The sequence below is a fragment of the Halapricum hydrolyticum genome, assembly GCF_025517535.1.
Lineage (GTDB): Archaea > Halobacteriota > Halobacteria > Halobacteriales > Haloarculaceae > Halapricum > Halapricum hydrolyticum.
In genome coordinates, this window is record NZ_JAOPKC010000013.1 from 1 (window position 1) to 57,395 (window position 57,395).

General features: G+C 64.9%; 52 protein-coding genes and 1 tRNA gene (1 of these 53 running past the window's edge). 31 read left to right on the plus strand and 22 right to left on the minus strand.

All coding sequences use genetic code 11. From position 1 onward, the window contains the following. Nucleotides 1-208: 208 nt before the first annotated feature. Together OB916_RS11170 and OB916_RS11175 are read right to left on the minus strand one after the other, a co-directional pair. Nucleotides 209-1,609 (minus strand): signal recognition particle protein Srp54, encoded by a 1,401-nt coding sequence (locus OB916_RS11170; protein ID WP_315909378.1) that lies wholly within the window; start codon nt 1,607-1,609, stop codon nt 209-211. A gap of 104 nt (nt 1,610-1,713) precedes the next feature. Beyond that, nucleotides 1,714-2,127: a universal stress protein gene (locus OB916_RS11175; RefSeq protein WP_315909379.1), complete on the minus strand. Its 414-nt coding sequence runs from the start codon at nt 2,125-2,127 to the stop codon at nt 1,714-1,716. A gap of 121 nt (nt 2,128-2,248) precedes the next feature. On the opposite strand from OB916_RS11175, the gene OB916_RS11180 reads away from it, so the two are divergent. From OB916_RS11180 to OB916_RS11215, 8 genes are all read left to right on the plus strand, one after another. Further along, nucleotides 2,249-3,424, plus strand: coding sequence for an inorganic phosphate transporter (locus OB916_RS11180; RefSeq protein ID WP_315909380.1), 1,176 nt, complete (start codon nt 2,249-2,251; stop codon nt 3,422-3,424). Nucleotides 3,425-3,482: 58 nt separating this feature from the next. Continuing rightward, nucleotides 3,483-4,118 (plus strand): bifunctional 4-hydroxy-2-oxoglutarate aldolase/2-dehydro-3-deoxy-phosphogluconate aldolase, encoded by a 636-nt coding sequence (locus tag OB916_RS11185; RefSeq protein ID WP_315909381.1) that lies wholly within the window; start codon nt 3,483-3,485, stop codon nt 4,116-4,118. A 356-nt stretch (nt 4,119-4,474) separates the two neighbouring features. Continuing rightward, complete coding sequence (locus OB916_RS11190; protein ID WP_315909382.1) at nt 4,475-5,902, plus strand: dihydrolipoyl dehydrogenase family protein; 1,428 nt, start codon at nt 4,475-4,477, stop codon at nt 5,900-5,902. A 104-nt stretch (nt 5,903-6,006) separates the two neighbouring features. Then, entirely contained in the window at nt 6,007-7,383 is a 1,377-nt protein-coding gene (locus OB916_RS11195) for a UDP-N-acetyl glucosamine 2-epimerase (RefSeq protein WP_315909383.1), read from the plus strand. Nucleotides 7,384-7,582: 199 nt separating this feature from the next. Continuing rightward, on the plus strand, nt 7,583-7,753 hold the full coding sequence (locus OB916_RS11200) for a BBE domain-containing protein (RefSeq protein WP_315909384.1): 171 nt from the start codon (nt 7,583-7,585) through the stop codon (nt 7,751-7,753). Between the two features lie 17 nt (nt 7,754-7,770). Next, on the plus strand, nt 7,771-9,051 hold the full coding sequence (locus OB916_RS11205) for a flavin-containing monooxygenase (RefSeq protein WP_315909385.1): 1,281 nt from the start codon (nt 7,771-7,773) through the stop codon (nt 9,049-9,051). Nucleotides 9,052-9,163: 112 nt separating this feature from the next. Next, the gene (locus OB916_RS11210) at nt 9,164-10,078 is read left to right on the plus strand and encodes an alpha/beta hydrolase (RefSeq protein ID WP_315909386.1); all 915 of its coding nucleotides are present in this window, start codon (nt 9,164-9,166) and stop codon (nt 10,076-10,078) included. Nucleotides 10,079-10,168: 90 nt separating this feature from the next. Beyond that, the gene (locus OB916_RS11215; protein WP_315909387.1) at nt 10,169-11,092 is read left to right on the plus strand and encodes a DMT family transporter; all 924 of its coding nucleotides are present in this window, start codon (nt 10,169-10,171) and stop codon (nt 11,090-11,092) included. 5 nt (nt 11,093-11,097) lie between these two features. Here the strand turns inward: OB916_RS11215 and OB916_RS11220 are convergent, their stop codons facing one another. From OB916_RS11220 to OB916_RS11235, 4 genes are all read right to left on the minus strand, one after another. After that, complete coding sequence (locus OB916_RS11220) at nt 11,098-12,540, minus strand: MATE family efflux transporter (protein WP_390884078.1); 1,443 nt, start codon at nt 12,538-12,540, stop codon at nt 11,098-11,100. A gap of 180 nt (nt 12,541-12,720) precedes the next feature. Beyond that, the gene (locus OB916_RS11225; RefSeq protein ID WP_315909455.1) at nt 12,721-13,470 is read right to left on the minus strand and encodes a metallophosphoesterase; all 750 of its coding nucleotides are present in this window, start codon (nt 13,468-13,470) and stop codon (nt 12,721-12,723) included. Between the two features lie 82 nt (nt 13,471-13,552). Then, complete coding sequence (locus OB916_RS11230; RefSeq protein ID WP_315909389.1) at nt 13,553-15,148, minus strand: RPA family protein; 1,596 nt, start codon at nt 15,146-15,148, stop codon at nt 13,553-13,555. Beyond that, entirely contained in the window at nt 15,145-16,419 is a 1,275-nt protein-coding gene (locus OB916_RS11235; RefSeq protein ID WP_315909390.1) for a Single-stranded DNA binding protein, read from the minus strand. Before OB916_RS11235 ends, OB916_RS11230 begins: the two co-directional genes overlap by 4 nt. A 152-nt stretch (nt 16,420-16,571) precedes the next feature. Between OB916_RS11235 and OB916_RS11240 the strand changes: the two genes are divergently transcribed. Beyond that, complete coding sequence (locus tag OB916_RS11240; protein ID WP_315909391.1) at nt 16,572-16,733, plus strand: hypothetical protein; 162 nt, start codon at nt 16,572-16,574, stop codon at nt 16,731-16,733. Between the two features lie 85 nt (nt 16,734-16,818). Further along, on the plus strand, nt 16,819-17,250 hold the full coding sequence (locus OB916_RS11245; protein WP_315909392.1) for a universal stress protein: 432 nt from the start codon (nt 16,819-16,821) through the stop codon (nt 17,248-17,250). Between the two features lie 127 nt (nt 17,251-17,377). Here the strand turns inward: OB916_RS11245 and OB916_RS11250 are convergent, their stop codons facing one another. The 5 genes from OB916_RS11250 to OB916_RS11270 form a co-directional block, all read right to left on the minus strand. After that, nucleotides 17,378-18,466, minus strand: a complete 1,089-nt coding sequence (locus OB916_RS11250; RefSeq protein WP_315909393.1) for a P-loop NTPase — start codon at nt 18,464-18,466, stop codon at nt 17,378-17,380. A 234-nt stretch (nt 18,467-18,700) separates the two neighbouring features. Then, the gene (gene rbcL, locus OB916_RS11255; RefSeq protein WP_315909394.1) at nt 18,701-19,948 is read right to left on the minus strand and encodes a type III ribulose-bisphosphate carboxylase; all 1,248 of its coding nucleotides are present in this window, start codon (nt 19,946-19,948) and stop codon (nt 18,701-18,703) included. Nucleotides 19,949-19,988: 40 nt separating this feature from the next. After that, complete coding sequence (locus OB916_RS11260; RefSeq protein WP_315909395.1) at nt 19,989-22,412, minus strand: efflux RND transporter permease subunit; 2,424 nt, start codon at nt 22,410-22,412, stop codon at nt 19,989-19,991. Nucleotides 22,413-22,449: 37 nt separating this feature from the next. Further along, entirely contained in the window at nt 22,450-25,944 is a 3,495-nt protein-coding gene (locus OB916_RS11265) for a COG1361 S-layer family protein (protein WP_315909396.1), read from the minus strand. Nucleotides 25,945-26,163: 219 nt separating this feature from the next. Beyond that, a complete protein-coding gene (locus tag OB916_RS11270) occupies nt 26,164-27,150 on the minus strand; it encodes a formyltetrahydrofolate deformylase (protein WP_315909397.1) in 987 nt (328 codons plus the stop codon). 196 nt (nt 27,151-27,346) lie between these two features. Here OB916_RS11270 and OB916_RS11275 point away from each other — a divergent pair, with 196 nt between their 5' ends. Together OB916_RS11275 and OB916_RS11280 are read left to right on the plus strand one after the other, a co-directional pair. Continuing rightward, nucleotides 27,347-28,033: an RAD55 family ATPase gene (locus OB916_RS11275; RefSeq protein WP_315909398.1), complete on the plus strand. Its 687-nt coding sequence runs from the start codon at nt 27,347-27,349 to the stop codon at nt 28,031-28,033. A gap of 1 nt (nt 28,034) precedes the next feature. After that, nucleotides 28,035-28,442, plus strand: a complete 408-nt coding sequence (locus OB916_RS11280) for a hypothetical protein (protein WP_315909399.1) — start codon at nt 28,035-28,037, stop codon at nt 28,440-28,442. Between the two features lie 32 nt (nt 28,443-28,474). Here the strand turns inward: OB916_RS11280 and OB916_RS11285 are convergent, their stop codons facing one another. Further along, nucleotides 28,475-28,759, minus strand: coding sequence for a DUF5789 family protein (locus tag OB916_RS11285; protein ID WP_315909400.1), 285 nt, complete (start codon nt 28,757-28,759; stop codon nt 28,475-28,477). Nucleotides 28,760-28,879: 120 nt separating this feature from the next. Between OB916_RS11285 and OB916_RS11290 the strand changes: the two genes are divergently transcribed. The 4 genes from OB916_RS11290 (at nt 28,880) to OB916_RS11305 (ending at nt 31,288) form a co-directional block, all read left to right on the plus strand. Then, nucleotides 28,880-29,671, plus strand: coding sequence for a PHP domain-containing protein (locus OB916_RS11290; protein WP_315909401.1), 792 nt, complete (start codon nt 28,880-28,882; stop codon nt 29,669-29,671). A gap of 97 nt (nt 29,672-29,768) precedes the next feature. After that, complete coding sequence (locus OB916_RS11295; RefSeq protein ID WP_315909402.1) at nt 29,769-29,933, plus strand: DUF6757 family protein; 165 nt, start codon at nt 29,769-29,771, stop codon at nt 29,931-29,933. A gap of 70 nt (nt 29,934-30,003) precedes the next feature. Beyond that, entirely contained in the window at nt 30,004-30,651 is a 648-nt protein-coding gene (locus tag OB916_RS11300) for an HVO_0476 family zinc finger protein (RefSeq protein WP_315909403.1), read from the plus strand. A 1-nt stretch (nt 30,652) separates the two neighbouring features. Beyond that, on the plus strand, nt 30,653-31,288 hold the full coding sequence (locus OB916_RS11305; protein ID WP_315909404.1) for a protein-L-isoaspartate(D-aspartate) O-methyltransferase: 636 nt from the start codon (nt 30,653-30,655) through the stop codon (nt 31,286-31,288). A 69-nt stretch (nt 31,289-31,357) separates the two neighbouring features. Here OB916_RS11305 and OB916_RS11310 read toward each other — a convergent pair whose 3' ends face one another. Further along, complete coding sequence (locus tag OB916_RS11310; protein WP_315909405.1) at nt 31,358-32,161, minus strand: TrmB family transcriptional regulator; 804 nt, start codon at nt 32,159-32,161, stop codon at nt 31,358-31,360. 87 nt (nt 32,162-32,248) lie between these two features. Next, nucleotides 32,249-33,862: a DUF255 domain-containing protein gene (locus OB916_RS11315; protein WP_315909406.1), complete on the minus strand. Its 1,614-nt coding sequence runs from the start codon at nt 33,860-33,862 to the stop codon at nt 32,249-32,251. Nucleotides 33,863-33,957: 95 nt separating this feature from the next. On the opposite strand from OB916_RS11315, the gene OB916_RS11320 reads away from it, so the two are divergent. From OB916_RS11320 to OB916_RS11340, 5 genes are all read left to right on the plus strand, one after another. Beyond that, nucleotides 33,958-34,476, plus strand: a complete 519-nt coding sequence (locus tag OB916_RS11320; protein ID WP_315909407.1) for an FxsA family protein — start codon at nt 33,958-33,960, stop codon at nt 34,474-34,476. Between the two features lie 78 nt (nt 34,477-34,554). Continuing rightward, a tRNA-Ile gene (locus OB916_RS11325) sits at nt 34,555-34,628 on the plus strand. 304 nt (nt 34,629-34,932) lie between these two features. After that, a complete protein-coding gene (locus OB916_RS11330) occupies nt 34,933-35,415 on the plus strand; it encodes an Lrp/AsnC family transcriptional regulator (protein ID WP_390884079.1) in 483 nt (160 codons plus the stop codon). Then, a complete protein-coding gene (locus OB916_RS11335) occupies nt 35,412-36,557 on the plus strand; it encodes a pyridoxal phosphate-dependent aminotransferase (RefSeq protein ID WP_315909409.1) in 1,146 nt (381 codons plus the stop codon). The genes OB916_RS11330 and OB916_RS11335 overlap by 4 nt, the downstream gene beginning before the upstream one ends. Nucleotides 36,558-36,588: 31 nt before the next feature. After that, on the plus strand, nt 36,589-36,903 hold the full coding sequence (locus tag OB916_RS11340; protein ID WP_315909410.1) for an MTH1187 family thiamine-binding protein: 315 nt from the start codon (nt 36,589-36,591) through the stop codon (nt 36,901-36,903). 33 nt (nt 36,904-36,936) lie between these two features. Here OB916_RS11340 and OB916_RS11345 read toward each other — a convergent pair whose 3' ends face one another. Further along, entirely contained in the window at nt 36,937-37,398 is a 462-nt protein-coding gene (locus OB916_RS11345) for a DUF3592 domain-containing protein (protein ID WP_315909411.1), read from the minus strand. An 85-nt stretch (nt 37,399-37,483) separates the two neighbouring features. On the opposite strand from OB916_RS11345, the gene OB916_RS11350 reads away from it, so the two are divergent. After that, nucleotides 37,484-37,801, plus strand: a complete 318-nt coding sequence (locus OB916_RS11350) for a DUF7126 family protein (RefSeq protein WP_315909412.1) — start codon at nt 37,484-37,486, stop codon at nt 37,799-37,801. Between the two features lie 159 nt (nt 37,802-37,960). Here the strand turns inward: OB916_RS11350 and OB916_RS11355 are convergent, their stop codons facing one another. Continuing rightward, nucleotides 37,961-38,131: a DUF7556 family protein gene (locus tag OB916_RS11355; protein WP_315909413.1), complete on the minus strand. Its 171-nt coding sequence runs from the start codon at nt 38,129-38,131 to the stop codon at nt 37,961-37,963. 164 nt (nt 38,132-38,295) lie between these two features. Here OB916_RS11355 and OB916_RS11360 point away from each other — a divergent pair, with 164 nt between their 5' ends. From OB916_RS11360 to OB916_RS11370, 3 genes are read left to right on the plus strand one after another with little or no spacing between them, the layout of a single operon-like run. Next, the gene (locus OB916_RS11360) at nt 38,296-39,144 is read left to right on the plus strand and encodes a CBS domain-containing protein (RefSeq protein WP_315909414.1); all 849 of its coding nucleotides are present in this window, start codon (nt 38,296-38,298) and stop codon (nt 39,142-39,144) included. Beyond that, nucleotides 39,141-40,913, plus strand: a complete 1,773-nt coding sequence (gene glyS / locus OB916_RS11365; protein WP_315909415.1) for a glycine--tRNA ligase — start codon at nt 39,141-39,143, stop codon at nt 40,911-40,913. The genes OB916_RS11360 and glyS overlap by 4 nt, the downstream gene beginning before the upstream one ends. A 2-nt stretch (nt 40,914-40,915) precedes the next feature. Continuing rightward, a complete protein-coding gene (locus tag OB916_RS11370) occupies nt 40,916-41,530 on the plus strand; it encodes a dolichol kinase (protein WP_315909416.1) in 615 nt (204 codons plus the stop codon). Between the two features lie 21 nt (nt 41,531-41,551). Here OB916_RS11370 and OB916_RS11375 read toward each other — a convergent pair whose 3' ends face one another. From OB916_RS11375 to OB916_RS11385, 3 genes are all read right to left on the minus strand, one after another. Then, on the minus strand, nt 41,552-41,908 hold the full coding sequence (locus OB916_RS11375; protein WP_315909417.1) for a DUF5811 family protein: 357 nt from the start codon (nt 41,906-41,908) through the stop codon (nt 41,552-41,554). A gap of 66 nt (nt 41,909-41,974) precedes the next feature. Next, nucleotides 41,975-42,457 carry a pyruvoyl-dependent arginine decarboxylase gene (locus tag OB916_RS11380; RefSeq protein WP_315909418.1) on the minus strand — a complete coding sequence of 161 codons (483 nt, stop codon included), beginning with the start codon at nt 42,455-42,457 and terminating at the stop codon, nt 41,975-41,977. Between the two features lie 108 nt (nt 42,458-42,565). After that, nucleotides 42,566-44,383 (minus strand): ATP-binding protein, encoded by a 1,818-nt coding sequence (locus OB916_RS11385; RefSeq protein WP_315909419.1) that lies wholly within the window; start codon nt 44,381-44,383, stop codon nt 42,566-42,568. Nucleotides 44,384-44,741: 358 nt separating this feature from the next. Here OB916_RS11385 and OB916_RS11390 point away from each other — a divergent pair, with 358 nt between their 5' ends. The 4 genes from OB916_RS11390 to OB916_RS11405 all read left to right on the plus strand — a co-directional run bounded on the left by OB916_RS11390 (nt 44,742) and on the right by OB916_RS11405 (nt 47,783). Further along, a complete protein-coding gene (locus OB916_RS11390; RefSeq protein WP_315909420.1) occupies nt 44,742-44,915 on the plus strand; it encodes a hypothetical protein in 174 nt (57 codons plus the stop codon). A 171-nt stretch (nt 44,916-45,086) separates the two neighbouring features. Then, complete coding sequence (locus OB916_RS11395; protein WP_315909456.1) at nt 45,087-46,397, plus strand: RNA-guided endonuclease InsQ/TnpB family protein; 1,311 nt, start codon at nt 45,087-45,089, stop codon at nt 46,395-46,397. Between the two features lie 181 nt (nt 46,398-46,578). Continuing rightward, nucleotides 46,579-47,379 (plus strand): endonuclease/exonuclease/phosphatase family protein, encoded by an 801-nt coding sequence (locus tag OB916_RS11400; protein WP_315909421.1) that lies wholly within the window; start codon nt 46,579-46,581, stop codon nt 47,377-47,379. 77 nt (nt 47,380-47,456) lie between these two features. After that, the gene (locus OB916_RS11405) at nt 47,457-47,783 is read left to right on the plus strand and encodes a DUF7113 family protein (RefSeq protein WP_315909422.1); all 327 of its coding nucleotides are present in this window, start codon (nt 47,457-47,459) and stop codon (nt 47,781-47,783) included. Here OB916_RS11405 and OB916_RS11410 read toward each other — a convergent pair. Further along, the gene (locus OB916_RS11410) at nt 47,780-49,075 is read right to left on the minus strand and encodes a tRNA (N(6)-L-threonylcarbamoyladenosine(37)-C(2))-methylthiotransferase (RefSeq protein ID WP_315909423.1); all 1,296 of its coding nucleotides are present in this window, start codon (nt 49,073-49,075) and stop codon (nt 47,780-47,782) included. The two genes, OB916_RS11405 and OB916_RS11410, sit on opposite strands and share 4 nt — an antisense overlap. Before the next feature lie 138 nt (nt 49,076-49,213). On the opposite strand from OB916_RS11410, the gene OB916_RS11415 reads away from it, so the two are divergent. Continuing rightward, nucleotides 49,214-51,307, plus strand: coding sequence for a hypothetical protein (locus OB916_RS11415; RefSeq protein ID WP_315909424.1), 2,094 nt, complete (start codon nt 49,214-49,216; stop codon nt 51,305-51,307). Between the two features lie 15 nt (nt 51,308-51,322). Here OB916_RS11415 and deoC read toward each other — a convergent pair whose 3' ends face one another. Beyond that, entirely contained in the window at nt 51,323-51,961 is a 639-nt protein-coding gene (deoC, locus tag OB916_RS11420) for a deoxyribose-phosphate aldolase (RefSeq protein ID WP_315909425.1), read from the minus strand. Nucleotides 51,962-52,040: 79 nt separating this feature from the next. On the opposite strand from deoC, the gene OB916_RS11425 reads away from it, so the two are divergent. Next, the gene (locus OB916_RS11425) at nt 52,041-52,901 is read left to right on the plus strand and encodes a DUF63 family protein (protein WP_315909426.1); all 861 of its coding nucleotides are present in this window, start codon (nt 52,041-52,043) and stop codon (nt 52,899-52,901) included. Between the two features lie 517 nt (nt 52,902-53,418). Here OB916_RS11425 and OB916_RS11430 read toward each other — a convergent pair. Then, nucleotides 53,419-57,395, minus strand: partial view of a DUF7282 domain-containing protein gene (locus OB916_RS11430; RefSeq protein WP_315909427.1) — the 3' portion only. The gene runs 934 nt beyond the window's last position; only the last 3,977 of its 4,911 coding nucleotides appear in the window; its start codon lies beyond the right edge, outside the window; the stop codon is at nt 53,419-53,421.

Genomic DNA, 57,395 nt, shown 5'->3' on the forward strand with positions numbered 1-57,395 from the left:
CCTACTCGAATCACTGCTTGAACAACCGGCTCAAGTCGGATTTCGACGATCGCGTCGTACCTCAGCGAACATCCTGCAATTTGAATCGGCAACTACTGTTCAGGCGGAGGAATCCCGAGGTTGGGATAATAACAGGCTCCGTTGAACGTTCGATCTTCGGTATCTCACAGGATGCGTCGTCCAATGACTGCTTTCGGCCTGTTCTGAATCAGTCACCGAAGGGATTGCCGCCGCCACCCATACCGCCCATGCCGCCGCCACCGCCGCCCTGTTGCATCTGTTTCATCATGCGTTCCATGTCGGCGTCGCCCATGCCCTGGAACTGCTTGAGCGTCCGGGACATCATCTTGTGCTGTTCGAGCAGTTCGCGGATTCGCTCTTCGGGCTTGCCCGACCCGCGGGCGATCCGCTCGATGCGTGACTTGCCGACGATCCGGGGGTCTTCCATCTCCCCTTCGGTCATCGAGTCCATGATGACCTGGAAGTCGCGCATCCGCTCTTCAGTGACGTCCATGGCGTCGTCGGGCAGCTGGTCCATGATCCCCCCGCCCATGCCGGGGATCATGTCCATCACCTGATCGAGCGGCCCCATGTTGTTCATCGCCTCCATCTGCTTTTGCATGTCATAGAGGGTGAACTCCCCCTCCATCATGTCCTCTGGGTCCCAGTCCTCGTCTTCGTCCTGGGTCTGCTCCATCGCGCGTTCGACGCGCTCGGTGAGCTGTTTGAGATCGCCCATCCCGAGCAGCCGGGAAATGAACCCCGACGGTTCGAAGCGCTCGATGTCCTGGACGGTCTCGCCGGTCCCGAGGAACGCGATCGTCGAATCGGTCTCGTCCACTGCGGCGAGCGCGCCGCCACCTTTCGCGGTCCCGTCGAGTTTGGTGATAATCACACCGTCGATGCCGATCGCCGCCTGGAAGTCGGCGGCCTGGCTCTTCGCGCTCTGGCCCATCGCAGCGTCGAGCACCAGCAGGTTCCGGTCGGGCTGGACCTCGCGTTCGATGCGCTCGATCTGCTCAATCAGTTCCTCGTTGAGGCCGTCCCGGCCGGCCGTGTCGACGATCCGGACGTCAGCGTTCTCGGTCGCTTCCAGCCCCTCGCGGGCGATCTCGACCGGGTTCTCGGCGTCGGGATCTCCGTAGAAGTCGACCTCCGCCTTCTCGGCCATCTGCTTGGCCTGGTCGTAGGCCCCGGGGCGGTCGGTGTCGGTCTGGATAATGGCCGGCCGGAGCCCCTTCGTCGAGAACCACCAGGCCATCTTCGCCGCAGTCGTGGTCTTCCCCGACCCGTAGAGGCCGGCGAGCATGATCGTCTGGGATTCCAGCGGCAACTCGGTGGATTCGCCCACCAGTTCGACCAGCTCCTCGTAGACGATCCGCAGCACCCAGTCGCGCGCGGAGGTGCCGGCCGGCGGCTCCTCCTCGAGCGCGCGGGATTTGATGTCGTCCGAGAGTCCCATCACGAGGTCGACGTCGACGTCAGCTTGCAGGAGCGACCGCTGGATCTCCTTGACGACAGCGTCGACGTCTTCCTCGTCGATGCGGGACTTGCCCCGGAGATCGTCCAGGGCCCCGCGTAGCGATTGTCCGAGATCGTCGAGTACCATTTGCGTCTCGATAGGTGACTGGGCCGGTAAAGCCTTTTTGTCGGCGCTGGGCGGCGTACCGCGGGACGACCGCCGCTAGACGATCGGAGACCGACACACCGTCGTCACCGCACGACAGTCACCGGTGTCGGCGAGTGACGGAAGACCTTCTGTGCGACGTTGCCGACGAACAGGCGGTCGGCGAGCGATCCGCCGTGGCTACCGATGACGACAGCGTCGAACTCCCTGGCTCGATTGACGATCACCTTCGATGGGCTCCCCCACGCCACGTCGGTCGTGATCTCTCTATCGGCGGCGATCTCGCGGGCCCGGTCGAAAATCACCGTCGCGTGTTCCTCTGCGGCTTCCTCGAGGTCGTCGGCCAGCGCGAGGCCCGTCGCCTTTCCCATCATCCCCGAGGGCTCACCGACGACGTGGAGGACCGTGATCTCCGCGTCGGGGTAGATTTCGAGCGCGTGTTCGAGCGCGTGTTCGGACATATCCGAATCGTCCATCGGAACGAGAACGCGCGTGGACATACCATTACTACGCCGACCGACAGCATAAGTCACCAGGGTTGATCCATCGCCCCCTCATGCATCAGGGGGACCATTCGACCGCAATCGGAATATACAGACCGAACTTACGGGAGAGTGGACTATGGTTGCGATACTTTTCGCGGTCGCGCTTGTAGCCGCAGTCTTCGTCGGATTCAACATCGGCGGGTCCTCGACAGGTGTCGCGTGGGGCCCGCCCGTCGGAGCCGGGATCATCGGCAAGACGGCTGCCGCGGGACTCATGACATTTTTCGCCTTTCTGGGCGGGTGGACAGTCGGCCGCAACGTGATCGATACGCTCGGCGGCGACCTCGTCCCCCAGGAGGCGTTCTCCCTCGAAGCGAGCGTCGTCGTGCTCGGGTTCATCGGCCTGGGAATGCTCCTCGCCAATCTGTACGGTGTCCCCGTGTCGACGTCCATGACAGCCGTCGGAGCGATTTCCGGGCTCGGTCTCGCGACGGAACAGCTCGATTATGCGGTCGTCGGCTCGATCATGGTGTGGTGGGTCATCGCTCCGGTCGTCGGCTTCTGGTTCGGTGCCGTCATCGGTCGGTATCTCTATCCGTACCTCGACAACAGGTTCGCGCTCGAACAGTCCGACGGACTGCTACTGACACTCAATCGAACGAGGGTGATTCCAACGCCGACCCTCGGCCCGGGTACGACGCCGAAAGAGGTCGTCAGTACGGGGCTGGTGCTGGTGATCGCCTGTTACATGGCGTTCAGTGCCGGTGCGAGCAACGTCGCGAACGCGGTCGCACCGCTTGTGGGTGGTGGACTGATCGGGACGGACGCGGCCGTCGGGCTGGGAGCGGCCGCGATCGGGCTCGGTGCGTTCACGATCGCCCGCCGGACGATGGAATCGGTCGGAAACGATCTGACTAACTTGCCGCTGCTGGCAGCGATGATCGTCATGGTCATCGGAGCAAGCATCACGACGGTCGCGTCGGCGCTCGGTATTCCAATGAGTCTGGCCCTCTCGACGGTCATGTGCATCGTCGGACTCGGATGGGGGCGAGCGACCCGACCGACGTCTGCAGTGGATATGCTCAAAGGCGAGATGGAAGCCGAAGTGTCAGTCGACGCGGTCACTGCCGAGACGCCGAGGGACGTTTCGAGTGCCGGTGGTGAGGATCCAGCGTACGTGCAGAACGCGTCAGCGTTGTTCGATCGGTCGGCAGTCGTGCGATTCGTTTCGTTCTGGATCATCGGCCCGTCGGTTGCGACGGGACTGTCGTACGTGACGTTCCTCGTGCTTCCCGTCGCGGGTACGGCGTGACTGGAGTGGATGATCGACGAAGCGTGGTTTTATCGGGCAGTCGGACCCACACCGAGGCATGACCGACGCGCTCGAACGACTGCTTGACAGCGGCGTCGTCGCCGTCCTGCGCGATATCGACCCGGAGGCCCTCCCGAAGGTCGCCGACGCGCTGGCGGCGGCCGGCGTCACCGCGCTGGAAGTCACGACCGACGGACACGACGCCAGTCGAACGATCGCACGACTCGCCGAATCGACCGGCGACGAGGTACTGGTTGGTGCCGGAACGGTGATGGACGCCGCGACCGCGTCCCGGGCCATCGAGGCCGGTGCCGAGTTCGTCGTCTCGCCACATCTCGACCGCGAGGTCGTCGCGACCGCGAACCGCCGGAGCGTCGTCGTCGGGCCGGGTGTGATGACGCCGACCGAAGCCGCCGACGCGATGGCAGCCGGGGCGGACCTGCTGAAGGTCTTCCCGGCCTCGACCGTCGGCCCGGATCACCTCAGCGCGATCCGGGGGCCGCTGGGCGACGTCCCGATCATGCCGACCGGCGGGATCGGTCCCGATAACGTCGAGGCGTTTTTCGACGCCGGCGCGGCGGTGGTCGGGGCGGGGAGCGCGCTGCTCGATTACGACGCGATCGCCCACGGCGACTACGACGCCGTCCAGTCCCGCGCCGAATCCTTCCTCGACGCCGTCGACGACGCGCGGTGAAAACGCCTGAGAGTGACCACAGGCGCAACTCGAACGCGCTCGAAGTCACCACCTGACAACCGATCGGTCGCCAGTAGTCGTTCTCCCAGTATTGGGTGTTTCTATAAATTCCACTTGGAAGGAAATAGCCACCGTGCTGCGGGACACGACAGAGGGATAGACGAAGTCACGACCGGCGCAGTTTCGGATGCCATCGACGACGTGTATCACTCGGAGATGGACGTGGTGCTGGTCGGGCCTGGGCGAAGGAACGTGATCGATCTCGGTAGAAACCCGCCAGCAAAAACAAGAATGATCGAAAATGACTATTGTGCCGTTTCCAAACGATTAAGCCTCGCGGTCACTGTCAGACAGACATGAGTACTCACGTCGCAATCATCGGCGCGTACGGCAGTGCCGGCAGTGCAGTAGCGCGACAGCTCGCCGACGATCCGGAGATCGAACTCACGCTGATCGACGACGGTGACCCCGGCGGCGGGCTCTGCATCCTCCGTGGCTGCATGCCCTCGAAGGAAGTCATCTCGGCGGCGAAACACCGGTTCGCGGCCCGGCGTGACGATCGGCTCGTCGGAGACCTCCCGGAGGTCGACCTCGAACGGACGGTCGAGCGGAAAAACGAACACACGTCCAGCTGGGCCGGACACCGTCGCAGCAGTATCGAATCGCTCGCCGAGCGCGAAACCGTCGAGCTCGTTCGGGAGACGGCGACGTTCGTCGACGACCGCGTGATCGAGGTCGGCGACCGGACGATCGAACCCGATTACGTCGTGATTGCGACGGGGTCGACGCCGAACGTCCCGCCGATCGATGGCATCGAGAGCGTGCCGGTCAACACCAGCGCCGACGTGCTCGACGCGACCGAGTTCGGTGACTCGGCAGTCGTGCTCGGACTGGGATACATCGGGCTCGAACTCGCCCCCTACCTCAGCGAGGCCGGTGGCATGGACGTGACCGCGATCGACATCCTCCCGGAGCTGTTGCCCGAGGCCGACGACGGGTTCGGTGAGGAACTCGCCGACTACTACCGCGAGGAGTTCGACATGGACGTGCTGCTCGACGCGCAGGCGAGCCACGTCGAGGAGACCGACGACGGCGGCGTCCGCGTGACCGTCGAGGTCGACGGCGAGACCGAGGTCGTCGAGGCGGATCAGCTGTTCTCGTTCACGGGCCGCAAGCCGGCCCTCGACAGGCTCGGGGTCGAGAACACGTCGCTGTCACCCGGCGAGGAGTGGGTCGAGGACACGATGCAGGCGGGCGACGACGAGCGCGTGTTCGTCGTCGGCGACGTCAACGGACGCGAGCCGATCCTGCACGTCGCCAAGGAACAGGCTGCGACGGCCGCGACGAACATCCAGGCCCACCGCGAGGGCGACGCCCTCACCGAACACGACTCCATTCACCACCACGTCATCTTCTCGGGGCTCGCCCGACTGCCGTTCGCCCGTGTCGGCCACTCGGCCGACGCTGCCGAGGAGGCCGGACTCGACTACGTCGCCGTCGACTCCCGGGCAGAGAACGACGGCGTCTTCAAGGCCAAAGACGCCTCCGAAGGCTGGGCTCGACTGGTCGTCGCCCCCGACGGGACCGTACTGGGCTATCAGGGACTGCACTACCACGCCGACGCGATGGCCAAGACGATGCAACTCGCCGTCGAAATGGAGCTGGACGTCCGCGAGATCCCCGACCGCGCCTATCACCCCACCACGCCGGAGATCCTCGACGCACTGTTCCGGAAGGCCACCGAGAAGCTGGCCGAGCGCGACGAGGCGACCGCGACGCAGTGAGGCTCACGCGGTCGGGGTGACTGCTCGGGAGACATGTTCCAGGTGACTTCTCAGCCTGCACACGAACCAGAACCTACTACCGGCTGGTACACACAGAGTGGTGTATGCCAGGTGAACTGACGATCTACGAGGATCGTCTCGCCCGTCAGATGGACGCGGGCGAGTTCGTCCTCGCGGTCGTGACAGCGACGAAACCCGACTTCTACAAGCAGGCCCCGGTCGTCGCGGCCGCTCGCGACGCGGGCGTCCCGGCCTTTGTCCTTCACACTGGCCAGCACTACGACGACGTGCTCGGCCACGGTCTCGCCGAATACGGGATCGAAGACCGCGTCGCAGCCGACCTCGCGATTCGCGGCTCGCTCTCGGAGAAGACCGCGCAGGTCCACCGACGGATCGACGAACTCACCGATACGCTCGAAGAGCAATGGCCCGACACGGCGGTCCTGCCGATCGTCCACGGGGACACCCACGCCGCCGGGATCATCCCGCAGGCGTGGCTGTTCACCACCAATCAGGCCGTCGCCCACAACGAGGCCGGCCTCCGCGGGATGTCCCCGGACTTCGAGGGTTACGAGGACATTCCCGCGTTCGTCGACGCTCAGTGGTCGGGTGAGTGGTCGATCAACCGCGCCGAACCGTTCCCCGAACAGTACGACACCTTCGTCGGATCGGCGGGTTCGATCTATCACTTCGCACCGGTCGAGCTCAACCGCGAGCACCTCCAGCGCGAGGGGTATCCGGCCGCAGTCGAGGGCGACGAACGGATCCCCGTGGTCGGCAACAGCGTCGTCGACGCCATCGAGATGAAACGGGACGCCGATCTCGAGGAGAGCATCTTCGACATCTATCCCGCCCTGGAGGAGCGCGACGACTGGATCCGCGTGGACATCCACCGCCGGGCGAACCTCCTGCCAGAGCGCTTCCAGGCCATCGTCGAGGGCGTGATCGGGCTGGTCGAAGACGGCTACAACGTCAACTTCGTCGAACTGACCGCGACGCGAAAGGCGCTCGAACACTACGGCTATCGCGACCGACTGCTCGAACTCGACGACGAGCGCGAGAACTTCCTGTTTACCGGCCTCTGGAAGAAACACGCCCACGTCTACGAGTTTCTCACCTCCGGGCAGTGTTTCGCCGAGTTCACCGACTCCGGGAGCATGCAGGAAGAACTCAACTACATCGACGAGACGATCTGTCTGACGGCCCGGTTCAACACCGACCGCCCGGAGACGGTCTTCGAGGCCGGGACGAACCTGCTAGTCCCGCCGGTAGGGGGCGAGTACGTCCGTGAGATGGTCGAGTACGTCGCCGAGACCGACGCCGTCCGCGAGGAGATCCAGACCGGGCCGAACCTCTATGGCGAGAACGTCGGCGAGTCGATCGTCGAGTTCCTGGCGGAGAAACGCGAGGCGACGCCCTTCGACTGGGCACACGAGCGCGTCGGCTTCGAGACGGGCAAGCAGGACTTCGAGTATCTCTAGTTATCCGCGCCACCGTGCTCGGGGGACTCGCACTGCTTTCTTGATAGAGGGCGCATATGCAGCGGTGTCAGAATACCCTGGATTGCACACACCTAATGAATACCTTGGTAGATAATAGCAAATTAGCTTGACAAAATATGACGAACTAGCCAACAGCTGAAAGCAGAATCGCCAGAATTGAGTGTATGCAAATATGTCTATGGACAGATATTCAGCGGGTGGCGAAGCAGTCTCTGGATTCGAAGAACCACTCCGTAGCTCTCTGGTCCGGCCGGGCGGCGAAAGCAGCGACCGATTGGTCGGGGTGAAAAGCGAGTGGGCCCCGGAGAACCTGTTCCGGCTGAACCACAACGTCGAATCGGCGGAATAGCCGAGAGGGGTCAACGTATGAGCGACAACAATTCAACGGACGAGAGCGCAATGACCGAACATCGTGACGTCGTCGTCATCGGCGCCGGACAGGCGGGGCTGGCGACGAGCTACTACCTGTCGGGGACCGGCTGTGACCACGTCGTCCTTGAGCGAGGCGAAGTCGGCGAGCGCTGGCGTAGCGAGCGGTGGGACTCGTTCACGCTGGTGACGACGAACGTGATGAGCCGTCTTCCCGACTTCCCCTATGAGAGCGACGACCCCGACGGCTTTCTCACTCGCGACGAAGTTGTCGAGTATCTCGAGGCCTTCGTCGATCGTTTCGATCCCCCACTCAGGACCGGTGTCGAGGTGCTAGCGGTTCGTCAGCAGGACGCTGGATATACTGTCGAGACGACCGACACCACCTACGAGACGACCAACGTGGTCGTGGCGACCGGCCCGTTTCAACGCCCCCGGATCCCCGAGTTCGGCGCCGAGTTGCCCTCCTCTATTCGGCAGCTACACACCAGTCACTATCGGAACCCGGACCAGCTCGACCCCGGTGGAGTAGTGGTGGTCGGCTCCGGTCAGTCGGGGACACAGATCGCCAAGGAGCTCCACGAGAGCGGGCGTGACGTGTACCTCTCGGTCGGGAAGGCGGCGAAGGCACCGCGTCGATACCGCGGGAAGGACATCTCCAGTTGGATGGCCGCCATGGGGGGATTCGAGGCGGTCGTCGACAGCCTGGACTCGCCCGCAGACCGGTTCGCGCCCAACCCCTACGTCTCTGGGAAGGACGGTGGCCAGGAGATCGACCTCCTTGAGCTCGCCGCTGACGGCATGACGCTGCTCGGACGGGCCGAGAGAGTCGAGGACGGCCGACTCGTCGTTGCCGGCGACCTCGAGGAGAACCTCCGGAACGCGTATCGCTTCTACGCCGGCATGATCGACCAGATCGACGATCTCATCGAAACCGAGGGTATCGACGCCCCGGACCCCGAGATCGTCCCCAGGGATCCGGAGGAGGTCTCGATCGAGAGCGTTCGAGAGGTCGACCTCGAGGCGGCGAACGTTCGGACCGTGATCTGGGCGACCGGATTTCAGTTCGATTTCGACTGGGTCGAGCCCGCGACGTTCGACGAGTACGGCTATCCAGTCCACGATCGTGGGGTGACCGACAGTCCCGGGCTCTACTTCCTCGGGCTCCCGTGGTTGCACACGGGTGGATCCTCGCTTCTGTTCGGCGTCGGTGGCGACGCGGAATACGTCGCCGACCACATTCTGGACCGCCTGAAGCAGGCCAGACCCAACACATGAACGCTATACTCGGGCCGTACTCTGTGCGTTCAGCAGGGGCAGAGAGTCCCACCACTTGCCGGAAATTCTGGTCTCACAGAAGTATCTCCTCGACCATCTCGTGGAGGTACCGATGAAACGAGACGTGGCCTTCGAATCGGAAGGGGCAGAGATGAGTGGCTGGTACTACTCGCCCGACACAGCGCCACCGTGGCCCCTGGTGGTCATGGCCCACGGGTTCTCCGCGACCAAACAGATGGTCGCTGACAGGTATGCCGAAGCGTTCCGCGAAGCGGGCCTGGCCGTGTTGTTGTACGATCACCGAGGCTTCGGTGCGAGCGCCGGCGAGCCGCGCCAGCAGGTCAACCCATGGATGCAGGCGCGCGGGTATCGCGACGCCATCTCGTTTGCGGCCTCGCTTGAGGACGTCGATCCGCTTCGGATCGCTGTGTGGGGCGATAGTTACAGTAGTGGCCCTTCGCTGGTCGTGGCCGCACTCGACGAGCGGGTGGCAGCACTGGTCGTTCAGGTCCCGGCGCTTGGTGAGGAAATGCCGCCGAACGATTCCGATGGCTCCCTTCGTGAATCGATCGAGCAGACGGTCCGCTCCGGATCAGTCGACCCGACTGCTGAGGAAATTCATGGGCCGATGCCGGTCGTCTGGGACGACCAGGACCGTCGTCCCTCGGCGCTTAAACCCGATACGGCGTTTCGCTGGTTCACCGGCTACGGGACTCGTTCGGACACGAACTGGACGAACGAGGTCACGGTCGTCCGTCCAAAGCACCCCGTGCAGTGGTATCCCGGACTGTGTGCGTCGGACGTGTCGTGCCCAGCGCTGTTCGTAGTGGCACCCGACGACGAGATGGTCCGGTCGTCCCCTGCTGTGGCACGCGACGCGTACGAGCGGTTGGCCGGACCGAAAGAGTGGGTAGAGATCCCCGGTGGGCATTTCGGGCTGCTGTATTACCCGAGCGATACGTTCGACAGGGCATCAGCAGCACAGTCGCGGTTCCTTACGGAAACGCTAGGATCTGACGATGATTGAGCGAATCAGTAACACGGTCAGAGCAGCGAATCGACGTCACAGCCGTAGAACGGGGCAGACGAATGGTCTGTTCGGTCTCCGGAGTTGACGATGTCTGCTATATCCCGCAACCGAACTGTCGGGTTGTTCCTCCTCGTCACGCTCCTGTTCGGGACTGCCTTCCCGGCAGTGAAGACCGGTTTGTCGTTCATCCCGCCGCTGTTGTTCGCAGCGACCCGGAGCTACCTGGCCGCCGCGCTCCTGTTGGTGTACGTCGGCGCGACGACGGAATACTGGTTTCCCCGCTCTCGCCGGGACGTGACGGCGGTGCTCGCCGGGGGAGTGCTTCTGGTTGGCGGGACGGGGATCGGGTTCGTCGCCCAGCAGTTCATCACTGCCGGCGTCGCTGCGATCATCTTCAGTCTCGCCCCGATAATCACCGCGGTACTCGCGTGGCCGCTCCTCCCCGCGGAGCGACTGGCCGGCCGCGACTACGCCGGCGTGCTCCTGGGCTTCGTCGGAATCGCCGTCGTCATCCGTCCGGACCCGGCGAGTCTCCTCGACCCGGAACTCGTCGGGAAATTGCTCTTTTTCGCCGGCGTAGTCGTCGTCGAGCTGGGGGCCGTCCTCGTCCGACGGAGCCGGACATCTATGCCGATCCCGGCGCTGACCGGCTGGGCAATGATGGTCGGGGGAACCGTCCATGCCGTCTTCGCAGTCGGAATCGGCGAATCGATCGCGAGCGTCCAACCGACGCTGCTGGCAATGGCGATGGTGATCTATCTCAGCGTCTTCATCGGGGCATTCGGACTCGTAATGTACCTCGTGTTGATGGGACAGATTGGACCGTTGAAGGCAAACATGACAACGTATCTCACTCCCATCGTCGCCCTGGCGATCGGGTGGGTACTGCTGGCTGAGCGAATCGAGCCCCTGACGCTCGTCGGCTTCGGGATTATCGTCGTCGGATTCGCGCTACTGGAGAGTCGCGAGATCAGCGCCGAACTCGCCAGGTACCGTAGCCTGTATCGGTGAGAGATCTAGTCGTTCGCAGGCGTGGCATCGGGCCGGTATTCGCGGCTGATCGCCCGCCACTTGCCGGTCGCGAACCGGTAGTAGTTGATCACGGCCGGGATCCCGCTTTCGGCAAGGAAAGAGAGGTACAGTCCCCAGACGCCCAGCGGCGTCGTCGCGCCGAGATACGCCAGCGGGATCGCGCCGGCGAACATTCCAAGCGCCTGACTATAGAATGGCCAGCGAGTGTCGCCGGTGGCGTCGAGGGCACCCGCGATGGTCGCCTTGACCGCCTGGGGGAGGATAGCGATGCTCGCGGCGTAGATCAGCCCGACCGCGATCGCGATTCCGGCTGGCTCGACGCCGAAGAGCTGGACGATCTGGGTCGCGAAGATCGCCGTCAGCGCTGCGCCCAGCGCGTAGACGGCGACTGCCAGCCGCGTGATCTCGATCCCGTAGGACGCGGCGGCGTCCTCGTTCTCCGCGCCGAGTTCCTGGCCGACCAAGCTCGAGGCAGCCAGTCCGAAGCCCCAGCCGGGCGTGTTCATCAGCCCCCAGATGCGCCGGACGACGATGTACGCCGCCAGCACCGTCGGGCCGATCATGCCGACGATCGCCAGCATCGGGAAGCGCGCGACCGTCCAGACGCTGTTTCGCCCGGCGACTGGCAGCCCGATCGTCACCAGGTCCGACAGCGTTTCCCGATCGAGATACCTGCTGAGGAAGCTCACCTCCGCCGGGAACGCCCTGGTTCCAGGCAGGCGACGGGCAGCCAGGCTGCCGGCGAAGGTGGCCGTGACAACGACGTTCGAGACGACCGTCCCGATAGCCGCGCCGACGACGCCCAGGTTCAGCCCGAAAATGAGCACGGCGTTGAGCGCGATGTTCGCAACGGCGCCGCCGGCGCGGACGACCATCGGCGTCCAGGCGTCGTCCACGCCGATGTAGACGCGGCTGCCGATGAGGTTCAGGCCCGCGAAGGGCACACCCAGCCCCAGGATCTTGAGGTAGTCGCTCCCGTACTCGATCGTCTGTGGGTCGCTCGTCAGCAGGCTGATCAACTCGGTCGGGAACAGCCAGAACAGCGCCGTCACCGGGAGCGTGAAGATCACCACGAGAGCGGCGCTGGAGCGGATCGCCTGCCCCATCTGGCCGTAGCGTTCGGCACCGTATCGCTGGGAAACCAGCGCGACCGTCCCGGCGGCGACCCCGCCGCCGATCGAGAACGCCAGCCCCCAGAACGGTCCGGCCAGCCCGACGCCGTTGATAGCGAACTGCCCGAGGGCGGCCCCGACCATCGCCACGTCGACGGCGTTTTTCGACATCCGGGCGATACCCGTGACGATCCGCGGCCACGCCAGGTCGGCCGTCCGTCGCGTCCGCTCGCGGTCGACGAGTCCGAAGCGGTGCAACACGAGCCCGACTCCGATGATGATCCCCTTGATCGGGTTCCGGGCGAATCGGGCCACAGCCGTGGCTATCCGCCGCACAATCGGCTCCGGACGGCCCGAAGGTGGGGACACAGGACTAATTCTATCTAGCGATTCCGCGGGTTAATCGGTTTTCATCCGTGATCCGTTCGACAACGACCCCCACATCCGAACAGAGGACAACTGCCGCCGGATTCTTTGGAGAAGTGACTAACACCATCACAGTCTCTGATACGGGCCGAGTCGGGTACCATCCAGCAGGTACGCCTCGCCATCGGCCAGCCCCGCCGGCAGGAACGGCGACAGAAAGTCCCGCCCCTCGACGTTGACCCACGTCCCGCCGGACCGATCGTTAAACGCGGGAAAGACGACCATCTCGGCGGAAACGGTGCCCAGTCGATCGCCGAAGTGGTCGCGGAACGGCCCCGGTTCGACACGTCCCCGGAGCCAGACCCGCTCGGCACGAGCGCCGCCGACCTCGTCTTCCAGTCGAACGACCGGGTGTTCGTGGGCGACACAGACGATCTCGGCTTCGAGCACGGCAGGTGCGGGCCAGGTGTGGCCGTGAGCGAACCCGACCGAACCGATTCGCGTCCCCTCGCCGTCCGTGACGGTCACGTCCCGCTGGTCGCCGACGACCGACTCGATCTCGCCGTCGTGGTTGCCCTTGACGATCGTAATCGGGACGGAGACGGCCTCGAGCAGGGCCTCGATCTCGGCGCGCTCCTCGCCGGTGGGTTCGCCGATCGAGGTCGCCAGATCGCCCAGCAGGACGAGCCGGTCGGGGTCGGACTCAGCAAGCAGCGACAGGAGTTGCTCGCGCCGCTGTTCGTCGGCGGGATCGAGTTCGACGCCTTCACGGCGGAGATGGGACTCCAGACCGGCGTGATAGTCGGCGACGGCGAGCGCCCGTCCCTCGCCGGTGTCGACGACCGCAGCGGGCGCGTCAGGGATCGGCTCGACGACCATCATAGTGATCGTTGTACCGATTTACCGGTACAGCCGCTCGCAGTCGTGCAGTCGACTTGGAACGGACGTACAACGATCACTATCAGATGGGCTTGAGCGTCTCGTCGCTGGGTTCGTAACACCGGCCGTCCATCAGCGCGTCCTGAATCGCGTCCTCGACGGCCCCGGGTTCGGCACCGTACTGGTCGACGACGGTGGCGACGACCTGTTCGCGGTCCGCCCCGTCGCCGTCGTCGAGGTCTTTCATCGCGTCCATGACCGCGTCTTCCAGGTCGACGTCGTCGTGAGAGAGGGGCTGGTCCCCACTCTCCTCGGCAGGTTCGTCCCCGCTCTCGTCGGCAGCCGACGCGGTCTCGGCAGTCGTCTCCTCCCCGGCAGGTTCGCCTGCGGGCACCTCCGCGGAGCTCTCGTCCGTGGGTGTGCCCGCGTCAGTCTCGGCCGCCGTCGGGGTATCGGTCGCGACCGGCTCGCCCTCGTCGAGTTCCTCCGGGTCGGGCGTCTCGATGTCCGCCTCCCCGGGCTCGTCGACTTCCGCTCCGCTCTGGAACTCGGTGCCGTACTCCGAGCGGACCTCCTCGCGGGTCTCCTCGTCGAGGTCGAACTCGCCGGGCTCGAAGTCACCGAGTTCGTCGCCTTCGGTATCGCTTTCGTCCCCCGCAGCTTCACTTGTCGGCGCGGTAGCAGGCGTCCCGGCGCCTTCCGCCGTCGCTGACTCCTCCGACGTCTCAGTACCGTCTGCCGTGGCGGCCGGCTCTTCGGCGACCTCCGACGTCGAAGGTTCGGACTCGCCGCCAGCGCTCTCCTCCGCAGCCGCGTCAGGTGCGCCAGCAGCGTCCTCCGGGGCCGCTTCCGTTTCGCCGGCGGCGTCCGTGCCGGTCGCTGTACCGGCACGGGAGTCGGCCGTCGCCGCCCCCGGTTCGGGCGCCGTCTCGGGCGTCTCGGGCGACGGGAGTTCGACGTGGGCGAGACTCGCCAGATCGGCCTCGCCGCTCGCGTCCGGCGCGACCGATCGGTCGGCGACCTCCTCGCGTTCGCCCGCTACTACTCGGAGCGCGTCCAGCGCGGTCTCACGCAGCGCCTCGAGGTAGGGACCGCTCGTCTCGTAGTGGTCGATCGCCAGCGGGATCCCGGCCGCCAGTCCGTCGGAGACGCCCTGGCCTGCCAGCCGTTCCCGTAGCTGCTCGCCGGTCGCGCCGCTCCCCAGTGCGGCGGCCATCGTGCCGATCCGTTCGAGCGTGCGTTCGGCCGTCCGGACCGTCCAGCGGTCGCGCGTCTCGGCGTCGACCTCGTTGACGCTCTCGGGGCGGATCGACGTGTAGACGACGTCGCTGTCCTCGGGCTGGAAGGTGCGTGCCTTCCCGGCGACGGCGACGAACGCCGGCGGTTCGACACGTTCGAGGAATGTCTGGGCGTCGGGCTGGTACTGGCCAGCGTAGACGACGAACGCACCGGTCGGGTCGACGACCCGCGCACGCAGGACGTCGTCGCTGACCGGCTGGACCTCCGTCAGGACGCCGACGACGAACAGCCGGTTGACCCGCGCACCCGTCGGCGTGATCACGTAGTTCGGCGCGCGTTCCTCGTCGCTCTCGGCGTACGAGACGTCGCTGTCCTCGAACTCGGTCGCGAACAGTCGGTAGGCCGTCTCGCGGCGGTTGACCGTTTCCTCGGAGCTCATGCGTTCACCTCCGCGAGCAGCGCCGCCGCGCGGTCGGCCGGATCGTCGGCGACTTCGGCGAAGTCCGTAGCGTTCAGGTTCGCTCCGTATTCGTCGATGCTCAGCGTCCCGCGAACCTGGAACGTCCGCCCGACGATCGTCTCGCGGATGGCGTCCGCGACGACCTCCTTGTCCATCGCGTCGCGGGCGTGCTCGCGGGCGTCCTCGACGTCGCCGCCGTAGACCTCTGCGGTGAGTTCGTCGTCCAGAATCGCCGTGACCGTACCGGTTCCGTCGTCGAGGATCGCCTTCGTCCGGAGGTCCTCGACGGCTTCGACCTGTCCGTGCGTCCGGCACTGCCCGTTCTGGACGATCCGGCCACACTCCGGACACCGCTCGATCAGCCCGGAGCCGTCACGGACGGCGATGACGTCGCCGAGAACCTCGACGTCGAACATCCCGCCAGAGCCGAGGGCGTCACGGATCGACAGCCGCGGGGCCGTCTCCGTTGCCTCGACCGTCCGATCGAGCGTCTCGACCGTCGAGAACTCCGAGACGTTGATCGACGGCGCACCCCGGAACTCCCGGACGTAGGTGTTCTCGATCCGGATCGACGCGCCCTCCTCGATCTCCGGGTGGGGATCCCAGTCGGTAAAGGGCAACCGCGCCGTCTCGTCGGCGAGCACGCCGCTGAGGATCTCCGTCTCGCCGTCTCGGCCGTCGATCACCTTTCGCTCGCACTCGAGGACGGTCACCTCGGCGTTGATTCCGCGGTCACCGGGTTCGAGGGCGATCAGCTCCGCGTCGCCACCGATCTCGTAGGGCACCGTCAGCGTCTCCTCGCGCTTCTCGACGCTGGTGGACTCGCCGAGGTTCAACTCGGGCTGGCCCTCCCACTCGCGGACGCCGGCGTTGCCCGCACGGATCGTGTCTCCGGGTTCGAGATCGAAGTCCTCCCAGGCAGTGTAGGATAGCGTGCCCGTCTCGTCGGCGATCTCGCCCTCGTAGATGGTGTGGTCCGCACCCTGATAGCGGATTGATCGCTTGCCGACGGTGAGTATCCGCCCGGTGACGGTGACGTTCGAATCCTCGGGCGAGACCTCGGCTAGGTCCTTGCTCTCCGGTTCCGAACTGGAGCCGTCGTCGCCGTCGCCGTACTTCCGGCGGAGACTCTGCTTGGCTTCCTCCAGCGGGACGCTGTAGGACACCAGGTTCTCCAGATCGCGTTTGACCTCCGTTTTGTCTACGCCGAGGGTGGAGGCGAGCTCCTCGGCCTCGTTGTCGAGATTCATCAACGGACGTTCGGCTGGCCTGCACAAAAAAGGTCGCCGTGGTCTCGGGAACAACGGTCGTACACCGTGATGGCTACAACGGGCGTTATATGTATCCTATCACCGGACAAATACTATCGGCCTGGACGTTGTAGATTCGGGACGGTAAAACAATGACACTCGGGACCGACGTCTCACAGGCGATGAACAAAACCAGGGAGGACGACCCCGAGTTGCTGGTCTATGAGTGTGAAGGCTGTGGTCGGCCGTTCGCGCGCGAGCGCGAGTCGTGTCCGGCCTGTGATGGGGACGTGACGAAGGTCGTACTCTACTAGAACCGCGAGCACCGCTGTTCGATTGCTGCTTTTCTCCGGCTATCGGCGGGTACAGTTATGTCGGTTCCGACACGAGCAGTAGACAATGTACGACCGGATACTCCTGCCAACGGACGGCTCTGAGGAGATGGAACCCGTCATCGAGCACGCCGTCGAGCTGGCCGCTCACCACGACGCGACGGTGCACGCGCTGTACGCGCTCGATACGGCGTCGCTCAACAGCCTCCCGATGGAGACGTCCTGGGACACGATCTCGTCGATCCTCGAAGAGGAGGGGGCGGCCGCGCTCGACGTGATCGACGAGTATGCCGACGGGCTGGCGATCGAGCGCCAGGTCGTCGAGGGATCACCGAGTCGCCGGATCGTCCAGTACGCCGAAGACGAGGACATGGACCTCATCGTCATGGGGACCCACGGTCGCGGCGGGATCGATCGCCTGTTGCTGGGCAGCGTCGCCGAACGCGTCGTCCGGACGTCGCCCGTTCCGGTCCTGACGGTTCGGGTCAGCAGTGAGTGATACTGCGGGTGCCTGTTACAGCCAATTACGGGAACTTCGGGGGAACGTCGCGCGCTTCAGCGCGGGGGGTACAGACGCCGACTGTGGGCGGTCGTAGCGAGACGCAGTCACGACGAGCACGTCGAGGTCACAGCCCGACGAGCGACCGGAACCGGTCCGCGAGCGATCGCTTCCCGGAAGCGTCGCGCTCGTCGTCGGCCGCCTGCCGTCCCTCGCCATCGGCCGCTCGATCTGCGTCCACCTCGCTCGCTTCTTCCGCTTCCTCTCCGTCGTCGGAGACCGCTGGTCCGTCACTATCGTCCTCGTCCCGTGCGTCGTCGATCGATCCCTGTAGCGGGTCTCCTGTCGTTTCTGGCCGCGTACGCTCCATCTGACGGCGGCCATCGGGGGCGGACCGCGCCGGGTCCGCCGTGGTGGCCACACCGCCGTCAGTCTTGCTCGTCGCCACCTGGTCGAGTTCCGCTTCGGCCGGGGTTGCACCTCTATCCCCGATTTCGTCCGTCTCCGCTCCCTCGAGCTTCCGAGCGATCTTGCGGTACGCGATGGCCGCTCCGCACCGGGGCGCGCTGCGGACGACCGGCGTGCCACTGTCCTGGGCGTGGGGCACCGCCTCGTCCTCCGGGACGTGGCCGAGCAGGTCGACATCGAGAAACTCGGCGATACGCGTCGCGCCCGGTGACGCGCCCGTTCCGGACTTGGTGAGGACGAGTCCGAACACGTCCGTCTCGGTCCGTTCGGCCAGCCGGATCGTGTTCTGTGCGTTTCGCACCGACGACACCCGCGGTGTCGAGATGATGATCGCCCAATCGCTGAGTTGCATCGGACGGATAGTCTCCTCGCTCAGTCCCGCGGGCGTGTCGAGCAGAACCACGTCGTACTCCCAGCGCAACTGCTCGATGATCGCCGGGAGCCGTTCGAGATCGGTGTCCGCGTACCCGTCCAGGTCAGTTCCACTGGGGACGACGGTCAATCCGCTGTCGGTCTCGTGGGTCGCCTCTTCGAGTTCGGCGCGTCCCGCGAGCACGTCGTGTAACGTGGTCGCCATCTCGAAGTCGCCGTCGAAATCGAGGAAGTCCACGAGGTTCGCCATTGCGAGATCCAGCTCCACCGTAACGACCCTTCGACCGAGTTCCGCCAGTACGGTCCCGAGATTGATGCTCGTCGTGGTCTTGCCGACACCACCTTTCGCGCCTGCGATGGCGTAGACCTCGCTCATGGACACATATCAATCGAAAATCCAGTACTACATATATGTATGGAGCCAATTATCGGTTCTGAAAGTGGCTGCGGCCCGATATGATCAGTTTTGCGGGTGTGGGTGACCAGATTCGATCACCAGGAAGGGTCTACGGGTTCCCTGGCCGGCTGGTGTCACGACGCGGATTCCCCGGATCGAAACCAGTCACCGACGGTAACTGGCCGGGCGCGCCCCCTCCCGGCCCCACGTCCGCTATCGCGTCCCCTCTCGGCCCCACGTCTCGAGCGCGGTCGCGAGTTCGGGCGTCTCCTCGGCAGCGTCTTCGAGTTCCCGCCCGTCGACGGCCGCGTCGACGGCGGCCCGGAACGCTTTCGCGCCGGCGTGACTGCCCTCGGGGTGTCCGTGGATCCCACCGCCGACCTGAACCGCGATGTTCGTCCCGAGCGCATCGAGCAGATCCGGAACGAGCCCGGGATGCAATCCCCCAGAGGCGACCGGGAGCACGTCCGACAGGCCGTGCAGGTCCGAGGCCAGCCACTCGTTGATTCCGGTCGTGTCTTCGTTTTCGAGTTTGCCAAGTCCCGCAGTGCCCGTGTGGAGTTGATCGACACCACAGAGCCGGGCGACCTGTGCGAGCACGCGCATCGAGACGCCGTGCTCGGGGACGCGATCGAACGCCGCGTGCATCGCCCGATGGGCGTGGATCGCCAGCCCGAGGTCCGCCACGCGTTCCCGCACCTGCTGGACGCTGCTCCAGCCAGCCGTCACCACGTCGACCATCACGTACTCACAGCCGTGTTCGGCCGCCAGATCGACGCGGTCGAGCATCTCCGTCCCGGGTGCGGTCACGTTCACCAGATAGCTCTTCGTCTCGCCGGTCTCCTCCTCGGCGCGATCCCGCATCGCGAGACTCTCAGTGAGGCGTTCCTCGAAGGGGTTGAACGCCTGATCGGTGAGGTTCTCGTCGTCCTTGAGCAGGTCCACGCCGCCGGTCCAGATCTCGTAGCCGATCTGTGCGTGCTGGTCGGTCGAGAGCCCGACTTTCGGTTTGGGCACGCTCGCGGTGATCGGCCGATCGTCCACGCCGAAGATTTCCTCGCGTACCGCGGAGCCGTACTGCGGACCCGGGAAGCTGCTGGCGAGCGATGCGGGCCACTCGCAGTCGAGCAGGCGGATCCGCTCGACGGCTTTCATCCCCATGATATTGCCCGCGATACACGACAGCACCTGCGCCATGTTGGCGTGTTCGAACAGCGCGTCCGGGTAAGCGACGCTGACCCGGCCGTTCTCGACCTCGAACGCGCGTGCACTCAGATCGGTGATCGATCCCTCAACCTGCAGGCGCGCCCAGGTGCCGTTGGAACTCTCGGAAGCGACCCGGCCCGCGACGGCGTCCAGATCGAGTCCTTCGGCCGGCTGTACCGCGAACCGACAGACGAGGTCGTCCGCGCGTGGCTCGTAGTCTCGATCCAGGAAATCCTCGTAGCTGATGCCCGCCATACGGATACTACGACCGCCCATGTGAAAAGTTCTCAGGGATCTAGTCGAACACCCGCGCCCACGCCCGCAGCGCCAGCGGCAGGACGACGATCGCGGTGACGTACGAGTAGAAGGTGCTGATCGCTGTGAGTAGGCCGAACTGCCCGAGGATGGGATTGACGGCCAGCGTCATGCACGCGACGCTGCCGGAGGTGGTGAGCATGCTCGCAGTGACGCCGCCGCCGGTGCCGCCGAGCGTCGTCAGCAGCGACTGGTGGACGTCGCCGCGCTCGTCGTATTCGTCGATGAACCGGTGGACGACGTGGACCGAGTAGGCGACGCCCAGCCCGATTGTGATCGCCAGTATCGTCGCCGTCAGGGCGTTGAACGCGATCCCGAGCACGGGCATCGTCCCGACGAGCATGACGACCGCGACGAGGATCGGAGCCATCGTCGCCAGTCCGAGCGACCACCGGTCTTCGAGCAGCCAGAACACGAGCACGAGGAACACGGCAGTCAACCCGAACGCGACCGCGAAACTCACGACCGCTGAATCCATCAGCGCCTCGGTCAGCGCCCGGAAGACGATCGTGTCGCCGGTCGCCTCCGCGTCGAAGTGGACGTCCGCGGCGAACTCGCGAGCGTCCGCGGTGATCTCTTTCTGGGTCGCGCTCGCTTCGACCTGATAGACGACTTTCGTCGCGCGCCGATCCTCGGTGAGGTACTGCTCGGCCCCATCGGCGTACTCCGAGCGCATCAGTTCGTCGTAGATCGCACCGAGGTTCCGGTCGGGGACGCCGTTGTCGTCGAGGTCGTTGCGCTCGACCATCGCGGCGAACTCCGGATCCTGGCTCGCGTACGTGTCGATCACGCTAGTGATCCCTTGCGAGACCGCGCGTCCGTCCTCCCGGACGAACGACGGCGGAGGGTCGGAGCCGGCACGGTGGACGATCTCCAGGGCGTTGCCCTGTTCCATCGGCCCTTCGACGTAGACGGTCACCTGCTCGGTGTTGGTCGTCTCGAAGGTGTCCTTGATGTAGTTCGACGTCGCGGTTATCTCGAACTCCGAGGGGGCGATCTCGTCGGGAATGACTTCGATCTGCGGGGGGTGATCAGCGTAGGGGAGGAAGTCCTCGGTCTCGAACTTCGATTCGACGTTGGTCGCGGAGTAGCCGGCCGCCCCCGTGACCAGCAGGATCACCGCAAGCAGGACGAACGGGTGCCGCCTGGCGACCACGGCACTGGATCGCAACACGCTGCCGAGCCGCGAGTCCTCGCCACCGAATGGCGTGATCGAGAACTGCCCGATTCCCAGCGCCGCCCGGCGGTGGTCGGTCGCGAGCTTCAGCGCGGGCAGGAAGATCCCGAACACGAAGAAGGTGAACACGAGCCCGACCGCGACGACGAGGCCGAACTCCCGGACCGGTTCGAGCTTGCTCGTGACGTTCGCCAGGAAGCCGATGACGGTCGTCACCGTGACGATGGAAAAGGCGACCAGCAACTGGTCGTTCGCGAGCAGCATGCTCTCTCGGGGCGGCGAACCGTCCACTCGCTCCTCTCGATACCGGTTGACGGCGTGGATCCCGAAGTCGATCCCGACCCCGAGCAGGATCACCGGTACGGCGATCATCATGAGGTTGAACTTGATCCCGGCATAGCCCATGAAGCCGAACGTCCAGACGAGCGCGAAGATCAGGCTGACCAGCGCCAGCAGGAGATCGATCGGGTCCCGGTAGGCGAGCACGAGACACAGCAGGATGAACACGACGACCGTCGGCACGATCAGCGACAGCGATTCGAAGATCGCCTGATCGAACCCGGCTTCCTGGATCGCCGAGCCGAAGACCCGGATATCCCCATCTGCGGTCTCTGCGGTCCCCTTGATCCGGTCCTGGACAGCCTCCAGCGTCGCCTGGTCGCCTTCCGGGATCGAATGGCTGACGACGACGATCGTCGCGGCGGCGCGCGGTTCCTCGAGGTTGCGTTCCTCGCTCAACACCTGCCTGACCTGCGGTCGCCTCTCGAGCAGCGTCTTGCCGGCCTCACGGATCTCGGCCGGCGTCGCGGTCTCGACGGCCTGGATCCGCTCTTCGGGCGTCCTCGCGAACGGGTCGAGCACCCGGGCGATCCCCGTCGCGAGGCCGGTCGTCTCGCTGACCCGCAGCGAGGGATCGGACTTCAGGGTCTGCTGGAGTTCGAGGGTCCGGAGCACGGCGCGCTTGCTGAAGACGTTCTCGTCGGTGACGACGATCTGTGTCGTGTCTTCGCCGGCATCGAACGTCGCGCCGAACTGATCGTCGACGTACTGCTGGGTGTCGTGTTCCGGGACGCTCTCGAAGAACCGGTCGGTCCCGGAGTCGATCTCGACGCCGCCGAGCCCCCCGGCGAAGACGGCCGTCACGAGCAGGAACGCGACGATGATCCGCTCCGGGTTGTCGACGATATGTCGGTTGAGCGCCTCGAGCGCCGTTTCGTGGTCGATCACAGTGGATCACTCCCACAGCGAGCAGTCGAGCGGGCCATTACTCGGAGAGACGGCTACGGAGCTGGTCGACGAGCCCGAACCGCCAGGCGACGACGGCGAGCACGAGAAGCGCGACGACGATACCGCCGACCAGCAGCGGGCCGAGCGTCGACTCGGCCGTCTCGACGGTAACCGGAACGCGATAGGTGTCGGAGAGCTGGCTCTCGCCACGGGCGTCGTCGTAGCGGAAGTCCATCGAGACCGAATAGTTCTTGGCCATCGCGCCGCCGCCGACCGACAGATCGAACGTCACCGTCGCCGATTCGCCGGGTTCGAGCGACGAGACGAACGCCTCGTCGTCGCTGCTGTCCAGCGGATCGTCGGTGAACAGCTTCGCCTGAACGTTCGAGACGGTCTCGTTGCGCTGGTTGGTCACCGTGAGCGTCAGCGACCCGGAGTCGCCGGGGCTGAACGCCCCGTTCGTTCGCTCGACCGCGAAGTCGTCGCGTTCGGGTCGGATCTCGACGGGGAGATCGCTCGAGTCCGATCGCTTGACGGTGTCCTCGCTCCCGCGATACCGCGCGGCGAGTTCGAACAGCTTCGGCCCGTGCTCGGCTTCCTCGGTGACACCGACCCGATAGCGGAACGTCGCCGTTTCGCCCGGTTCGAGTCGCCCGACCGAATAGCGCGTGTTGTAGAAGTTGATCGTCTGGCGGTCGTCCTCGACGGTGACGACGACGCCCTGGACGGTCCGGTTTGCACGGTTCGTGACCTCGCCGATCAGGTCGCCCTCCTCGCCGACGGACAGGTCGCTCTCGACGCGCTCGAAGTCGAACGCCTGTTCGGGCGCGGGTGCGACCCCCACAGTGGTCGTTCGCGTCGGCATGGCGTCGCCGTCCTCGTTGTCGTAATTGACGCTGAGATCGGCCGTGTACGCCTGTTCGATCGCGTTCTCGTCGAAGCCGCCCCGGAGCGTCACGGTCCGGGTCTCGCCCGCGGGCCAGTCACCGACGTACGCCGCCGACGTCGGGGTGCCCGTCTCGGGAGGGTCGAAGGAGATCCCGCCGGGGGCTTCGATGGGTTCCTGTGCGCCGCCCGTCCCGAAGAACAGCGCGTCGACGGTCGAACTGGCCGTCAGTGTCGCGTCGGTCGCGTTCAGCGGCCCCTCGTTGCGCAGCGTCAGTTCGATCCGCCCGGTGTCGCCGACCGGCACGTCGTGATCGATCGACACGACGGTGAACTGCTGTCGCTCGCGCGGCACGAACTGGACGTACTCGGTCCGGGAGTTGTCGTTGTCGTCGCGATCGGTGTACTCGAACTGCAACTCGATCGGATAGGTCCTGTTGGCGACCGCGTTGGCTGTCGTTCCCGGCCGGAACGTGAATCGCTTGCGCTCGCCCGCTGTCCACGTCTCGACGAACGCCGTCGCCGACGGCGAGGCCTCCGATCCCAGATAGACCTCGGAGTCGGGAGCCGTCGCCGTCACCGTCACGTCGGAGATGTTTCGCGAGACCGCGCTGGTCGCCTCGACGGTCAGGTAGCCAGTTCCCTCCCGAGGCACGTCGTGATCGACCGTCCGGATCTCGAACTCGGGCCGGTCGTGTGGGACGAACTGGACGTACTCGGTCCGGGAGTTGTCGTTGTCGTCGCGATCGGTGTACTCGAACTGCAACTCGATCGGGTAGGACCGATTGACCGCGCTGCTGTCCGTCCCGGCCCGGAACGTGAGCCGCCGGGTCGCGTTCGTGCTCCACCGTTCGAACCGGGTTGTCGCCGACCGGGAGGCGTCCGAGCCGAGATAGACCGCCGTGTCGGGGGCAGTCGCGGTGACGGTGACGTCTTCGATGTCCTTGCCGACGACCTGCGAGACGTTCATCGTGATCGTCCCTTCACCGGCCTGCGGGACGTTGTGGTCGAGGTCCGTCACGCGAAACTCGCTTCGCTCGTGTGGGACGAACTCGACGTATTTCGTCCGGGAGTTATCGTTGTCGTCGCTGTCGGTGTACTCGAACTGCAACTCGATCGGATAGGACCGATTGACTGCGCTGTCACCGGTTCCAGCCCGGAGCGTGAGCTGGCGGGACCGGTTGGCCTCCCACTGATCGAACTGGACCGTCGAGGAGGGCGAGCCGGGCGAGCCGAGGTAGACGTCGCCGTCCGTCGCGGTCGCCGTGACCGTCACGTCCTCGATGTCCTTCCCCGCGACCTGCGAGACGTTCATCGTGAGCGTCCCCTCGCCACCGAGAGACACGTCGTGCGCGAGGTTCTCGACGGCGAAACGCTCGCGTCCACCGGGAACGAACTCGACGTATTCGGTCCGGGAGTTGTCGTTGTCGTCGCTGTCAGTGTACTCGAACTGCAACTCGATCGGGTAGGACCGATTGACGGTGCTGTCGCCGGTTCCAGCCCGGAACGTGAGCTGGCGGGACTGATCAGCCCCCCACTGATCGAACTGGACCGTCGAGGAGGGCGAGCCGGGCGAGCCGAGGTAGACGTCGCCGTCCGTCGCGGTCGCCGTGACCGTCACGTCCTCGATGTCCTTCCCGGCGGAGTGAGAGACGTTCACCGTGAGCATCCCCTCGCCGTTCTGGGGCACGTCGTGCGTGAGGTTCTCGACGGTGAAACGCGTCCGCGGTTCGGGGACGATCGCGAACGAATCCGACTGACTCCCCTGGTTGTCTTCACTGTCGGTGTACTGGACCGTCGAGTCGATCGAATACGGCCGTTTCACGGCACTCTCGACGGTTCCTGCCCGGAAGCGCCGGACTTTCGTCTCGCCGGCTCCCAGGTCTCCCAGGTTCGTCTCCGAACTCGCCGTGCCGGAGCCGAAGTACAGATCCGAGTCGCTCGAGGTGAGCGACAGGGTCGCGTCTGTCACGCTCTCGCCGCCGGTATTCGTCGCGTTGACGTAGATGATCCCCTCACCGCCGACCGGGACGTCGTGGTACTCGTAGTCGACCTCGATGTCGGGTTCCGGCTCGATCTCGACGGTGATCGTATCGGTTTCCGTCCGGTTGACGACCTCCTCGCTGTACTGATACTCGCCCTCGGCGACTTCGTCGTAGGTGACGCGCTCGGCGTGGCGATACTCGGTTGTCACGTTCATCTTGTACGTGCCCGGTTGCGCGTCCTCGTCGACCAACACGTCGAAGGTGTAGGGGCCGCCGGTCTGTCCATCCTGGATCGTGCCCGCCGGCTGTGCGTTCGTCCGGACAGTCAGCGGTGCGTCGCGAGTGTCACTGACGTTGACGTCGATCGACCGTGCTTCTCCGGCCCGCGTGCGGGCTTCAGACGGATGGGTCTCGTTGTTGTCGTCGATCTTTGCGTTGTTGGTCAGCGAGACCGAGACCGTGCCGTCCTGGCCGGGTTCGAGTCTGGCGTCCGGCGCACTCGCGTTGAGGTACGGCGTTCCCTCGACGGTCCCCGAGTTCGCCGCCGCGCTCGCGACGCCGGTCGTGACCGTCACGACGCCACTGACCGAACTTGCGAGCACGAGTGCGACCAGCGCCAGCGCCACGAGTCGCTCGCCCGGACCGCTCGTCGACGGCCTCATACGCGGTCGCCTCCGGCCGGTGAGCCGGCTCGCCGGCGTTCGTTCGTACTGTCGTGTCCCCAGATTCGCCACCGATCCAAACCGAACTCCTCACTCTCGCCCGTGGCGTACATCGTTTTCTGTACGTAGCTCTCTCATGGTTGCCCATAAGAGTTTAGCAACTCGACACGAGTTTACAATTCATTATTCGGCGGCACCGCAAAACTAGCCGCAGGGCCGCTAATCGTCGGCCTCGACCTGTGTGTCGTCCTGGTCGGCGAGGAACTCGCCGAGTCCGTCGACTGGCCGATCAGGGTTGAGTTCGTCGAGTTGCTCCGGTGCGCCCAACTGCGCGTCGGTTTCTTCGGGATTGCGCAGTTTCGTCCGGCCGCGATGGACCGAGACCTCCTGATCGAGATGGAGCTCGATCGCTTCCAGTAGCGCCTCGGCCTCCAGTGGCTGGCCGATGGGCTGGAGCTCCTCCTCGGTTGCGTCGTCGGGGACGTTGAATGCGCGCTGAGTGATGATCGGACCCTGGTCGAGGTCGGTCGTCACGTAGTGGGCAGTCACGCCAGCGATTCGCACGCCCTCCTCGATCGCCTGCATGTACGCCGACGCGCCCGGGAACGCGGGAAGCAGGCTCGGATGGACGTTGATGATCTGGTTTTCGTAGCGGAACACGACGTCCGGACTGAGGATCCGCATGTACCGCGCCAGCACGATCAGATCCGAGTCGTATTCCTCGAGCAACTCGAGCAGTTCGGCCTCGTCGGGCGTCCCCTTCTCGTCGCCGATGTCGTGGAACGGTACCTCGTATTTCTCCGCGAGCGGCTGTAGATCGGAGTGGTTGCCGATCACCACGTCGATATCGGCTCCGAGTTCGCCGCTGGCCCAGGCCTCGAAGATCGCCTCCAGGCAGTGTGACTCTTTGGTCACGAGGACAGCGATCGACTGGGTTTCCCGGTCTTTCGGGAACCGGACTTTGATGTCGACGTCGAGTTCCTCGCCCAGCTCCTGAAGGTCCTCGCGGAGTTTCGATTCCGTGCAGACCATCTCCGAGGTATCGACGTGCATCGTCATCCGGAAGACGCCCTCCCGGACGGCCTGATCGAGGTCTTCGATGTTGATGCCGCGCTCGAACAGCAACGAGGTGACGTTGGCGATCAGTCCGGTATCGTCCTCGCCGACGACCGTGATCTCGGTCATATCGCTCGTCACGGACGACACCTCCGGTACGTGTTGGCAGTCATTAGTACGATGGAGTCAGTCTGTGGGCAAAAACGCTTCGCGTTCGACGCTCAACCACCGCGAAGTCGCCGGGCGCCACGAACATGGATTGGCAGATCAGTCTCGTTACGGGGGAATTATCACTGTTGGAAACAATGAGGAAACATCTATGGCACGAGGTCACGCTGTTTCAGACATGCGCATCTCGAGTGGCGTCCCCGGGTTCGACGAGCTCGTCGATGGTGGCCTGCTGCCGCGACGACTGTACGTCGTGAGCGGACCGCCAGGTAGCGGGAAGACGACCTTCTCCTCGCAGTTCATCACCCAGGGCGCAAAGCAGGGCGAAAACTGCCTGTACGTGACGATGCACGAGACCAAAGAGGAACTGATGCAGGACATGTCCGGGTTCGACTTCGGGTTCGACAAGGCCATGCAGTCGGACGCGGTGCAGTTTCTCAACCTCGTGACCGAGAGCGGCAAGCGCACGATCACCCAGTTCGGCCACGAGGGCGGGTTGACGAACCGGCTGGTCGCCTATCTCGACTCGAACGACATCGACCGCGCGGTGATCGACTCGACGATGCTGCTCCAGCATTTCTTCTCGGATGCCAACCAGGAGATCACCGGCTTTCTCTCGGCGCTGAAACAGACCGACGCGACGATCCTGCTCATCTCCGAGATGACCGACCCGACTGCCTACTCCGACGAGCACTATCTCGCCCACGGGGTCATCTTCTTTCACAACTACCTGGAGTCGGGCGGCATGACTCGCGGCATCCAGGTCATCAAGATGCGTGGCACGCCAATCGACTGTGACATCCGCAGGATCTCGTTCAGCGACCGCGGGCTGGCGGTCCACTCCGAAGAGAAGATCCAGGGATAGCATGTACGAGCAGACCTACGACACCGACTGGGACGGCCTCGACCGCGACGAGGCGATGAGTCGGGCCTTCGCGATCGGTGTCGCAGCGTCGCTCGGCCACGACTACACCGAGGAGTACGAGCTGATCGTCGCCGAGATGGACACCTCTTACAACCGCAGCATCGTCGAACTGGCCTTCGAGGAAGGGAAAAACAAGGCCAAAAAGAAGCAGTACGAGAGCGACAATGGCGACGAGGAGACCGTCTGGTCGGAACTGGTCGAGGGCGAGACGGTCACTGTCGAACGCGAGGAGGTTCCCACTGGCGGCCAGAACCGCCTGCCCGCGGCGCTGGACAAGGCGAAAATCCTCGATCAGCCCGACCTCGACAGTCGCAGTCGGGTCTCGAAGCCGGATTTCCTCGAAAAGTAGGCGGTACCGTTGAGCGATGCTCCAGCCGCCAGTCACAGCGAGAGCGGGTCTGGTCCTTCTTCCCCGGGCGCGATCGGATCCCGGTCGCTGTAGTACTTGCGACCGATCCCTTTGCTCGAAACCGCGCTGTAGACGGCCATGTGCGCGGCGTTCGCGGACTCGAACGTCTCGCTTTCGAGACGGCCCAGCGCCTCGCCAAGCGTCTCAGTCCCGTTGGGCAGCGTCAATTCGGTCTCGCCGTAGGCCTCGATCAACTCATCCGTCGTCGCTGGATAGGTGTGGGTCTGAAACTGTGCTGTTGCATTTTTGAGCTTCATACGAGCTTCGAATCGGCGCGAACCCATAAACCTTAACTATTAATCATACAGGACTGTCGAAGGTATCGGTATGTGTTCTAGGATCGGAAGTCGCTTTGGCAAGGCGAGGCAACACGACGTATGGTCCGGGCGGATCTGCACGTGCACACGACGGTTTCCGATGGCGAGCTCAAGCCCGAGGCGGTGCCGCCGGCTGCACGGCAGGCCGGGCTCGAGGCCGTCGCGATCACCGACCACGATCGGCTCCAGCCCGGTCTGGACGCCCCCGTGGTCAGGCGCGACGGCGTGACGGTCGTCCACGGGATCGAACTCCGGGTCGACGCCGGCCGACAGCGGGTCGACCTGCTCGGATACGGCCTGGATCCGACGCCCGATCTCGAGGCAGCCTGCGGGCGCATCCAGCGCGACCGGGTCGAGCGCGCCCGTGCGATCGTCGACTGCGTCGAGGACCGACTCGGCGTCGCGCTGGACGTCGAGTTTCATCCCGGCGTCGGTCGGCCGCACGTCGCCCGCGCGATCGCAGATAGCGACGCCGACCTCGGCTACCAGGAGACCTTCGAGACGCTCATCGGCGATGGCGATCCCTGTTTCGTCTCCAGGGAGATCCCCGACTTCGAGACCGGCCGGCGACTGCTGGACGAGGCGGCCGCGTTCGTCGGGCTGGCCCATCCGTTGCGCTACCGTGAGCCCGAACACGCGCTCGGACTGACCGCCGAACTGGACGCTGTCGAGCTGGCCTATCCCTACGACCGCGACGTCGACCTCCGGCCGGTTCGGCGTGCGATCGACCGGCACGGGCTGCTGGCGACCGGCGGCAGCGACGCTCACGGGCGACGCCTCGGGGTCACGGGGCTCGACGCTGACGCGTTCGCGCGCGTCCGCAAGCGGCTTCCGCACCCGGCCATCGGGTGACGCTGGCGACGCGGGCCACCGCTACTGTAACGGAGCCGTCAGACGCACGCACGACGACAACACAGGGTTCAATGCACTCGCCGTCCTACTGGCGAATATGAACTGTCACTACTGCGATCGTGACGCCGACGTCACCGTCGAGAAAGACGGGATCAAGGTCGGCGTCTGCAAGGAGCACTTCCGCGAGCGGATGGAAGAGCTCGCGGACTCGGAGTGGCTCCAGGGGATCGAGGAAGAACTGGACATCGATCGTGCCGAGTAGGCGTCTCGCGCCGCTTTCTCTCGCGCCGGCTGTCACACGGCTTTTACGTACGTATCGAGTATCGACACGTATGACTGACGTCACGGATCGGGTCGCAGTGCCGTGTCCGGCCTGCTCGCCCGAGTTCGAGACCGTCCACGAGGTACTCTCGGAGGGCGGGCAAGCGACTGTGAAATGTACCGAGTGCGGGCACGTCCACAAGACGACCCTGCCCGAAGAGACCACGCTTCAGCGAGACGTCGTCGTCTCTCAGGATGGCGAGTCGTTCACCGCGAGTGCCGACGTGCCGGCCGAGGAGACGCTCGCAGTCGGCGAAGAGTTCCTGCTGGAGACCGACGAAGCGATCATGTCTGTCCGGATCACCAGCCTCGAGCTGGACGAGAACCGCGTCGAGGAGGCCCCGGCCGAAGACGTCCGGACGATCTGGACCCGCGCGGTCGGCAACGTCAGCGTCAACGCGACGATCCACCCGAAAGGCGGCGACCGGGAGGGAACCCGTAGCGAGGAGCTACACGTACCCGGCGACTACGAGTTCGTCGTCGGCGAAACCGACGAGCTGGGCGACCTGGAGTTTACCATCGAGGGGATCCACCTCCGGGAAGACGCCCACGGATACAACCACGAGAAGCTCGATCACGACGGCGACATGGCCTTCGCCAAGGATATCAAGCGCCTGCTCGTCCGCGACGAGAGTTCGACCGCCTGGTCGGCGTGGTAGGATGTTCGGGAGCGACGACGGCACGAGCCGGGAACGCCTGCTCGATCGGCTCCGTCAGCGGGTCGACGACCCGGACGTCATCGAAGCGATGGGTGCCGTCCCGCGCGAGGAGTTCGTCCCCGACAGCAAGCGGTCGAGCGCCTACGCCGACCGCCCGCTGCCGATCGGCGAGGGACAGACGATCAGCGCGCCACACATGGTCGCGATCATGGCCGAACTCCTCGATCTCGAACCAGGTCAGGAGGTGCTGGAAATCGGGACTGGCTGTGGCTATCACGCCGCCGTCACGGCCGAACTCGTCGGGTCCGACGGCGTCTACAGCGTCGAATACCACGAGTCGCTCGCCCGCGAGGCACGCGAGCGGCTGGCCGAGCTGGGATACGAGGACGTCTCGATCCGTGCCGGCGACGGCCACGAAGGCTGGGCCGAGCACGCGCCCTACGACCGGGCGTACCTGACCTGCGCAGCACCCGACTTCCCCGAGGCGGTCGTCGAGCAGGTCCGGCCCGGCGGCATATTGCTCGGGCCACTTGGGGAGGGCCATCAAACGCTCGTCAGGGCCACCAAACGCGACGACGGCACGCTCGACCGCGAGCACCACGGCGGCGTCCGGTTCGTCCGAATGCAGGGCGACTAGGCTCGGAGATACCCGATTCATCCAAAACCGGAGGGTGTCAGATTTCCGGGACCTGGCTTTCAGAGCAGTTCACAGCTCCAGGGGATCCGCATCTGCCCAGCGGGCCTCGAACTCGGCGGTGACCGTCGCGGCGAACTCCGGGTCCTTGAAGTCGATGACTGCGAACGTTTCGTCTTCCCGGAGCGGATGGGGTACCTCGATGCAGACCTCCGTGTCGTCGATCATCTCGAAGGTCCCGATGACGTCCTCGCTGGTCCGGACCTCGAAGCCGTCGTGCGGTTGCAGGAGGTCCCGGTAGCGGTCGCCGACGTTCTCCGGCAGGGCCTCGACCATCTCGGGTGGCATGAGCAGCGAGACCTCGACGCCACGGTCGAGGGCGTCTTTCAGGGTGGCGACGCTCCGATCGCCGATCTCGTCCAGGTCAAACTGCTGGGAGAACTGCGAGGTGACGATGATGATCCGATCCTCGGCGGCGGTCAGTCGCTCGATCAAGAGCTCCGCCGTCTCCTCGGGCCCGACCGCTGCCGTCCAGAACGTTTCTCCGAGGGGCTCCGCGGCCTCCAGATCGTCGGACAGCGAGTCGACGATCTCCTCGTACTGGGCGGCTTTCTCTTCGAGTTCGCGCTTCTTGTCTTCGAGAAGGCGGTCCAGTGCCGTCTCGGGCTCGACCGCGACGTACTTCTTGGGACGGCTCGCGGTCTGGCTCCGAACGAGGTTGTGCGTCTCCAAGCTCTTGAGCACGTCGTAGATCCGCCCCATCGGGACGTCGCTGCTCCGAGACAACTCCTTTGCCGTTGTCGGTCCCGTTTCGAGCAACGAGCGGTACGCTCTGGCCTCGTATTCCGACAATCCCAGGTCACGAAGCGTGGCCATATCGGATCGTCACGGCCGGCGATGAAAAACCCACCGGGCGTTTACGGCGTCACACCTCAGTGAGTATCGACTCCAGCGCCAGCGGCGTCACACCTCGGTGAGTACCGATTCCAGTTCCGACGGCGTCGCCACAGTGCCGACCGTCGTCTCGCCGTCGATCACGGTCGCCCGTTCACCGCCGACGCCGGGGACGACGACGGCCTCGTGATCGGCGAGGCGAAGCGCAGCGCGATGGAGGTCGCTGCCCGCTTGCGGGCCGACGCTGATCGTTCGCGGTTCGAGCACGCGGGCGACAGCCGTGGCGTACTCGGCCGCCTCGACACCCATCCGGTCGGCGGCGTTGGCGTAGGCCGCGAGCGTCTCGCGGGCGACGTCCCTGTAATGCGGTTCGTCCGCGAGCGCCGCCAGTTCGTGTGCGGCGTCAGCGAACGCGACGGCGTAATCGAACGGATACAGGGGTTCATCCAGCAGTCCCGCCTCGCCGGACGGGCCGTCCCTGAAAGCGCCGTCCTCGGCGAGGTGCTCGATCGTCCAGTCGGCGACCGCCCGGGCCGGTCCGGGTTCGCCCAGCACCTGCCAGGCGGTCGTCAGTCCGGCGAGCACGCGAGCCTGATCGACGAGCAACCCGCGCGGACTCGCGTCTCCCGCGAAGTGCGCGACGGCCCCGTCCTCGTCGACGAGTTCGACGACTGTCTCGAGTGCGCGCTCGGCGAATCGGCGCGAGCGGTCGTCGTCGGTGTAAGCACAGTAGGTGCACAGCGCGTCGACGGCCAGTGCGTTCCGGTCGGCGAAGACGGTCTCGTCGACCGGCGGCGGATCGGCGTCCGATCGGTCGGTGGCGTCCAGCCGGTAATACCGTGCTTCGCCGGCCTGGCTAGCCGCAAACGCCCCGCTGCCGCCTGGTGCGTCGTCAGTCCACAGCGTCGTCGTCAGGTACTCGATCGTCCGTTCGGCGGTCTCGCGGTAGGGTTCCTCGCCGGTGTACCGATACCCGTGGGCGAACGCCCGCGCCAGCGCCGCGTTGTCGTCGAGGAGCTTCGCCCGTCGGGGTTCGCTCCAGTCGCGCTCGGTCGCGTAGCGGTAGAACCCGCCGTCGTAGGTATCCAGCAGGTGCGTCCGAACGGCTTCGAGCGTGCGCGTGGCCTGCCCGCGGGCCCGCACCAGCGCGAACTCGATCGTCCGGGGGAGGGGAAACTTCACGTCCGTGCCCCAGCCGCCGAACTCCTCGTCGTAGGCCGCGAGCAACTGCTCGACCATCTGTTCCTCGATCCGGGGCGACAGCGATCCGCCCGGCAGATTGGTCTCCCGGAGCTGGCGCGGGACCGACCCGCCCGATTCGCCCCTGGCGTCCCAGCTCTCCCGGACGCGATCGAGAATCTCCCTGAACCCGTCGACGCCCAGGTAGGTCGCACCGGTGAGGACCCGCCCCGACGGGGTCAGAAACACCGTCGAGGGGAACCCACCCATCGCATACCGGTCCCGGATCCGCGGGCGGCGGTCCGCGTCGACCCGGATCGGAACGAATCCGTCGTTGACGTGGGCGGCGATCCGCGGTTCGGCGTAGGTGCTCGCGTCCATCGCCGCGCACTCGGGCGACCACGGCGTGACGAGCGACAGCAGGATCGGCGAGCCCGTTCGCTCGGCCGTCGCGAACGCGTCCGGCCCCCACTCGCGCCACTCGACTTTGGGCTGTTCGTCCATGCTACGCCTTCCGAGGCGCGTCGAAAAGAACGCTTGCACTCCGACAGCGACCGACTCGAAAAGGTTGATACATCGGGCCCCGGTAGAGAGAGACGATGCTTCGGCTGATCGCGGTCCTGCTGCTCATCCCGCTTTTAGACATCATGCTGTTGCTCGCTGTCGCGGGCGTGATCGGCGGGCTCGAGACGGTGTTGCTGGTCGTGTTGACCGCCCTCGTCGGGATGTTGCTCGCCCGTGCCGAGGGGCGCCACACCATCTCGAAGATCCAGCGCAAGCTCGCGCGGGGCGAGGCGCCGACCGACGAGTTGATCGACGGCGGGCTGTTGATCGCCGCGGGGGCGTTCCTGCTGACGCCAGGGCTGGTGACCGACCTCGTGGGGCTGGTGCTGGTCGTGCCGCTGACCCGGTATCCGGTCCGCGTGGCGCTCAAGAAGTGGGTCATCACGCCCTACGTCGACACGAAGACCGGTGGGTTCGCCACCGGGCAGGTCTACACTGCCGGGTTTCCAGGCGACGGCGAGCGCGCCGACGTCACCGGGCAGCAGACTGGCGAAGACACGTACGACGTCGGCGACGACGATTACGACATCGGCGACGGCGACGACAACCGCTGACACGTGAGCCGTCCCCGAGACTGGCGCGAAAGGCAACGTTTAAAACTGCCTGCCCAGTAGGCAGAAATGCGCTCGCCTGGGCCAATAGCTCAGTCAGGTTGAGCGCTCGGCTGATAACCGGGAGGTCCGCGGTTCAAATCCGCGTTGGCCCACTCGTTTTGTGACGAACGGACGTGAGGAACAAACTGTGTAGCCGCGCGGATTTGAACTAGACGAGTCACAGCCCGGAATGGCGAGCGAAGCGAGCCACACGCCCGGACTGTCTCGGCGTAGTTCAAAATCCGCGTTGGCCCACTATTCTACGCGAACCAAGCGAGGAGAGATAGCGGCGAGTCTGTGAGCGCGAACTCATGGAAGAGACTGTGCGAAACTACTGGTACCACCCGGACCGCCTGCCACGACCTCCCACAGATGGGAAATCCTTTTGCTCGCGGTGGCCTCTGAGCCGATATGGACCTGAGCGAGGAATTGCTGGAGTTGCTCCAGGAGAACGCCCGGTACAGTATCGACGACCTCGCCCGCATGACCGACGCCGAACCCGAAGCGGTCGAGGCCGAGATCGAACGCCTCGAGTCGGAGGGTGTCATCCGGGGCTATCAGGCCGTCATCGACTTCGAGGAGACCGAACGCGAGCGCGTCCGGGCGGTCGTAGAACTCAACGTCACGCTCGATCGGGAGACGAGCTACGGCGACATCGCCGCTCGGATCGTCCAGTTCCCCGAAGTGCGGGAACTGCGACTGGTCAGCGGCGACTACGACTTCGACATGGAAGTGCAGGGCGACTCGATGCGAGAGGTGAGCCACTTCATCAGCGACAAGATCGCGCCCATCCCCGAGATCACCCAGACCGTGACGCACTACCACATGGACACCTACAAGACACAGGGTATCGTCCTCGGGGACAGCGACGAGGACGATCGGCTCTCGATCTCACCATGACGATCGAGCCGTCCGAGCGCGTCGAGACCGTCCCGCCGTCGGGGATCCGTCGGTTCTTCGAACTCGCCGAGGAGATGGACGACATCATCTCGCTTGGGGTCGGTGAGCCGGATTTTTCGGCACCGTGGGCCGCCCGCGAAGCGGCGATCACCTCGCTGGAACTGGGCCGGACCTCCTACACAGCCAACCGCGGCCGGCGCGAGCTGCGGGAGCTGATCGCCGAAAACGTCGATCGGCGGTATGACCTCGAATACGATCCCGACGAGGAGGTCCTCGTCACGACCGGCGCGAGCGAGGGCGTCGACCTGGCGTTGCGGGCGGTCGTCGACCCCGGTGATACCGTCGCGGTCGTCCAGCCGAGCTACGTTTCGTACGTCCCCGGCGTGATCTTCGCCGGCGGCGAGCCCCTGCCCGTCCCGACCACCAAGGAGACCGACTTCAAGCTCACGACCGACGCGCTGTACGACGCCGGCGCGGACGAGGCCGACGCGCTGGTGCTGTGCTATCCGAACAACCCGACCGGCGCGACGATGAACGGTGCCGAGCTGGAGCCGATCGCCGAGTTCGCCCGCGAGCACGATCTGGTGGTCCTCTCCGACGAGATCTACTCGGAGCTGTCCTACGAGCACGACCACACCTCGATCGCGACGCTCCCGGGGATGCGCGAGCGGACGATCGTGTTCAACGGCTTCTCGAAGGCCTACGCGATGACCGGCCTGCGACTGGGCTACGCGCTCGGGCCGCCGGAGGCCATCGGGGCGATGAACCGCATCCACCAGTACACCATGCTGTCAGCGCCGACGACCGCCCAGTACGCGGCGATCGAAGCCCTGGAAAACTGCGACGACGCCGTCAGGGAGATGCGCCAGCAGTACGACCGCCGTCGGCGGCTGGTCCTCTCGCGGTTCGAGGAGATGGGCATCGAGTGTTTCCCCGCCTCGGGCGCATTCTACGCGTTCCCGGAATCGCCCTGGGACGACAGCGAGGCGTTCGCCGAGGCGCTGCTCGAAGAAGAGCACGTGGCGGTCGTTCCCGGGACGGCCTTCGGCGAGGGCGGCGAGGGACATCTCCGCGTGTCCTACGCGACGGGGATGGACGACCTCAAGGAAGCGCTTGATCGCATCGAGTCCTTTATTTCCTGACGCCGTCTTGGCAGACAGTAGAGGATCATTCATGACGCTGATCGCGTTTCTGAGCGTCGCACCGGTGATCGAGGGGAGCATGTCAGGCGAGGTCGCGAAAGCTGTCGCCGCGCTGGAGGAGTTCGACGTCAGCTACGAGACGACGCCGATGGGGACGATCATCGAAACGGACGATCCCGACGAGTTGTTCGCGGCCGCGCAGGCGGCCCACCAGGCCGTCGACGCCGACCGCGTCGAGACGTTCCTGAAGATCGACGACAAGCGAACCGTCGAACAGGAGGCGAGCGAGAAGGTCGAAGCCGTCGAAGAGCACCTGGGCCGCGAGGCGCGAAGCGACCGCGAGTGAACGGGACGGGCGTGCAGTGATCGGCAGCGCCACCTAAAGCACGCCGGCGACAACGATCCCACTACCCAGCGCAGTGAACGCCACACCCAGTAGCGTCGCGACGACGGCGACGACGTACGGCCACTGGTTCGTCGAGCGTTCGAGCACGGCCTGGTCGGGCATGCTGGACAGCAGCGTCGCAGTAACAGTCTCGCCCTCCTCGAACTCGGCGAGGTACGAGTCGACGAGTTCGCGGCTGCCGGTCGGTGGCTCGCTTCCCTCGCGGACGAGCGTCGAATCGTAGGTCTGCCCGTCGAACCGATACCGGAACCGAACCGTCGGCTCGAAGACGCCCTCGTCGATCTCGGTCGCACTGACTTCGCGGATCTCGGCCTCGACGGTCCGGGTCTGGCGGTGGCGACGATAGAGCCCGAGTGCCAGCCGACCACCGTACTGAAGGACGAGTCCGCCGACCAGCAGGAAGGGCAGACCCGCGAGCGCGAGTGGTTCGACCATACCGTGAGGAACGGGAAGCGTCGAAAAGACGCTTGTCATCGACGCATGGCGTAACACATTAGCCCGCGCCAGACTACCAGACCGTATGCACGTTATCGTCGCCGGGGCGGACACCGACGAGATCGCCGCCGCGATCGAATCGCAGGGCCACGAGGTCACGATCGTCGACGTCGCGAACCGGTCGGCACTGGACGAGGCCGGCATCGAGACGGCCGCCACGCTGGTGCTGACCGAAGTCGCACAGGCGACCGCAATCCCGGTCGCGAAGGAACTCAACCCCGAACTGCGGACGGTCGTCTACGCGGACGGGTCGCTTCCGGAGTTCGTCCGCGGACAGGTCGACCTCGCGATCGACCCGGAACTGCTCGACGCCGACACCGTCGCCGAAGAACTCGACGCGTAGCGATCGGACGGCCCGGGCGAGACCTGTTTCTGAACAGATCACAGCAGTCGTGGACCCACCCCCAAGCCCCGGGGCAGTCGCCTCGACCGCCTGTACAGCCGGACAGGGAGCGAGCGTGGTGACTGCTCGGCGTCAAGAATTCGAGACAGCGAGACGGAACTATCGCCACTCGGGCAACGTTGCGGCGTCCTGAAGCGGAGCTGTTACGTAGGCGTCGTCGCGAGTGATGTCGGCGAGGATGAAGGTCTCGCCAGCGGGGCCGGTTTCGACCGAGGCCATGACCTCGGCGTCCTCAGCAACGGCCGCGACTGCGTTCGTCTCCTGCGACATGCTTGTTACTCTGTAACACGTACACATAAACGTGCCGGAACCGGGACGCAAGGCCGGTATGAAAGGTCAGTGTTTCCAACAGTACGGGAAAATATCCGGGAGACAATCGGGAGCAAGGCCAATGTGTAAGGTCTTAGTAGATGGACGCGGGAGTAGTTGGCATAATGAACGTCGCAGACGCCATGACGCCGCGCGAGGACGTGGTGACGGTGGAGATCCCCGGCACCAGAGACGACGTCCTCGAATACCTCCAGGAGCGGACGTTCTCCTCGGTACCGGTGATCAAACAGACCGACGACGGCGAACAGTTCCGCGGGATCGTCTCCCGGGACACGCTCATCAACAACCCCGACGAAGACCAGCTCGCACTACTGGTCAAGGAGGTCCCGACGATCGCTGCCGACGCCGCGATCGAGGACGTCGCCCGCCTCATCGTCGAGGAAGGCGAGCGCCGGATCCCCGTCGTCGACGGTCGCCTCGAAGGAATAATCACGGTGACGGACGTCATCCGCGCGATCGCCGAGGGCAAAGTCGAAGGCGACACGCCGGTCGGCGAGCTGGCCCGCAAGGACGTCAACTGCGTCTACGCTGGGACGCCGCTACCCGTCGCCGAGCGGGAGCTGGCCTACGCGGACGTTCCGTACGGGATCGTGCTGGACGACGATCGCGACCTCGCTGGGATTCTCACTGAAGTCGACATCATCGCGGTCGCCGAGGTCGTCGAGGGCGAGGCCGACACCGGCGAGTCCATCGCCAACCAGGACGACGAGTGGATGTGGGAAGGCATCAAAGCCGTCGGCAACAGCTACATGCCCACGCGGAACGTCGAGATTCCGAACGAGCCGGTCAGCGAGTTCATGACCAGTGATCTGTTGACCGTCGGCAAGCGCCGGACCGCACGCGAGACCGCACAGACGATGCTCAACAACGACATCGAGCAGATCCCGCTGTTGAGCGGTGACGCTCTCGTGGGCATCGTCCGGGATGTCGACCTGCTGGAGGCACTCGTATGAGCGAGGGGAACCCGGTCGTCGAACTGGCGAAACGGCGCGGGTTCTTCCTCCAGTCGGCCGGTGCCTACGGCGGCGTCTCCGGATTCTACACGTTCGGCCCGGAGGGCGCAGCACTCAAGCAAAACATCGAGGACACCTGGCGTGAGCGGTTCACGATCCAGGAGGGCAACATGGAGGTCGACGCCCCCACGGTGATGCCCGAGCCCGTCTTCGAGGCCTCGGGCCACCTGGACGGGTTCGACGACATGCTGGTCGAGTGTCCCGAGTGTGGCGACTCCCACCGGGCCGACCACGTCGTCGAGGACAACACCGACATCGAGGACGCCGAGTCGATGGCCATCGAGCGCGTCGAGGAGATCGTCGCCGAGTACGAGCTAACCTGTCCGACCTGCGGCGCAGGGCTGGCCGGACAGGCGATTCAGCAGTTCAACCTGATGTTCGAGACGAACATCGGGCCGGGGTCGTCCTCGCCGGGGTATCTGCGGCCCGAAACCGCCCAGGGGATCTTCGTGGAGTTCCCCCAGCTGGCCGAATACGCCCGTAACCAGCTACCCTTCGGCGTCACCCAGATCGGTCGCGCCTACCGCAACGAGATCAGCCCCCGGAAATCGCTGTTGCGCGTCCGGGAGTTCACGCAGGCCGAACTCGAGCTGTTCATCGATCCCGAGGAGGACGAACCCGACCTCGAGAGCGTCGAGGACGTGACGGCACCGTTCTACCCGGTCAGCGAGCAGGAGGCCGAGGACGGCGAACTCATCGAAACCACCGTCGGCGAAGTCTTCGAGGACGGAATCGTCGACGATCCGTGGATCGCTTACTACCTGGGGATCGCAAAGCGGTGGTACGAGTCGATCGGCGTCGACATGGACCGGTTTCGCTTCCGCCAGCACCTGCCAGGGGAGCTGGCCCACTACGCCGCCGACTGCTGGGACGCCGAGGCGGAGGTCGACGGCGACTGGATCGAACTCGCCGGCTTCGCCTACCGCGGCGACTACGATCTCAGCAAGCACGCGGCCCACTCCGACGAGGAGTTCACGATCTTCAAGCAGTACGACGAGCCGATCACCGTCGAGCGCCCCACCGTGGATCCGGACATGAGCTATCTCGGACCGGAGTTCGGCGGCGACGCCGCGGCCGTGGCCGACGCACTGGATTCACTGGCTGAGCGCGATCCCGACGCGTTCCGGGACGCGCAGGCCGACGACGGGGTCGTCAGGGTCGAGGTCGAGGGCCAGGAATACACCGTTCCGATCGAGAAGGTCGGCTTCGAGATCGAGGAGGTCACCGAAAGCGGCGAGCACATCACGCCCCACGTCGTCGAGCCTTCACTGGGGATCGATCGCGCGCTGTACACCGTACTCGATCACTCCTATCGCGAGGACGAGGTCGACGGCGAGACCCGGCGAGTGCTCGAACTCCCGCCGGAAGTCGCGCCGAGGACGGTCGGTGTGTTCCCGCTGATGGATCGGGACGGTCTGGCCGAGCGCGCCCGCGAGATCGTCGACCGGTTGCGTGACGCCGGGCTGGCGGTCACCTACGATGATTCGGGCGCGATCGGCCGACGCTACCGCCGCCAGGACGAGGTCGGGACGCCCTTCTGTGTCACAGTCGACTACGAGACGCTAGGCGAAGGCGACGACCCGAGCCTGGAGGGGACGGTCACGGTCCGCGAGCGAGATACGACCGAACAGCGACGCGTCGCCATCTCCGGGCTGTCCGAGACGCTGACAGCGTTACGTGACGGCGCGATCACGTTCGACGACCTCTAACCGTGCGGTCGCTATTTAACGGTCTGGGGTCGGAGATCACCCGTCGAGGCATCCACGTCAGCGGGAGCGCCGTCCCGCTGGCGTACGTCGTCGACGTCCTCACCTGGACGCAGGTCCAGGCGATCGTCGTCGCCGGGTTCCTGGCCGTGGTCGTCCTGGAGATCGTTCGCCTGGGCGTCGGACTGGACTGGTGGATCTACGAGTACCTCACCAGAGAGTACGAGCAGGACAACGTCGCGGGCTACGCGCTGGCAGTCATCAGCGCGACCGCCGTCGTATTAGTAGCTCCGCCGACGATCGCCGTGCCGGCACTGCTGATGCTCACGCTCGGCGACCCGGTCAGCGGATTGCTCGGCTCCGGACAGATCCAGTCGGTCGGTGACGGCACCTTCCTGGAGTTGATTCTCAAATCGCCACAGGCACTCGCCGTGACGTTCGTCGTCTGTACGTCGATCGGGCTCGCGTTCGTCGCGCCCGTCGCGGCGCTGTTCGGCGGTTTCGCCGCGACCGTCGCAGACGGGGTCAAGCCCGTGATCAAGACCTACGTGATCGACGACAACCTCACGATCCCGCTGGCGTCAGCGGCAGGGATCGCTATCGGACTCGCAATCGTGTGAACACGCGCAAAAGCAGAATGCCTATTGTGCGGCCGGCGATCCCTCGTCGGGATAGGCCTGTTTCACCTGAAGGGCGGCACTCGCGGCCAACCCCATCGCGAGGTCTTCGCGTTCGTCGTCGTCGATCGAGACGTCGTCGTCTTCCTCGGGCGCGTACCCCGCGCTGACGACCGACCCGACCGGCGGCTGGACGGCGATCGTCGCCTCGAGGCCCGTCGCCCCCGACCGGAGTTCCGAACCGACGACGAAATCGCCGGGGAGGAATTCGCGGGTCCGGGCAGCGACGCTCGCGAGGTCGCGCCGCAGCGCACGGCGCTGCTCAGGCGACAGCGGCGAGTCGTCAGCGACGTCGGCCCCGCCGGGGAGATTTCCATACATGAATTGCTACAGCGGTAGGCGAGGAAGGCTTAAAAAAGCGCTGGTCGCCGATCGTGACGTCGACAGTCACAGCAGTGGCTCGCTCTGCCCGTACGCCGCGATAACGACCGCCGCTGCGTGCTCGTCGGGATCGGGGTCGGCCGTCTCGATCTGGAGTTTCGGCTCCGCGTCGAAGTCCCAGTCCCGGAGCTCGCGGCCGGCCGCGATCCCCTCGCGGATCGCCGTCTCGACGTCGTCACGGTCGGTCCCCGAGACCTCGTAGAAGATCCCGCGGCCCGACTCGCTGCGGAGCCATCCTACTCCGGCGACGGCAGGACGGTCGCTACCGGGTTCGACGATCTCGTGGCTCTGGACGACGTGCAGTCCTTCGCCGGCGGGTCCGAGATCCGGCGCAGTGTCGACGCGCTCGATCGGCGCGTCGGCAGGGATGACAGAGGAGAGCGAGATCAGATTGTAGTTGTGGACGTTCGCCGCCGCCAGCGCGGCGTCGTAGGCGGACAACGCCGTCGGCGCGGTGGCGCGGCCCCAGGCAACCCGAATGACGCTCATGTCTCTCTCTCGGTCACTGTCACAAGAAGGCGTTTCGTTTTCCGACTGTGGCGGCGGCGTCCCCCGGGCCAGATGCGTTGTCCGGGCCGATACCGCGTCTCGCCCGGGCTACCGGCCGTGTTTGGTCACGCAGGTCGACAGCCCGATCAACTCGACGGGCTCGGAGTTGTCCGGCGAGTAGACGACCATCTGGCCTTTCTCCATGTAGGGAACCTTCGATTCGAGGTTCGAGGGAATGTTGACCGCGGAGATGGCGTCCTCGTCACCCAGATTGAGGACGGCGGTCGTGTTGATCTGCTTGAAAACGGGATCGGCGATGTCCTGGGGATCCTGGGTGATCAAGAAGAGCCCGAGCCGTTCCTTGCGGCCCTGCTTGGCGGCGTCGGTGAACTTCCCGATGACCTTCCGGGCCTGGACGGTGTCGGCGTCGGTCAGGAAGTTGTGGGCTTCGTCCATCCCGACGATCAACGGCGTCTCCTCGATGCGCTCGAAGGTCGGGTCGTTCGAGAGCTTCTCGTCGACCAGCAGCGACGCCAGCGCGAGCACGACCGTCTCGGTCGCCCGACTGTCGTTGATGTGGTAGGTCGGGACGACGGTCAGCCCACCGGGGCGGACGAACTCGTGGACGAGGTCGGTGATCGGGCGGGCGTCCTGATCGAAGACGCCGCCGAACCCGAGCGCGCGCCGTCGGACGGCGTCGAAGGTCGCCTCGTGGACCCGTCCGGATTCGTCGAGTTCCTCGCGCAGGGCGGGATCGTCGAGGAACGTCGTGAACTGCTCGTAGGTCCCGCTCCGGCCGTACTCGTCGCGAAAGCGGGGCAGGAGGACGTTCACCAGCGCGGAGTACTGGTTGTCGTTGAGACCACTGCCGGCGATCAGCCAGGGATTGTCGTCGACCATCGAGAACGGAATGGTGAACGGAACCTGCTCGGCGCGGTGATGGTCGGCGCTGTAGGACGCACCGGCGACGTCGGGGACGAACGCGACGGTGTCGTCGTGGCCGCCACAGGCGATGCCCTCGCGCTCACAGTGGCGCTGGAACTCGGCCGGAAGATCGCCGTCGTCGTGCATCTGAGCGTACTCGTCCTGGGGATCGAACACGACCAGCGCGGGCGAGACCTCGCGGTCGCTGCCCGATTCGACCGGATAGGACCGCTCGTCGGCGAGGTACTGCCGGAGGACGTTCTTCGCGGCGTGGGTCTTGCCCGAACCCGTTCCACCCGCAACGAGGGTGTGTCGGAACACGAGTGGATCGCCGTCGGCGTAGTCGTCCTTGAGCCGGTAGTCGATCGTCGGCGGTTCGGCCGCGGTCGTGACTTTCTCGCCGCCGACGGCGAGATGGCCGAGGAAGACGCCGTCCTCGGGGATCTTGAGCCCGGTCTTGATCTCGCCTGCGTCGTCGGCCTCCCGGACAACCGTCTCGGGTTTCGGGACGCGGTCGGTCATCCGGCGCTTGAGGTCGTCGTTCTCACTGTACAGGACAGCAACCGGTTCGAGCGTCGCCATGAACTTGAAGTCCTGTTCGTCGATCTCCCGGGAGCGCATCGCGCGCTGGGCGTGGATCTCCGTGGCGTCGTCGGCGCGGAACTCCGGGACGTACTCCAGGGCTGTGATCCGACAGAACAGTCGCTCGTCGTCGGGCGTCCCGGCCGACGGCTCGTCCGGATAGGGGACGATCAGGTACGTCCCGATCCGGACGTCCGAACGGTTCCGAACCGTGATGTAGGCTCGAAGCGTCGTCTCGTCGTCGTCTTCGCTGATCGTGAGCCCCTCGGCGGCCGAGAGGACGCCGATCCCGCGCTCGGATCGCGTCGGCGAGACGCCGACCGGTTCGAACCGATCGTCGTCCTCGGTGGAGTCCGGCGGCGGACTGTCGTCGTCTCCGTCGTCGGCGCTGAATTCGGTGAAATCCCCGAGATCGGACATACACGATCCGACGGGCGGGCGCGACTAAGTAGTTCTGCACCCGTGAGGGAAATAATTATCATGACATGTAGGGAATGAGTACCTATGCGCCAGAGAGAGCGATCGCCCCGTCGAGACGTACTCGGGGCCGTCGGGGCCACGACAGCAGTGGCGATGAGCGGGTGTACTGACTTCCTCGGTGGCGGCGAGCCGGTGACTGTACGGTGGACGCTCGAAGAGGTCGGCAGCGACGGAGCCGCTCACGGACGATCGGGAGGCGGAACTCGATCACGAGAGCTACTTCAGCGACGGCTTCGAGATCGTCGAGACGACCGAAATTTCGTACTCGGTCGAAGTCGTCGAGGGGCCAAGCGTCAACGTGTTCGTCCTCGACGAGGAGAACCAGGACGCCTTTGCGGACAACGAGGATTTCACCGCCGTTGAGGAATCAATCTCGATCGACGTGAGTTACACCGAGCACCCGGGCATCGAACTCGATCCGGGCAACTACGTGCTGATAGAGATACAAGCGCATACCCCCGCCTTCCCGTGAGTGACGAGTGTTCCGACGCTCTGTCGGAACCGAGGAGCGAACAGGCGGGGGTCAAGCGGACAGCATAGTGCGACAGTCCACTGTTCTGTTGCAGTGCTGGATTTCCCACCGTTTCACTCTGGATGGCCGAGCTATATGTCCCTCACAACTGAAACAGAGAATACGGCGACGATGGGTGAGGTCACAAAAACGCTCGAACTGAAGCTTGTGGACCCGACCGTCCACAAGCGTCAGAAGCTTCGTGAGACACGGGACGCCTACCAGCAGGCGCTGCAGACCGCCTTCGCCGCTGGCTGTGACACACAGTCAGCGGCCAACGACGTTGTTGTCGAGTACGACCTGAGCGGCTACGCCAAAAACGCCCTCAAGAAGTACGTCCCACAACTCCACACCAGCTACGACGCCGACGAGCTTCACGACGACCACCCGGTGCGGTTCACCAACGAGGGACTGCAACTCGACCACCAGCCACAGAACGCTATTGAATGGTACGTCAAAATCCCGCACCATGAGGATTACCACCTCTGGATTCCGGCACGCGCCAATCCCGAACAGCGGGATTGGCTCGAAGCGGTGTACGCAGACGACGCCGAGATGGGTGAAAGTCGGCTGTTCGAGCGGGACGGAACGTGGTATCTCCACATCACCGCTACCCGCGACGTGGAGGACAAATCTGAGGCGTCCGCCGACGAGCGGACGCCGGTAGACTCTGACGAGCCTACCGAGCCCTGTCTCGCTGGGCTCGACAGGACGCCGATAGGCGTGGACATTGGAGAGGCGAGTCTCGTCACGGTGTGTCACCGCGACGAGAGCGGGTCTCCTGTTCGCCCCCGACTGTGGGCCGACGACGGCAAGGCCGTTCGTCGGCTCCGTAAGACCTACTTTACCGCCAAGAGACGCCTTCAGAAGCGTGGCAGTGAGCGAATCGCGGAGTCCTACGGCGACTCGCTGTGGGACCAGATTGACGATGTGTTTCACCGTGTGACCCGTGAGATCGTGGAGTACGCCGAGTCCGTCGAGAACCCAGTGCTGGTGCTGGAAGACCTGACATACATCCGCGAGAACATGGACTACGGCGAGTACATGAATCGGCGGTTGCACGGGTGGGGCTTTGCCAAGCTCCACGCACAGATTCGCTACAAAGCCGCCGAGACGGGGATTCCCGTCGAGACGGTGAATCCCCGGAACACGTCGAAGGCGTGCCACGCTTGCGGTGAACATGGCTACCGACCACGACAGGCGACGTTCAGATGCTCGAACGACGACTGCTGGCTTGGTGAGTATCAAGCCGACGTGAACGGGGCGATAAACATTGCAGACCGCTACCGTAGTGGAGAGAGTCACCGCCGAAGCGACCGGACTTCCCGGCAGAAGGCTGGTGACGATGACTCGGCTACGGATGGGGCCTCTTTGACCGGGCCACAAGACAGCCAAGCCGATGCTGAAAACCAGCAGGAGACGCTTGGAACGTATGCGTCTTGAAACCAACAGGCCCCGACACTCGGCCTGAAATCCCGTGTCGGGATTCCTCCGCGTTCACGCGGAGGAGGAGGTCAATATCTACAACGGCGACGACAAGCTCGAAAACACGTAACAGTCGCTGGAGTCGCGGGACGATCCGGATCCCAAAAGGACTCCAATGAGGCCCACAAATGGTGGGGTGATGACCGCGTGGTTTCGCGTCATGACGTACAACGTCCGTTACGACAACCCCGAGGACGGCGAGCACCGCTGGGCGAACCGTCGGGAGGGCGTCGCGGACACGATCCGCTTTCGCGAACCGTCGCTGCTCGGCCTCCAGGAACCACTCGCAAACCAGCTGTCGTACCTGCAAGACCGGCTCCCCAACTACGAGTGGGTCGGCGACCCGCGCGTCGACGGCGACGAGGAAGGCGAGTACTCCCCGATCGGCTTCGACGAGCGACGGTTCGCACTCGAAGCGACGGATACGTTCTGGCTCTCGGAGACGCCCGAACGGGCAGGTAGTCTCGGCTGGGACGCCCGCCACCCCCGGATCGTTACCTGGGCACGGCTGCGCGACCGGGACACCGACCGCGTGCTCGTCCACGCCAACACGCACTTCTCCCACGACGGACCCCGAGCGCGTCGCCACAGCGCCCGTCTGCTCCGGGAGCGACTGGACGAACTGACCGACGACGAGCCCCTGATCGTGACGGGCGATTTCAACTGCATCGCCGGCGAACCCGCCCACGAGACGATCATCGATCCCGAGGCGGGGAGGCGGACGCTGTACAACGCGATCGACCGCTCTGAATACGGCCATCACGGCCCCGAAACGTCCGTGACGGACTTCGAGCACCTCGTCCCCAGCCGCAAGATCGATCACATCTTCGTCACCGACGGCCTCGAGGTCCGCCAGCACGGCGTCTGTACCGACCTCTACGCCGAGGGCCGCTACCCATCGGATCACTTCCCCGTGCTCGCGCAGGTCCGACTCGAGTGAAAAGAGCGGAGGAAAGAGGTACAGCCCCGGAAGCCCACGTCGGCGACCTTTTGCGTGCCAATCGCGTAGATGTGGGTATGCTACTGATCCGGGGCGAGGCCGGCGGGACGGCCCTGACGGGGACGCTGTACGAACCCGGCGACGACCCGCCGTCGTTCGAGGGTGCACCCGACGAGGGAGCGCCGTACGTATGGGTCTGTGATGCCTTCTACGAGGTCGAAAGCGGTGGCCAAGTCCAGCAGATCGACGATCGCGAGATCAACGTCGCCTTCGAATCACCGAGTCCGCGCGGATTCGAGACCCGCGAGCGGGCGGTCGAGGCCGCGAAAGAACACGTTCGAACGCAGTTTCAGCGGATCGGCCTGGATTCCGCGGACGTGACGGTTGCGGTCGAGCAGCCCTAGTCGTCGGCTCGAGCGGCCGTCGTCGTCTCGGGTGGCGAGATCGGTTCGCCCATCGCGTAGACCGTGTTGTGGCCGGTGATCTCGACCTCGACGAAGTCGCCAACCTTCAGCCCCTGGAGTTGCGCCTTCGGCAGGGCGACCTGACGGTGGGCCTCGTCGTAGCCCACCAGCGAGTCGTCGGTACCGTCCTCGGTGAGCAGGACCGATCGTTCGGTGCCGACCATCTCTTCGTAGGCCTCGCCGACGACGTCCATCTTCAGGTCGGTCATCGCCTTCGAGCGCTCCTTCTTGAGTGTGCCGCCCAGCCCCTTCATCTCGGCGGCGTCGGTACCGGGGCGCTTCGAGAAGCGCGTGACGTTGAGCTTTTCGGGGCGGATCTCCCGGAGAAGATCCATGCTGGCCTCGTGATCGTCGGGTGTTTCGGTCGGGAACCCGACGATGAAATCCGTCGCGAGCGTCCAGTACTCGAGGTGCTCGTCGAAGGTCTCGACGATCTCGCGGAACTGCTCGACGCGGTGCTGGCGGCGCATGTCCGCGAGCACGTCGTCGGAGCCACTCTGGACGGGCGCGTGCAGGAAGTTGTAGATCTCGTCGTGCTCGGCGAACACGGACGCGAGTTCCTCGGCGATCCCGTGGACACCGCCGGGATTTGCCATCCCGAGGCGAACCCGGAAGTCGCCGTCTATCTCGGTGCAGATCCGGCTCAAAAGCTCGGGCAGAAGGCTCTCTCCCTGGTTGATGTCCCAGCCGTAGACGCCGGTGTCCTGGCCGGTGATCCGGATCTCCCGTGCCCCGCCATGGACGAGCGCTCGGGCCTTCCGGACGTTCTCCTCGACAGTCGGAGAGTCGATCCGCCCCGTGGCCTGCTTGGTAATACAGTACGAGCAGTCGCTCATGCAGCCGCGAGCGATCGGCAGGATGCCCGTGACGCCGTCAAGGACGGGCTCGGTGTCGGGCGTGATCGTCGGACACTCGCCATTGAGGACGTACTCGGGAACGTCGTCCCAGTGGAGGATCTCGGCGTCCAGATCCGCGAACTGCTCGCCCTGGGCCAGCGCCATACACCCCGTGACGATCAGGTCCGCAGGCGTCTGTTCGTCCAGTTCTCTGGCCCGCCGGAGCATGTTCCGCTCGGTCTTCTCGACGACCGTACACGTGTTCAGGATCGCCACGTCTGCCTCTTGGGGCGAGGACGCTGGGCGGTGGCCCCCTTCCCGGAGGGCGCGCTCGATCTGCTGGGTCTCACCTCGATTGGAGGTGCACCCGTAGGTTTCGACGTAGTAGCGGGCCATCGTGTCTGTGTATCACTACATCCGCGCACGCAAAAGCACGACGGATCGAGACGACGGTGAGACGCGCCGAACGCCACCGATTGGGGCCGTTCGGAGTGAGCGCAACTATTATTCTACAGGCAAAAAACCAAAACGTGTATGCTGAACGAGAAAACAGGAGCCGTCCTGACTGTTGCCTTCCTGTTGTTGTCTGCAGTCGGCGGTGTCGCGACCGCGACGGCAGCCGGGGGAACAGGGGATAGCATCGTCGCCGCGTCCAGCGGGGACGAGGCACCGCTGAACGAAACCGTATCGAACGCGGACGAGGCGTACGTGGCAGGCGACGGGTCAGTCATACTGGTCTACGAGTACGAAGACTCGGACGACCTCCAAGCGACGAGCGGACACGCCAGTATGGACGTCGCTGACGGCTTCGCCGAGTTCGTAATGAGCCAGGATGCCGAGACAGACGTGACGGCTAACGTGTCGCTGCTGGCGACGCCCGACGAGATGAGCGCCGACGGAGCAGCGGTAACCGACCGGCCGGCCCCGCTGAAAGATCTCCGGTTCGAGTTCGATAGCGTCCAGAACAGAACCGTCAGCGAGTCGTCGATGGCTCTGAACAGCACCGTCGCAGTCCCACGGGACTCACAGATGTCGTTCGTGTTCTTCCTCCTCCAGGAAGCTCGAACGGACGGGACCATCACGACGGACGCAACCTCTCTGACCGCCGACGGGTCAGCGAGCGTCCAGCTGGCCGCACAGATGATTCCGGATCGGTCACACAGGTTCGTCCTGGCCGAACAGGACGAGACCTACACCCTCGAAGTGGAGGAGTCGTACGTGCTAGGGGCACAAGAGGCCGGGGACTGGAACACCTCCGAGCGGGCACAGGCGACTCTCGAGGAGCAGTACTGTGAAGGGGTCAATACGACCAACGTAACGTGTGATGTCAGCCTCGACAATTACGACCTGACCGAAGAAGATGCCGGGCAGCGACTGGACATCGCGTACACGGTCACGGTCGGCGGCGTCGACGCGGCCATCTCCGAGGCGATCGTCGAAGGGTTCGCCGGTCCGGAAACGAATATGACCGAGGCCGAAGCGGCCGAGTTGGCAGACCGGATCGAGAACGTCACACTCTCGCACGTCGAAGCGGAGGTGGCCGTCGAGACCGGCCCGGCAGGTGGCCAGCAGGCGAGCGTCGCCTGGAACGTCAGCCTCGACGGGACGGACGACCTGACGCTCGCGTACGTCGACCTCCTCGAACAGATCGAGCAGACGGCAGCGACCGGCCCGCAGACGCCCGATACAGGCCTCCCATCGGGGATGTTCGGCGTCCCGCTGACGGACACGGCCGAGCAACTCCGCGAACAGACGGAAGCGAGACGCGCCGCCGGACTGGAGACGACCTCGAGCTGGGAGTTCGTCCTTACGACCGGCCAGGACGCCACGGGTGAACAGTTTGTCGCCAACCTGAACGGGGCAGCGGCGTCCGAGACGACTAACTGGGACGACTACGTGGCGGAACTCGAAGACCGGGAGCTCCCGATCACGGATAGCATGCGGACAGCACTCGACGTCCGGACGAGCGGCGACCGGATCGTCGCCGAGGGATCCGCAAGCGTCGCGGATGAGAGAATGTTCGACCGCGCGCTGACCGAGTACAACCGAACGGCCAACCAGACCGAAGTCACCGAAGTGATCGAGGCGATCAGAGCAGCCGACTTCGAACACGCCCGTCTGAGCGCGAGTGTCGCCGACGGCACCACCACGGTCCGGGGCAACCTCTCGGTCAGTGACGGAACGGCTATCAGCGATCGGCTTCCCCTCCCGTTCTCGATGATCGAAGCGAGCGAGACGAACCTCGACGCAGGACGGACAGCTATCCTGCTGGACGCCGGCCTCGAGAGTGACGCCGACGAGGATACAGTGCGGGCACTGGCGTTCGTCGGCGAAGAGACCGACATCAGCATACCTGGCGAATGGGACGAAGAAAGCCAGCCGTTGCTCTCGCTCGCTGCCAGCGACGGTGGAACTGACGACGAGACTGATGACGAGACTGACGACGAGACTGACGACGAAACCGACAGAGAAACTGAAACCGAGACCGACGACGGAGAAACTGAAACCGAGACGGAGACCGAAACCGGCGACGGTGGCGGACCCGGCTTCGGTGTCGCCGTCGCGCTCGTCGCGCTGCTCGGAGCAGCTAGCGGGGCTGCAGTAGCGGGACAGCGGATCGAGCCGTAAGACCCGCGGTCTTCCTCACGTTTTCGAGCGCCGGTACTTCTCGAGAATCGTCTCTCCCGAGGACGCGCCGATCCGCTCGGCCCCTGCCTCAAACAGTTTCTCTGCCCGCTCCCATGTGTCGATCCCGCCGGCGGCCTTGACAGGTAGATACGTCGAGAGCAACTCGACGTCGTCGGTCGTCGCTCCGCCGTCGGCAAAGCCCGTCGCAGTCTTGAGATAGGCGGCGTCGGCCTCGGCTGCGAGGCGGGCAGCACGGTGTTTTTCGTCATCGGCGAGCAGCGGCGCCTCGACGATGACTTTGACTGGGCGAGTCGTCGCCGCGACGACTTCCGCGATGTCCCAGCGGAACGTTTCGTCTTCGCCCGCCCGCAGAAGCCCGAGGTTCGCAACCATATCGAGTTCGTCGGCTCCGGCCTCGACGAGCGCCGCAGCCTCCTCGGTTTTGATCGCACTCGTGTGCTGTCCGTGCGGGAACCCGACGACCGTCGTCACTGCGACGCTCGAGGCATACTCGGCGGCCATCGACACGTAGCATGGCGGGACACAGGCGCGCATGCCGGTCTCGATGGCGACGTCGAGCACCGCCCGAACGTCCGCAGGCGTCGTCGTCGGCCCCAGGACCGTGTGTTCGATCCGCGCGGCGATGTCGTCCATACCGGCTGGACGGCGGCCAGCGCCAAAAGCGCATCTCCGGACCGCTATCCTTTCGGTCGTGGCGAACGGCCACATCGGTATGGCACTCCTTCCGAGCGGGCTCGTCGTGCCGCCGCTCCCGCACCTCGTGGTGCTGCTAATCGGAACCGCAACAGTGACTGCGTTCCTGCTCGCGCTCGAGCCGCGGGTCACACAGGGCCACGTGCTGGCGTTCACGCCGTGGATGATCATGGGCGCGAGCGCGCACGCGCTCCACCAGATCGACCCGGGCATGTACCCGGCCTGGGCCGAGCCGCTGTTCGGCGCCCCGGCTGTCTACGTGACGACGTTCATCGCGCTCGGGGTCGTCTGGGCGATCTTTGCGTTCCGGGCCAGTCTGCGCCCCCACAAAGACCGGGTCGCGCGTGATCTCGGCGTGACGGGTGCAGTCGTATTGCTCGGACTGGTCGTCTTCGCGAGCCAGCAGGACACGCTTGCCGGTGCCGAACCAGTCTGGTCGGCCGCGGGCATCGTCATCACGGTCCCAATAACCCTCGGGATCTACTTCGGGATGGCCTATCTCACGACCGACGTCGTCGCCAAGACGCGACTCGTCGGCGGGCTCGTGGTCTTCGCGCACGCCCTGGACGGGATTACGACCGCTATCGGGATCGACGTGCTCGGAACGGCAGAACGCTCGCCGCTCCCCCGGACGATCATGGACATCGCCGGCGAATTGCCGATCTCCGGGGCGGTCGGCGTCGGCTGGCTGTTCGTCGTCGTCAAGCTCGCGCTCGCGGTCGTCATCGTCTACGCCTTCGCCGACTATCTCGAGGCCGAACCCGTCCGCGGGAACCTCGCGTTCGCTGTCATCGTCGCGCTCGGTCTCGGACCGGCTATCAACAACGTCGTGATCTTTGCACTCCACAGCGAGGCGACGCTCGCCGCTATCGCTGGCTGATACCCCGACGGCACTGTTTTTTCGATACTCGGGCTGAACATCAGTCAGGCATACGCGAGTCGGCAGGACGACCGTCCGATCGAAAGGAATCGTAGCCGACTCCACGCAGTGTATTGTGGCCGCGTCACAGGTTGGCCCTGTGTCGAACGGGACGCCGCAACCGGGCGTGGATGTCCGGCAGGCACGGTCGTCATCTGGACGTCACGAACGTGTAGGAAGTGCCCCGCGTTCGGGAAGGGGAAGCCAATAGACGAGTATCGGGACGTATTCTGCACAGTGGCTGAGACGGATCTCGAAGCTCCCGTATCGGCTCCTGTCATCAGCTACCAGAGGGTGACTGATACGGAGTGCCGTGACGACTTGCAGCTCCGGCCGCATGTCGGTCTGGAGAATCGAACGACTGGACTCGGTATCTTTCGGGTAAGACTGCTGTTCCGTCGTTGATCGAGACCGCGAGGAGTGCTGCAGCTATGTGGTGCGAAAAAATAAAAAACGTCAGGAGTCGGCGAAGGCCGACTTAGTTGTTGCGGCGGACGGCGAGCAGCGCAGCACCGAGCAGCGCGACGAGCGCGACGGCGATACCGAAGCCGGGTCCGCCACCATCACCTTCTTCGGTGGTGGTGGTCTCCGTCGGCGTGTCCGTCGGCGTGTCCGTCGGCGTGTCCGTCGGCGTGTCCGTCGGCGTGTCCGTCGGCGTGTCCGTCGGCGTGTCCGTCGGGCCGGGCACTCTGACAGTCGCACTATCAGTCACCGGGTTGCCGTCAGCGTCGGTGTACGGAGCGTCGGCGTCCGGGAAGTCGTAGGCCTGGTTGTCGTTGTCGTCCAGGTGCGGCATGGCCGTGACCTGGTTGTCACCGGCAGACAGCGACGTGTCGAGGAGGACCTCGACGTTGTCGACCGTGCCAGGCTCGAAGTAGTCGGAGTGACCGATGACGTTGCCGTCAGCGTCGTGGATCACGATGAAGCCACCTTCGGGCAGGTAGGCCTCACGGACCGTGACTACGTCGCCGGATTCACTCTGCTGGCTGCGGAAGTCGACCGTAGCGACGGGCGGCTCCTGCAGCGTGTAGGTGACCTCGTCACCGTTGATCGAAGCGGTGATCTGGTCACCGGCGCTCAGATCGCTGAGATCGAACGCAGCGCTGAAGCTGCCGTCGTCCTGCACGGTCGCGTCAACAGTGTCGACCAGACCCGGACCGGAGACTTCGATGGTGTAGGTCGTGCCGGCGTCCTCGGAGGTGGTGCCGGAGATGACCTGCTCTTCAGCGGCGAAGAGCTCGAGGTCTTCGTCGAGCTGTGCCGGTGCGCTGACCTGCAAGCTCTCCGTGATAGGCTGGTAACCGGCCGGTCGCGTCGTCAGCGAGTACTCGCCGAGCGACGCGCCCGCCGGAATCGGAATCGAGACCATGCCGTTCTCGTCAGAGGTCTCGGATTCGATCACGTTGCCGTTGGGGTCCTCGAGGGACACCTCGGCGAAGCTGATCGGGTCGTCCGTCGCCGCGGCGGTCACGGTGACGTTGACCGAGCCACCGGGCGTGGCGGTCTCGGAGGCGAGGCCGAGGTCGACCTGCTTGTTCGAGCGCAGGACGTCGAAGACGATGTCATCGCCTTCGATGGTCTTGGTGACCGGGCCGGAAGCGTCGCCGCTGAGCAGCTCGATGATGCCTTCACCGGTACCCGTCGGGGTCACGGTGAGGTACCCGACCTGACCCTGTTCGTAGGGGATGTTCGGGTACGGAGCATCGTTGTCCGTCACCAGCACGCTCGCGTCTTCCATTTCGGTGAACGTGTTGATGGTGTTCTCGTTGACCGGGTCAGAGGACGTGTTGATCGCGAAGTTGAGGCGCTGGACTGGCAGGTCGTTCTGATCTGCCGGGAAGGCCTCGACTCGGATCGTCTGGGTCACGTCGTTGGCCAGGATCAGGTTGCTCGTGTCCTCGTCTCGCGGGAGCAGGGCACCGGACTGGTCGTAGACCTGGACACGCGGGAGCTGACCTTCAGGCGTGTCGTACCATTCGGCCGTCGGCCCGTCAGCGTCGCCGGTATCGAATCCGCTCTCGCTCGTGTATGCGGACAGGTTGAATTTCGGAACGAACTCGCCGTTGTCGTCCGCGTCAGTCGGGTTGACGTCGAACGTGACGAGACCGCTCTCGTTGTTCAGCTGGACCTTCGAACCGTCCGCATCATTGCCCAGCGTGTCGTGGAACACGACCTCGGCGGCACCGACGCTACCGTCGATGTAGCCGAGCTGTGAGTCGTCGAGCATGGTCCCGTTGATCGGGGTGCCGAGTGCGTCAGTGACCTGACCCTCGACTCGGTACCATCGGTCGTCGCTGATGGTCATCGTGTCCACGCCTTCGAGGGACGTGAAGTTGTCTTCAACCGTGTTTTCGACAGCGAACGTCTCGTACGTCGTCTCGTTGACGTTGGTGCCGAGGATCGTGGTGTCGATGCTGGGGTTCGCAGCGTGGAAGACGCCTTCGTCGTCAGCCGTCTTGTACGACGCGTCGGGCGTCGTGATCTGGAGCTGGAAGGCGTCGGCATCGCGGTCGCTGTTGTTGGTGAAGCCGAAGGCTTCGTCAGCATCCGCGCCGTCAGTCTCGGTGCTGACGTAGCTGCTGTTCTGGATGTCGTCGATCACGTAGGTGCCGTTCGCGGGATCGCTAGCGTCCACGTCGAAGTGGACCTTGTGCGTGCCCGGCGAGTCGTCTTGGGTGGCACCGACGATGCCGACGAAGGGTTCGCCGTCGAGTTCGGCATCAGCGAGGTCGTTCAGATCGACCTCTTCACCGGCGATACCTTCAGTCAGATCGACCGGCTCACCGCTCGCGTTGGTGAGCTCGAACGCGATCTGATCGTACTCGACACCCTTCGTGAGAGTGAAGACGTCACCGTCTTCAGTGGTCTTGAAGCCGCTGTAGTCGCTGGTGTTCTCCGGCAGGAACTCGACCTGCAGCGAGTCGTCAGCAGTGAGATCAACCGTGCGGACCGCAGCGCGGTCGACTTCCTGCTGTTCGAGCGCTTTGTCCTGCAGGTTCAGGTCAGCGTACTGGTACGCCGTAAAGGTCAGCTGCGAGATCTCGCTGGCGATGCCGGTCGTGCCAGCATTGTCGATCCCGCGCGGACCGAGCGTGATGTTCTCGAACTCGTACTCGCCGTCGTTGACGTTCGACGTCCGGGCGTCAGTCTCGGTGTCGAGATCGTAGCCCGTCTGGGTAAGGCGGACCAGACCGTTGTTGACCGGCGCAAAGTTGTCGTACGGCGCGTTGACAACTGCTGAGAGGTCCACATTCTGGTCACCGAGGATCGACTGCGTCGTCTCATTGTCGATGACGAACTCTTCGATCTGCAAGCCAGCAGCGTCGAGCGGAATCTCGACCGTGTCCTCACCAACGACGTTGACCTCGTGGACGATCTGCTCGTCGACCTCATCGGTCGAGGTCGGACGGATCAAGAACGCGTACTCGTCGCGGCTGTCACCATCAGCGAGGTCGACGTACTGAGCGTCAAGGACGTTGCCGTTCTGGGAGTCGACAGCAAGTTCGTCGTTGTCGTCAGCGTAGATCGTCGCGTTGATGCCAGCACCGCTGATATCCATGTCAGCGAACGTACCATCAACAGTTCCGTTCGGCTCGATGGCCGCGTTCGTCTCGTTACGGAGCTCGAAGGAGACCCGGTAGACGGTCATCCCCTCAAGGTCCTGTTCACCATCGTAGCCGAAGCGCTCGTTCGCGGAGTCGTTGACGCGGTTTTCGCCAGAGGTCTGAAGCGGCAGCACTTCAACGATGGCGGGTCCGTTAGCATCCTCTTCAAGGATGTCGATGTAAGTCGCCGACGAACTCTCATCAGCGAGAGCTTCGTTTTCGTACTGCGGATCCTCGACGGATTTGTCGACAACGTTCACCGGGTCGGCACCGCCGAGCGGAATCGGATCGCTGCCGAAGTAGTCCGGTTCTTCCGGCGAGTCAGCAGCATCGTGCGCTTCCTCGAGACCCTCGTAGTCGCCATCGGCCGTGTTTTCGAGTGTCGCGGTTACATCAGCATCCTGAGTCGGGGTTGCACTGAAGGATGCCTGGCCATTCTCATCTGTTTCGACGTGGAAGTAGAGAACGTCACCAGGATCTGCAGACCCGGGGTTCTCGTACACTATATCGGCAATGTTACCAGTGTCATCTCCATCCTGAGAGACATCACTGAACGGACCAGTAACGTTGATGTAACCTCTGACCTCACCCATATCGGTACCGGGATCGGTACTCTTCTGAGTGTTCAGCGCGAAGTCATCCTGGCTGTCGTTCAGCTGGATGCTGTACGTTTCCTCGAAGGTGGCGAGGTTTTCACCGTCTGCGGTGAACTCAAGATCGGCTTCCTGCGGCGCGACCGTGATGTCCTTGTAGCCGATGAAGCCGCCCTCGTCAGTGCCGAGGTTCCACGTACCAGCGTCGTTCATCGTGAGCGTGAACCCGAAGGAGCCGTCACCAGCAGAGTCGGAGG

Coding starts and splice junctions, on each gene's coding strand:
- OB916_RS11170 (WP_315909378.1), bottom strand. CDS start 1,609: ATGGTACTCGACGATCTCGGACAATCGCTACGCGGGGCCCTGGACGAT.
- OB916_RS11175 (WP_315909379.1), bottom strand. CDS start 2,127: ATGTCCACGCGCGTTCTCGTTCCGATGGACGATTCGGATATGTCCGAA.
- OB916_RS11180 (WP_315909380.1), top strand. CDS start 2,249: ATGGTTGCGATACTTTTCGCGGTCGCGCTTGTAGCCGCAGTCTTCGTC.
- OB916_RS11185 (WP_315909381.1), top strand. CDS start 3,483: ATGACCGACGCGCTCGAACGACTGCTTGACAGCGGCGTCGTCGCCGTC.
- OB916_RS11190 (WP_315909382.1), top strand. CDS start 4,475: ATGAGTACTCACGTCGCAATCATCGGCGCGTACGGCAGTGCCGGCAGT.
- OB916_RS11195 (WP_315909383.1), top strand. CDS start 6,007: ATGCCAGGTGAACTGACGATCTACGAGGATCGTCTCGCCCGTCAGATG.
- OB916_RS11200 (WP_315909384.1), top strand. CDS start 7,583: ATGGACAGATATTCAGCGGGTGGCGAAGCAGTCTCTGGATTCGAAGAA.
- OB916_RS11205 (WP_315909385.1), top strand. CDS start 7,771: ATGAGCGACAACAATTCAACGGACGAGAGCGCAATGACCGAACATCGT.
- OB916_RS11210 (WP_315909386.1), top strand. CDS start 9,164: ATGAAACGAGACGTGGCCTTCGAATCGGAAGGGGCAGAGATGAGTGGC.
- OB916_RS11215 (WP_315909387.1), top strand. CDS start 10,169: ATGTCTGCTATATCCCGCAACCGAACTGTCGGGTTGTTCCTCCTCGTC.
- OB916_RS11225 (WP_315909455.1), bottom strand. CDS start 13,470: ATGGTCGTCGAGCCGATCCCTGACGCGCCCGCTGCGGTCGTCGACACC.
- OB916_RS11230 (WP_315909389.1), bottom strand. CDS start 15,148: ATGAGCTCCGAGGAAACGGTCAACCGCCGCGAGACGGCCTACCGACTG.
- OB916_RS11235 (WP_315909390.1), bottom strand. CDS start 16,419: ATGAATCTCGACAACGAGGCCGAGGAGCTCGCCTCCACCCTCGGCGTA.
- OB916_RS11240 (WP_315909391.1), top strand. CDS start 16,572: ATGACACTCGGGACCGACGTCTCACAGGCGATGAACAAAACCAGGGAG.
- OB916_RS11245 (WP_315909392.1), top strand. CDS start 16,819: ATGTACGACCGGATACTCCTGCCAACGGACGGCTCTGAGGAGATGGAA.
- OB916_RS11250 (WP_315909393.1), bottom strand. CDS start 18,466: ATGAGCGAGGTCTACGCCATCGCAGGCGCGAAAGGTGGTGTCGGCAAG.
- rbcL (WP_315909394.1), bottom strand. CDS start 19,948: ATGGCGGGCATCAGCTACGAGGATTTCCTGGATCGAGACTACGAGCCA.
- OB916_RS11265 (WP_315909396.1), bottom strand. CDS start 25,944: ATGAGGCCGTCGACGAGCGGTCCGGGCGAGCGACTCGTGGCGCTGGCG.
- OB916_RS11275 (WP_315909398.1), top strand. CDS start 27,347: ATGCGCATCTCGAGTGGCGTCCCCGGGTTCGACGAGCTCGTCGATGGT.
- OB916_RS11280 (WP_315909399.1), top strand. CDS start 28,035: ATGTACGAGCAGACCTACGACACCGACTGGGACGGCCTCGACCGCGAC.
- OB916_RS11285 (WP_315909400.1), bottom strand. CDS start 28,759: ATGAAGCTCAAAAATGCAACAGCACAGTTTCAGACCCACACCTATCCA.
- OB916_RS11290 (WP_315909401.1), top strand. CDS start 28,880: ATGGTCCGGGCGGATCTGCACGTGCACACGACGGTTTCCGATGGCGAG.
- OB916_RS11295 (WP_315909402.1), top strand. CDS start 29,769: ATGAACTGTCACTACTGCGATCGTGACGCCGACGTCACCGTCGAGAAA.
- OB916_RS11300 (WP_315909403.1), top strand. CDS start 30,004: ATGACTGACGTCACGGATCGGGTCGCAGTGCCGTGTCCGGCCTGCTCG.
- OB916_RS11305 (WP_315909404.1), top strand. CDS start 30,653: ATGTTCGGGAGCGACGACGGCACGAGCCGGGAACGCCTGCTCGATCGG.
- OB916_RS11310 (WP_315909405.1), bottom strand. CDS start 32,161: ATGGCCACGCTTCGTGACCTGGGATTGTCGGAATACGAGGCCAGAGCG.
- OB916_RS11315 (WP_315909406.1), bottom strand. CDS start 33,862: ATGGACGAACAGCCCAAAGTCGAGTGGCGCGAGTGGGGGCCGGACGCG.
- OB916_RS11320 (WP_315909407.1), top strand. CDS start 33,958: ATGCTTCGGCTGATCGCGGTCCTGCTGCTCATCCCGCTTTTAGACATC.
- OB916_RS11335 (WP_315909409.1), top strand. CDS start 35,412: ATGACGATCGAGCCGTCCGAGCGCGTCGAGACCGTCCCGCCGTCGGGG.
- OB916_RS11340 (WP_315909410.1), top strand. CDS start 36,589: ATGACGCTGATCGCGTTTCTGAGCGTCGCACCGGTGATCGAGGGGAGC.
- OB916_RS11345 (WP_315909411.1), bottom strand. CDS start 37,398: ATGGTCGAACCACTCGCGCTCGCGGGTCTGCCCTTCCTGCTGGTCGGC.
- OB916_RS11350 (WP_315909412.1), top strand. CDS start 37,484: ATGCACGTTATCGTCGCCGGGGCGGACACCGACGAGATCGCCGCCGCG.
- OB916_RS11355 (WP_315909413.1), bottom strand. CDS start 38,131: ATGTCGCAGGAGACGAACGCAGTCGCGGCCGTTGCTGAGGACGCCGAG.
- OB916_RS11360 (WP_315909414.1), top strand. CDS start 38,296: ATGAACGTCGCAGACGCCATGACGCCGCGCGAGGACGTGGTGACGGTG.
- glyS (WP_315909415.1), top strand. CDS start 39,141: ATGAGCGAGGGGAACCCGGTCGTCGAACTGGCGAAACGGCGCGGGTTC.
- OB916_RS11375 (WP_315909417.1), bottom strand. CDS start 41,908: ATGTATGGAAATCTCCCCGGCGGGGCCGACGTCGCTGACGACTCGCCG.
- OB916_RS11380 (WP_315909418.1), bottom strand. CDS start 42,457: ATGAGCGTCATTCGGGTTGCCTGGGGCCGCGCCACCGCGCCGACGGCG.
- OB916_RS11385 (WP_315909419.1), bottom strand. CDS start 44,383: ATGTCCGATCTCGGGGATTTCACCGAATTCAGCGCCGACGACGGAGAC.
- OB916_RS11395 (WP_315909456.1), top strand. CDS start 45,087: ATGGGTGAGGTCACAAAAACGCTCGAACTGAAGCTTGTGGACCCGACC.
- OB916_RS11400 (WP_315909421.1), top strand. CDS start 46,579: ATGACCGCGTGGTTTCGCGTCATGACGTACAACGTCCGTTACGACAAC.
- OB916_RS11405 (WP_315909422.1), top strand. CDS start 47,457: ATGCTACTGATCCGGGGCGAGGCCGGCGGGACGGCCCTGACGGGGACG.
- OB916_RS11410 (WP_315909423.1), bottom strand. CDS start 49,075: ATGGCCCGCTACTACGTCGAAACCTACGGGTGCACCTCCAATCGAGGT.
- OB916_RS11415 (WP_315909424.1), top strand. CDS start 49,214: ATGCTGAACGAGAAAACAGGAGCCGTCCTGACTGTTGCCTTCCTGTTG.
- deoC (WP_315909425.1), bottom strand. CDS start 51,961: ATGGACGACATCGCCGCGCGGATCGAACACACGGTCCTGGGGCCGACG.
- OB916_RS11425 (WP_315909426.1), top strand. CDS start 52,041: ATGGCACTCCTTCCGAGCGGGCTCGTCGTGCCGCCGCTCCCGCACCTC.